Here is a 57,671-nt window from a genome sequence, read left to right on the forward strand (position 1 = left end):
ATATTGATTTATAAATAGAGGAAACCCACACATTTTGAAAAAAGTTTGATCAAAATGTGTGGGTTTTAATTTTGGATTCCTTAAGTTTTTATAAAAAAGATAAATCATCTTATTAAGGTGATTCATCTTCGGTTTACTTCAAAATCAATTGTGTTTTTTGTGTTTACCTTCATTCAATACACCATCAGCTAGAAATTTAACACTTGCTCCTATACTTAAAGCGAATATTACTCCTCCTCTTTTAGTCTGATAGTAATTAAATGTAAATAATACAACAGAAAGTACAATACTTAAGATAGCACTCATATAATATTTATTCACAGACTAGCTCCTTTTATTGTAATTTTGATAGAGTTGTATTATTGCCCTGTTGGTTTTTAAATTTGTTTTTCTCCTGCAGATTCACTTGTTTTTGCTAACTATTAGTTGAAGAAACAGGAATATCTTCGCTGTTTTTGATAACAAAAGTAGGGATATATAGAAATATCAACTTGTGGAAATAGGGAAATTTCTATATTTGAGATTATTAGAAAGTTTATACCTCCCAAGAAGTCCCTACCTCAAACAGTTCGTAAAGCTGCTAAATGGCGAGAGTACAATATGAGATTTTTTTTAACATAAACAGATAACCCTTTAGATAATTAAATCTAAAGGGGAAAATTTAATAAATTGTATAATTGTACTTCATGATTCTAGGATGTATCTAAGAAGATGAATAAGAGTTTTCTTTTTCGAGAGTAGATATAGGAAGATTTATATTAACTGTTGTTCCTTTTCCTACTTCACTTTCAATAAGTATCTTTCCTTGGTGCTTCTCAATAATTTTATAACAGATCATTAATCCTAAACCGATACCATTTTCTTTGAGACTATAAAATGGTTCTCCTAGGTAAGGTATACGTTCCTGTTCAATTCCACACCCATAATCAGTAAATCGAATGTTTACCTGGTTTTGATCAGGCACATATTCGATTTGAATCAAGATTTCCCCTCCCATTGAAGTTGCCTCAATTGCATTTTTTAAGATATTTATAAAAGCCTGCTTTAATTGATTCCTTTCACAAAGTATGAATGAAGTATCAGATGTAAACTTAGTTGTAATTTGTATGCAATTCATTATTGCTTGAGGTTCAAGTAACATTACAACTTGCTTCATTAATACATTCAGGTCATTAGTTTTAATTTCTAATGCCTCAGGTTTTGCTAATGTCATAAATTCATTAGTAATACTATCTATACGTTCAACCTCTGCTAACACTATATCTATATAATGCTCAGTGTTCTTATTTTCCATTGATTTTAATAACTGCATGAATCCTTTCATTGCTGTTAAAGGATTTTTAATTTCATGAGCAATTGCAGTGGATAATTGACCTACTACAGCAAGTTTCTCTGATTTTCGTAATAATTCCTCTGTTTTTAGCCGTTCTGTGATATCTCGAGAGATACTCAAGAAAACATTTTTGCCATTCAAGTTAAAAACACGGACACCAAATTCAGTTGTTATTGCTCTTCCTGTCGGAAAAACAAATTCATCTTGCAAAGTGAAAGAAGTTTGCCCTTCTCTAATTTTTTCTATCACTCTTTTGATTATCGGAGAATCTGGTGGAACGTTACTAGGAAATGGCATCGAAAGAAGCTCTTCTCTACTATATCCAAATCTTTTACACGCAACAGGATTTACCTCAATAAATCGAGCCGGAAGTTGATCTTCATTTAGCTCTACTACATATACTGCGTCAGTTGCTTGTTCGATGAGCGCACGGTATTTCATTTCACTGTCTCTTAATTGTTGATGTAATTGACGGCGTTCTCTTTCTGCTTGTTTCCTTTCAGAAATGTCTCTACAAATTCCTGATAAAGCAATTATATTGCCCCTTAAATCTAGAATTGGTGAAACCGTCACGTTTACATCAATTAGAGTTTTATCTTTTCGTTGTCTAACTGTTTCTAACCTAGTAATAACAGGATCTTGTATATTGGTATTACTAATATTTTTGATTAACTCTAAAGTTTCATTCATTAAAAAATCAGGTACGCAAGGTAATTTTTTTCCTACTGATTCTTTTTCTGACCAACCAAATATCTTCTCATAAGCTTTATTCGCTTGCAACATATGTCCATCTAAATCAAATATAGTGATAGCATCTACATTATGATTAATAAACGATTCCAGTCGTTCTTTCGTTACCTTTAGTTCATTTTCCGCATTTATTCTTTTCGTTATATCAACAGTAGAACCAACCACCTCAACCACTGTTCCCTCTCTTTTAACTGGCCTAAGAGAGAAAAGTATCATAGTCTCATCATTTGGCCATGGTAGTTCGAAAGTTACTTCTTCACCATCCCATGCCTGTTGATAATACTTTAGTAATCGAGGAACTAAATGGGATGGAATAATGGAAGAATCTATAGTAGGTAAAAGCTTCCCTACAACTTGTTCAGAGTGAAATCCTTGTTGATAAAATAATTGTCCATCACACAGAGTATGAATAAAATTCCCATTTACTTTTTTAAATTTAACAATACCTCCTTGTAGTTCATGTACGGTATCCCTTAATTCCCGCTTTGATTCTAGTAAAGTTTCATTTGCTTTAGCTAGGTCTTGTGTTAAGTAATATAAATTTTGATAGGATTCCATAAGAAAAACACCAATTAAGAGTCCGCAAGATATAAATAATGTACCTTGGATGTCAAGAAGTATAAGTGAGATAGAAGGAAAAAAGAATCCAAATATCCAATGAATTATGGCTAGATAAACAGCTAGATAAAGAAAAACGCTTTTAAAGGGATGGGTATTTTTGAGATATGTTTTGAATATAGTATATATAGTAGCAATGCTTAAAGCAGCTATCAAAGCTGGTCCCCAATCACCACCAAGGTAGAAAATACGCATAAATAAAATAAACATTAACGTAATCCAACCAGCTGTACGACCAAAATAAATAAACGAAATAATAAGAGGAACGGCTCGCAAGTCATAAAACAATCCCATGTGCTTAAAATTAAAAATCATCAAAATAGCAGCTATGATACCTGCATATGTCCCCAAAAATAAATGGATAAATTTATTATCCATTTTCCTTATAAATACTTGAATAAAAATAGCTGAACTAGCTAGGAAAGAAAAAATAGATAGATTAATGAAGAATCCTGTGAACAGCATGCCATATTCCCTCCTTTTTACATGTATTCGACAAAAAGTATAAAAATCCTACAAATTGCATCATAATTAGTCCTATTATTCTAAATTATAAGGCTATTTTCGGAGGAGAGATATGAGTAGTGATAAAAATTTAGCCCCTTTTTACCAGGGTTATCAATTGGGTGTGTTGGATAACAATATTTATATAGTTTTCAGCACAAAAAATTTCCATTCCAGAGAAAATCACATTCCAGATTTATTTGTAATCAATTTCTAATGAACCGTTAATATATTTGGTATCGAATGAGATTATGTTTGTTATTCGGGATTTTAAGTAGCTTAAATGAAATTTCGAAAAATAGGGTTTGAGAATGATTTTTTTAAAGGTTGTTGCATACCTTTTATTAAGTATTGGAATTATTAAAAGTTATTTTGGCAGGGTTAGCGAGGATTGTGAAGAAACATAGTGTAATTGTAAAAATATATGAAAACAAAAAGCATGTAAGGATGAGTTGTAAGCGTACTATTGGAAAGGAAGTGGGGAAATCATGATACATCGATATGAAATTGATTTTTCTGTGATGTATGATGGCAAGGTAACAGACTTACAATCAGCAATTATTCCAGCACAGTCTTTAGAAAAAGCAAACAAGAAATTACAATCGGAAGTAAAGCGGAGGTTAGGGAAATGTGTTGTCAAAATTGATCATACAAGTTTACTTGTTTCAGAGGATAGTCGATACACAATTGGATGAAATGAGGAGATGAGCCTTGCAATCAGCAAGGCTTTTCTATTGCTAGAGCTTGATGCAAAGCGAATAATTACAGAATTAGTATATCTATCCCGACAAGATTGATCAGAAAAAGGTCATGTTTTAAAGAAATCCGAATAGAAAATGAGTAAATATTCCTTACAGAAATGTCATATTCCTGTAAGGTTATTAGATAGTTTAGGTACTTTTTCCATGTCATAATAAAGACATAAGAAACGCCAATTTAAAATTATAAGTTATAGGAGAGTGTCAATCATGATTGTAACAACAACGCAGGGAATTCAAGGGAAAGAAATTAGTGAATATATTGATATTGTAAATGGTGAAGCTATTATGGGTGCAAATATTGTCCGCGATTTATTCGCTTCAGTTCGTGATGTTGTCGGTGGTCGTGCTGGTGCTTATGAAAGTAAATTAAAAGAAGCACGTGATATTGCAATGGACGAAATGAAAGAACTTGCAAGACAAAAAGGTGCTAATGCAATCGTTGGTGTTGACGTAGACTACGAAGTTGTTCGTGATGGTATGTTAATGGTTGCTGTAAGTGGTACGGCTGTACGTATATAATAAGATAGAAAACAGGCTCTCCCCGTAAAGTGTATATGCTTTACGGGGATTTTTTTGTTGGAAAAATTTTGGGGTATACCCACGAGGCCGCTTGTACACATGTAATCCCAAAATAATATGCCATAATTTCATTCAAGCCAGTATTTAAACATTTTGCAAAAGCGGTAAATAAATGTACACCGAGGTTCCTACTCCAACTTTACTTGTTATACAAATTCTTCCCTGATGACTTTCAATAATTTTGTAACTAATCATTAAACCGAGACCTGTTCCTTTTTCTTTCGTACTATAAAAAGGTTCAGCAAGTTTTGCAATTCTTTCTTCTGGAATACCAATCCCCTCATCTGAAATACAAATTTCCACCTCATTGTTACTTACTTTCTTAGTGGTAATGGTTATGTCTCCCCCATGTGGCATTGCTTCAATCGAATTTTGTAAAACATTGATAAACACTTGTTTTAATTGTTTTTTACAACAATCAATATATACAACGTCAGGATCCGTTTGGAATGTGACATGAATATTTGTCATAATTGCCTTTGTGTTAATTAATGATACAACGTTTTTTAAAATTACATCGATGCTCTCTTGTTCAAAAGAACATACCTCAGGCTTAGCAATCGATAAAAATTCATGAATAATAGATTCAATGTGCTCAATTTCAGAAAGTATGAGTTGAAAATATTTTGATTCATGTTTCATTTGTATCTCTAATAATTGTATAAATCCTTTAATAACAGTGAGTGGGTTTCGCACTTCATGTGCAACCCCTGCAGCGAGTTGACCGACAGTAGCTAATTTATCTGATTTATTTAGTAGTTCCTCTGTCTTTTTCCGCTCTGTAATATCGCGAACCATAACCATCACTTTATCTGTTAATAGCGGTAAACATCGTGCTTCAAAAAAGTAAATACTATTATGCATGAGCAAGGAGTAATCTACAATTTCTATGGAATTATTCTGCTGTACCCTTGCAATTGCTTCTTGTAGCTGCAGGGCAACATCTAAAGGTAACACATCCTGAAATTTTTTATACATAAATTGTTCGACAGGTACATAAAATCTTGATGGACAGCCGGCTTTATAATCAACGATTACTCCGTCAAGTCTTGTTAAAAAACATAAGTCTGGGAGTGCTTTAAAAATTAATTCTAACTCTGAAGATTTTTCTATAAGTTTTTCTTCTACCTGTTTCCGATGCGTAATATCAATACCAACTGCCCAGTGACTGTATCCAGGAACAGGGAATTCTTCTGAAAGGTTTGACCACAGGATTGTTTTTTCATCACCGTTTTTACAAGTAAGTGTCATTTCCCAATCACGAAAGTTTTTACCGAGTTCAGAAAATCCATGAAGTAACTGGTTCCGATACGTTTCATCTGGATAAAGTAGCTCTAACGCGCAAGGATTGTTAATAATTTCAGCGGCACTATAACCTGTTACAAGTTCACACTCTCGGTTCCATATGACAATATTCCCTTCTTCATCACAAGCATCAACCATAACGGGCATGTTGTGTAAAATCGTATATAATTTTTCAGCAGGGATAGATTGATCTTTCTGCAATTGCTGTAATGTATTCATTCCTTTATTCGTTATAATCGTTGCAAGGGATTTAAAGTATATAGTGCAAGACTCAATACTATCTTTAGGCGAAAAAATCACAAAATCACCAATCTTATTTTCATTGAATATAATAGGGACATGAATTTTTGCATGTAAATGTATATCAGAGGATGGTGTGCCGTAATGAAATATGATTCCTCCGTTGCAATCAAGCAGCTGATGTGAAATCTGTGTTAAAAGATAAAAGTGTTCTGCCATAGTTTGTATTTCTTTTACGTCAATAATCTCGGTCAGTTTGTACATATTCTCTCACCCCTATTTATGTAAACATGCATATGTATTTATTTTTTAAATTTTCTTAGTTTTTATATTATACAAATTAAATGTGTCGAGGTACACAGAAAAGAGGGGTTATTTTAATTTTTAAATGATTCCCGCCAATTTTTCATAAAAATGCTTTCCAAAAACTTGCCTTAAAAACTATGTCCCTGATAGGTACTTTTTTGAATTACTACCTCAACTATCATAAACAATAAATGAAATCTTTACAGAAAAAAAACAACTTGAATAAGGACAAGTTGTTTTTTTCTAAAGGGCACAGCAAAGAAAGAGTGGAGGAAAAAATGCATACACACATGTCAATGATGTAAAGCAAACCAACAAATAAAACTAAAAATTCAGACAATTATATCGCTAAGGGTTTTTGTATACTCTTTCTTTGTTATTATAAGTCTAGCATGAAAATAAAAATAAAACAACAAAAATATACAATTTTCTGTTAAATTCGACATTTATTTCGCAAGTTACCATTTCCACATTAAGCATCAGTTACTAGAATATTTATTTTTTTAAGGTGTTTAGGTATTAATAAAATTTACATGATACCTATTATCGATAACTATGTAAACCTAATAATATTCTTAAAGATTGCTTTTTTTCTGTCCCATTTTGAAAAGATTCTGGATTTACACGTATCTGGGCGGACCTCCATATCCATCGACTTAAGAGTTTTTAATAGACCATAAACCCAGATCCTCCGTTTTCTACAACTAGTTATTTATAAGAGCGCATCTTATTCAAATTTATATTCTGATGCAATTTTACATATCTAAATAAAAGAAAACTGTATGCAGAGTACGATTAAATTATATTAATAGTTTATTAAATTGTATTTAATGATTCTAATGAATCGAAATTATTATCTTTTTATTGGATATATCAAGTTGTAACTATTATTTTTACTAAAATGAAATTAAATAGTAATTTTATTAGTATAATATTTAGGATTACATTAATTCATTTATCGAAATAATTGAATGTAATTGGCGGAATTCTACTATTTACGCGTCGAAAACTTCGTGTTTCAATAAAACCACAAATGGTATTACATCTGGTAATAATAAGGAGAAGTTTTAGAAAGAGAGTGAACTATTCTTGACAATAAAAATAGAGGGAATATATCGAGAAATATTAGATGGAAAAAGAAAAAGTTTTCCTCCTGGTACATGGAGTGAAGATGTGAACGGGGAATCAAAAAGGAGGGTAACGCGATATTTAATTGAGGATGTTTTAAAATGGAGCAATGATGATATTAAAGAAGAATGGAACCAGAGTCTCATTATAAAATTCAAATTAACTAGTGTGATGCAGACTTATCGAAGTAGTCCATATGAGATGTTAAACGCAGCATATCCCAATCGATTTGAACCATGGGAGTTAAAGCATGCTCCTAAGTGTTTTTGGACATACGAAAAAGGATTGGAAATATTAAGGGTAATAATTGAAGAAAAAGAAAGATTAACAGAGTATCAATTACTAAATAAGTATGATTTGAAGTGGTTAATAGAAAATAAACTGGGCGAGGTATGTTCGAGCTATTTTAATGGTAGCCCCTATCAAATGTTGAATGCAGCATATCCCGATCGATTTAAAGAGTGGGAATTGAAATGTGTTCCTAAGAATTTTTGGACTAAGGAAAAAGGGCTGTTGGCCTTACGTTGGTGGAGTGAGAAAAAAGAAAAATTAACAATAGAAGACGTACTTGATGTGTATAGTGGGGAGTGGTTAAGAGAAAGAAATTTAGGTACACCACTGTTGAAGTATTGGAATAGAAACGCTTATCAGATGTTAAATGCAGCATATCCCAATCAATATAGAGAATGGGAATTAAAAAGAGTTTCTAATAAATTTTGGAACGATAAAGAAAAGAGTTTAAAGATTTTTAAGCAGATTATCAAAGAAAAGGGCATGTCTCAGGAAGATATAAAGAAACATTACAGTTTGAAGTGGATTGTAAATAACGGGTTGAGGACACCTCTCATGAGGTTTTGGTCGGATAGCCCCTATAAGATGTTAAATGAGGCGTATCCAAATCAATTTAAAGAATGGGAATTAAAAGCAGTACCTAATAGGTTTTGGGAAAAAGAGAAAGCGAAAAAAATAATTAAGGATGAAATAGATAAAGCTGGGATATCTGTTTCACAGTTATTAAAAATAGGAGGAAGAAAATGGATGGTGAAAAACAAATTAAGTACACCTTTTAATAAATATTGGGGGGGCAGTACATCTACGATGTTAAAAGAAATATATCTGAAAGAATTTGAAGTGGAAAATAGTAAGAAAGTGTACTAAATGTATGAAAAGATTGTTATTCAGTGCCATATTATTTATTAAGAAAGAGATAAACGGTTCTTTTTAACGGATAGGGAAGGAAGATATGTCGTGGTGACATTTCAATTTCACCTTCTGTCTCAAAAACTAAGATTACTTTTGATTTTGAGACAGAAGGTTTTTTTCTGTATATCCATTTATTTTATTCATACCATAATATAAACCTTGTAATTTCTAAAAAATAGGATAGTCGTATAAATAAAAATCACAACATAATGCAAATAAAAAACTATCTTAGAAATTTTTGATTATATCTCAATAAGATAAGAATACTTTTGATTTTGAAACAGAATATTTTGTGTTTTTATAACTACCGATAAGATTACTTATGTAAACTAGATGATTATGAGCTTTCTCGTTTTCTGTCAGTAGGCGTAAGCCTACGTTTTTTGTATACTATGCCGTATTCCATAATAGGGGTACGGAAACGATTCTGGGTATGAAGGGCCACTCTGGAAAAATATTCAATAATAAAAATCGTAGGAATTAATAATTCCTACGATTTTTTGATTAGAATTCTCTAATATTAATTGCAAAATGTGGTTTGAATCTCACTTCAATTGCTTTTTTCTCTTCAGAGCACTGAATATGGAGTGCTTCATTGCGAGTATAGACTCGTTCTACAAATTCCATATTGACGTCAAATACACATCCTTCATTATAAGAAAGACTTAATTTAATTGTATTCTCATAAACTGACATAATCATTATTACTTTAAATCCTAAGTGATCCATTTTACGATACAGATACACACCTGCACCCTCAATCAAAAAGTCTTCTGGTTCACTCTCGAATAGCTCTAATAGTTCGTATCTATCATATTTAATATCCAATGTTTATAACCAACCTTATGCACCGTAAAATAATTTTTATTATTTTTTCTTTGCGGGAATAGCGGTAATAACATCCCCGTTATCATTAAGTATAACATAACCATCTGCTCTACTATATTTCCATGTACCAGGTGTATCAGCTGGAGATAGTTCCAACTATGATTAATAAGATAAAGAGCACAAACAGTAAGGAGAATCCGCCATCAAATCCACAATCTCCGTAGCAACTATTACCATATCCCATATAAATTTTTCCTTTGAGTAAGAGTAAAAATTTATATTCATATTTAATCATTAAAATAAACCGCACCAAAGTTTTCATTAAATCTTTTACACCAAACAGAAACCGAACCATATACACTTACGTCTATCCCCTCAGGAATTTCGTAGTTTTGGTCTCCTTTATTTCCTTTTAATTTTCCTAATTCAATATACTGATAGTTTTTCACATCTTCATTATTTTTTAAACGATTTGTAGGAACTAATACAACTCGTACATCTGGCCCATTAGATGTTTCAAAATCGGAAAATCGTAAAACGCGTTTTCCATCCGCTAATTGATGAATTTTTGCCGTTCCAGTTGTTTCATGGATACCATTTTGAAACTGCCCTTCACTTATTACTCGATCACTTAGTTGCCTTGCTTCAGTTGATTGTACCTCTGTTTGTGGCAATGCTTCATTCACGTGCTTATCAATAAATATTTTCTCTGGTCGGAACAATGACCATAAAATCCCCAATACAATTATCAAACCACCTATAAACCATACATATTTTCTTTTCATAAAGTAAAAAACCTCCTGTAACATACTGTGTAGTAGTATGTTAACAAGAAGGTCTTTCATTTTTCTAACGTAAATGTTACAAAAGTCTTTCAGCCGCCTTATTTTTTTCTGATGTGATGGGAAGAGTAAATCAAAATTCACTTCCCTGCTTACTATCTGCGTGATTCCTCACACCAATTTCCCTTTTGTGCATTTCAATCAATGATTTTGCAATAGCTAATCCGGACCCTCCAGATTGTGAACTTCTTAATCGATCTGTTCTAAAAAACGTTCAAATACGCGTAATTGATTATTTGGAGAAATTCTCATCCCCTCATCCCGCAAATTGAATTGGACCTGTTGAGTTTGTTTATTTTCCTCCACAGTCAATTCAATTGTCCCAGAGATAGGAGAATATCGAATTGCATGATGTAATAAATTACCTATGACACTTTCTATTTTACAAGGCATAATCAAAAATCGAGGTAATGTATCAGGAACATTCAATTGCACATGGATTTGTTTGTCTCCTAATAGGGATCACCATACATCGCTATCAAGCTAAGATAAATTTATATCCATAAAATCAAAAAAACGCTATTCTTTTTGTAGAAATATACAGAAAGGATGGCGTTTTGTATGACTCTATCTATTCAAGATGAGTTTCTTTTATTCGCTGAAAAATTACAGCGATATCTATCTCCAAACATCCTTCAACAGCTCGCGTAGGAGACGGGCTTCGTAAAACGTAAAAGTAAGTATGGTGCACGAGATTTGGCCGCTTTATGTATTTGGATTAGTCAACACGTAGCAAGTGATTCCCTCACTCGATTATGTAGTCAACTTTATGCAAATACAGCTACACTCATGAGTCCAGAAGGACTTAATCAACGTTTTACCGATGCGCTGTTTTATTTCTACAGCGTGTATTTTCCCTTTTAATCAAAAGAAGACTAAACGATTGGTCTCAAATCCCAAACCAATACACTTCTTATTTTCAACGTATACGTATTTTAGATGCTACTATTTTTCAAGTACCCAATCATTTGGCCCCTATTTATCCTGGTTCAGGAAGATGTGCACAAACAGCTGGTATTAAAATTCAGCTAGAGTATGATTTACATAGTGGAAAATTCCTCAATTTTCAAATGGAGCCAGGTAAAAATAATGATAAAACCTTCGGTACAGATTGTTTAGATACCTTACGTTCAGGAGGTTTATGTATTCGAGATTTAGGATACTTTTCTCTAAAAGATTTAGACCAGATGGATCAACGAGGTGTATTCTATGTTTCACGGTTGAAATTAAATAATAGAGTATATGTGAAAAATGATTCTCAAGAATTCTTTCGGGATGGGACAGTAAAAAAGCAATCCCTATATGTTTTACTTAACCTTGAAGATATTATACATCAGATAAAACCAGGAGATACTTATGAAATTCGAAATGCCTATATTGGACAACAAAAATTACTCTCACGAGTTATAATATACAGACTGACATCGACTCAAACTCATAAACGTAGGAAACAGCAAACCTATGTTGAAAAGAAAAAAGGAGTTACATACTCTGAAAAAAGTAAACGATTAACAGAAATCAACGTTTATATTACCAACATACCATGGAACAGGTTCATGATATCTACTCACTACGTTGGCAAATAGAGATTGTATTTAAAACATGGAAATCTCTTTTTGGTATCAGTCATTGTCACAATATTAAGCGAGATCGTCTAGAATGTCATCTTTATGGACAGTTAATCGCTATTTTTCTTTGTTCTTCCACTATGTTCAAAATGCGACAGCTGTTACTACAGAAAAACAAAAAGAATTAAGTGAATATAAAGCGATTTATATGATTCAAGATCATCTGTACTTAGTATATGCAGCTATACAAAACATACTAAGATTAGTAGTGCAGACCAAGGCATTGGTTCGCACTACTATTTTTTATATAGTAGAAGTGAAGAGGAGGTCGTGGGTGTTTTTGGGTCCTGAATCCGTATACAAAACTTACCTTTTTCACTTACCTTATTTGAATCAGTTTTTAGTATGTTGGTCTTCGAGATCGTGTATAAGAAATGAGAATCGATAAGTGTAAGTTGAAGACTTCAATTCCACCTGAGGAGGCGCTATATGAAACACGTTATTGCATTTGATGTCAGTATGGGTAAAAGTTATATGGTAATTTATAATGCACAAAAACAATGCGTATTCGAAAGTGAAATCAAGCATTCTAAGCCTGATTTTAAAAAGCTACAAGAAAAGATACATAAGCTTACAGATGAAACCGGCGAATCACCTGAAATTGTGTTCGAAGCAACAGGGATCTATTCCAGACAGCTAGAACGATTTATGCAAAATAACCAGTATACATATTGTTTATTAAACCCATTAGAAGCCAAAATACAATGTGATTCCTTGCGGATTCATAAGACAGACCGAAGCGACGCACACCGATTAGCTCTCACTCATTTTACAGTTACCCGAAGGGTATCTACCGGAACTGATAATTTATTCTATCAGTTAAAATCTCTTTCTAGATTATATAGTGAACTGGATGATGAATTATCAATAATTCGCGGCCGTATGCATAAAGTAATCCAATTAACATTTCCAGAATTGGAAAGAATATTTACTAGTAAATCTGATTTGTTTTTAAATTTTGTTCAACTATTTCCCCACCCAGATTGTGTTTTAGGTCTTTCTAAAACCATTATAAAAAATCGTATTCGTGCCAACACCAATAAAAAAATATCAAATATTACGGCGGAGAAAAAAGCGATTCAGATACTTGAAATAGCGAAAATTTGCTATCCTGCTGTTTCTCAGAACGATGTTCTGTGTGACCAGCTCAAATTATACGCAAGGCGCTATCAAGAACTTCTTCACCAAAAAGAAAGCTGTATTAGCAAGATGGTGTATGTAGCTGAGCAACGCGCAGAATACGATATCATTCGCAGTCTCCCTGGGATTGGACCGAATACTGCCGTACGCTTGATGGCTGAAATAGGAGATATTACTCGTTTTAACAATAACAAGCAACTCAATGCATTTGCTGGTATTGATATACGCCGTTTTCAATCAGGTAAAACCTTTTTTAAAGATAAAATCAATAAACGTGGAAATAAACATTTGAGGAAGCTCCTTTTCCTCATCATCCAGAACATGATTAAACAACGACGTTACGGACAAAATCATATTGTTGAGTATTACGATAAATTAAAAACGCAACCTTATAACAAGTGTCATAAAGTTGCGTCCATTGCATGTGTAAATAAATTATTGAAGCTTCTCTTCTATCTCATTACACATAATATGCACTATGATTATCGGTTAGCCGCCTAAAACCATAGTTTCATCCATCGTACCATATCTTCCCCCTAGTAAAAAATGGACACATATTAGGGGTATTTGGCTTGCATTCTAATTGGCTTAAAATCTCTGGCATTTAATCAATTATAACTCTAAAAAACATTTGACTAATCGTAAGAAAGACACCCAAGAAGTATCAAAAATTCTCCTTCGTCTGTTTGACTTCTTACAGAAAAACGGTCGAAAATCCCATCGATATGAGAAAAAAACAGTCTTTGATATTTTAGGTGTCGTTTATCAGTTTACTGTATCCAATCTAAAGCAAAAAACTGCATAATCTTTAAAAATACACCGTATCAATGTTTATTTGGTATGCGTATTTTTAAAAACAAATAAACAAATTATCAAGTATGTAGGCAACAAGAAAGGAGGTTCATAAAAGATCCAACCTTAGCTTGATGGGCATGTGACGGTACCCCACATCCATCAACTTAAGGATTTAGACTATTCTTAAACATAAAAGCACGTTACTATTCTCTTATGTTAATGAGAAAGGGTGACGTGCTTTTTATGAATATGCATCAAAAACAAGAGCTGTCTTTATTTGCCGAAGAGTTATATCGATATATGTCTCCCGCTACACTTAATCAATTAGCTATAGAAGCAGGTGGAATGAAACGAAAACGTAAGTGCCATGGGCACCATTTTTTATCTTTGTGTGTATGGTTAAATCAACAAATCGCTACAACCTCTCTTACTCAACTTTGTAGTCAATTAGAAACTTCAACAGGAATTTTATTAAGTCCTGAGGGACTGAATCGACGATTTAACTCGGCTTCTGTAGCCTTCTTTCGAAATGTATTTACTACACTTCTACAAGCTAAAATTGGAGGATCATCTACAATTTCTCATTCTCTTTCTGCTTACTTTGAGCGGATTCGCATCCTTGATTCTACAACCTTTCAAGTTCCAGATCGATTCGCAGCTACTTATCCTGGTGCCGGAGGCTGTAGTCATACAGCTGGTGTGAAAATTCAATTAGAGTATGACTTGTTGAGTGGAGAGTTTTCTGATGTGAAAATTGAACCAGGAAAACGAAGTGATCAGGCATATGGGGCGACTCGAATGGACATGACACAAAAGAATGAACTATATATTCGTGACTTAGGGTATTTTCGTTTACAAGACTTTAAATCGATCCAAGATAAGGAAGGGTATTATTTATCGCGTCTTAAATTACCAACTAAAATATATAGAAAAGAATTCGAAACAGTGGTATTTAAAACAAAACCTGCTCAATTGAGACCGGTATATATACAAATTCATTTGGAAGACATCATGAACCAATTACAACCTGGCCAAGTGTATGAATTACATGATGTATATGTAGGGAGCAAAGACAAACTACCCACTCGCATTGTGGTTTATAGATGTACAGAGGAGCAAAAACAGAAACGTCTACATGATCGAGCTATTCGTGAAAAGAAAAAAGGGATTACATATACAGAGCGTACGAAACTTTTACAAGGAATTACAGTATATATGACAAACATTCCTACGGAATGGGTACCGAAAGAGAAAATCTATGATTTATATTCACTGCGTTGGCAAATTGAGCTGTTATTTAAAATATGGAAATCTTGGTTTCGAATTCATCGTTGTAAATCTATTAAACAAGAGCGATTAGAATGCCACCTTTATGGACAACTCATTAGTATCCTATTATGTTCTTCTACTATGTTTAAAATGAGAGAACTCCTGTTACGTAAGAAACAGAAAGAACTAAGTGAATATAAAGCGATTTACATAATTAAAGATTATTTCTTACTTTTTCATCAAGCACTACATAAAAACACCCAAGAATTATCAAAGATTCTCCTTCGTCTGTTTAACCTCCTACAGCGAAACGGACGAAAATCTCACAGATATGAGAAAAAAACAGTCTTTGATATTTTAGGTGTTGTGTATGAGTATACCACTTCTGCCCATCAGGTAGCATAGCGAAAAATTTGAAACCCGTCAGGGTTTATTTGATGTGCCTACTTTTATAACATCTATAAAAGATAATAAAAAACTACGTGGAAAGACCGCATTTTGTATAAAAATATACGTTAAGTTGATGGATGTGTGACGGTACCCCAATATTGAAATTTTCTTTAGCTATCTTGTTTTCTTCAATTGGCATCGCCCAGTGAACTACACCAGTATCTCTAGTTAACTGCTGCGCTTCTCTACAAGCTTCAAAATAATCATTATGCTCTGCTATTAACTCCCTTGCTAAAAAACTCCGTATTCCATATCCCTCAGTCACCTTTTCTACTCAAATAGTGTTTTCATTCAATTACCGTTTTCGCTTTTTCTCGTTCTACAATTCGATATGTAATATTTCATATTTTATTATTTCAATATTCTTTTATTAACTATAACTTTATATAAATGAGTTTCTATAACGCGGTAAATCAACATTTGTAATTTAATTCCTTATTTAAAATATCTAGAATATATTTTAAAACACTATATTTGGATAGTTATATTGGAATTTCCTGTTCTACACATCCATATAAGTTTTGTGTATTATGTAGTAGAAGGGTAATTAAAAGACTTACTCTTTGCTATTGAGGGAAGAGCCTGAGAGCCATATCAGGCTCTTCTTTGTTTATATACCATGTATTAAAATAGGGATTTTATTTAATTTCCATTAATCTTTCTATTCCCTTCGAATATAGTAATATCACCCAAGTGAATACCCAGGTCGCTCTAGACCAGCTTCCTGGTGCTTCTGTTACGAAGAATCCGCTTATAACCAGAGGGTTCTTTTATTTTTTCTACATATAATAACGATTTTGTTCAAAATGATGCCCTATCCATTTGGACGCATTTACCAGTATTTTTACCAAAAAATTCATGATATCGTTAATTAGTCGAGTACGTCATTACTTGACGATTACCCTTAGGAGCCCCGCAGACAATCGGGGTTTCTTTCATTTAAATAAGGATTTTGTTCAAATCGTTTGATAAAGGTGAAGCAACCACTCTAATGTATATAAAGTTCTTTTAATCCTTCCTATCCCACATAAAGTTGCAGATAAGCTATTCTGCCTTGGATAGGCCTCGATCTTGCACCAGAATCAGAAAGATTACTAATTTTTATTTACAATTAATAGTTTCAAATCCAATAACATTTCGACAATGGAATTAATAGTTTTGTTTTGAGCGCTATAGTAAATCTCTAATCCTTTTCTATCACTCATAATTAATTTTTGAGATTTCATCTTCGATAAATGCTGCGAAACAGTAGATTGTGGGATACCAAGAATATCTACAATTTGAGTTACATTACATGCCCCTCTTGTAATTAATTCTTTCAAAATTTTAATTCGTATTGGATGAGCTAATGCTTTTAAAACTTCTGCGTTTTTTTCATAATTCAACAAACTAAACATCTCCTTGTGAAATAATATATTTTTATTATATTAATAATTTGATGAATGAAATTTTAATACTCTAGTTTTGTAGAATTTATGATGCAGCATCTTTTCGATTTAATTTGTGTTTTATTCCATCAACATAATCTGGTATGCCCCAGCCCCCCCTTATTCTCTTTTTTGTTTGCATTTCTACTTCCTATAATTCATCTGAATAATAATATTAAAATGCTTTCAATAGTAAAAATAGTTTTTGTAAGTTTTATAACTACTTTTGTAATTAAAAAAATATAAGCGACTTATAATAAGTCGCTTATACGTAAAAATCTATTTTATTTTGGTCAATACATCTCAATTTACTCACTGGTCTTCCCACATTTTGATACACCATTTCATTCTCTAATACTCCGATTTCAGTCAAAAACATGACATACTTTCGAATAGAAACTCTTGAAACTCCTACTAATTGCGCCATTTCATCTGTTGTAAACGCTTGTCCATGAAGCGATTTGATTTGCTGCCAAATTAGTTGTAGCGTTTGCCTTGTTAGTCCTTTCGGAAGCTCTTTATCGTCAAAGGGCACTCTTTTTTCTTTTTGTAAAATTAGCGAATCTAATTCCGATTGACTAATATTTTGTTGTTCTTTCATAAAAGTAAGTTTTCCTCGATATACAGTTAATGCCTCTTTAAATCGTTCAAATGTAAATGGTTTAATTAAATAATCTACTACGCCATATTGTAATGCTTTTTTGATACTCCCCATATCATGTACAGCTGAAATCATCATAATATCGATTTCTCTTTCTTGATTCCGAATATGCATTAAAAGCTCAAACCCGGTCTCTTCAGGCATAAAAATATCAAGTAATACTAAATCTACTCGTGATTTCTCTAATACTTCTATCGCTTCTTTAACTGATTTAACTGCATGGACAAGTTCAAACCCTCCCACTTGCTCTAAATAATGTGTATTTAACATTGCCACCATCGGATCATCTTCTACAATCAAAACTTTGATCATCTTATCTCTCATCCCCACTTTTAGGTATTTCAATCGTTATTGTCGTTCCCGTTCCTAACAACGAATGAACATAAATTTCCCCATTTATTCGCTGTATGCTTTCCTTTACAAGATGCAAACCATACCCCCGATTATCACCCTTTGTGGAATAACCTTTTATAAATAATGCATCAATTTCATCCTCTTGTATACCTTTCCCTGTATCTTGTACTGTAATGATTAATGTATCCCCATCTTGTATTCCAACTTCAACCTGCTTCTTCTCACAATTCATCACTGCATCTAATGCGTTATTAATCAAATTTCCGACAATGGTAATCAGTTCATGAATGATACGTTCATCATATATTTCTGGTAAGTAAGAATCTTCTTTTATAATTAACTTTATATTTTTCTCTCTAGCATAGCTCAGTTTACCTAATAAAAAACCAGCAAATACTGGGCTTTGAATTTTTTTCATAATCCCCCCAATTTCATATTGATGCTCTGATACCATACTACTCACATATTTTTGCAGTTCTTCATACTGTTTCATATGTGTAAGTCCTAGCACGACGTGCATCTTATTCATAAATTCATGAGATTGCGCCCGTAGCGCTTCCGCATATAACCTAATACCAGTTAATTCCTCTGCTAATTTTCTAATCTCTGTTTTATCACGAAATGTTGCAATCACGCCAACTATTTCTCCTTTTACATATAAAGGAACCCGATTAGTAACAATCGCAACCCCATAAAAATTTAGTTCTTCGTTTAATTGTACCTCTCCTGTTTGCAACACTTCTTTCATACGTGAATTTGGCGTATACAATTCAATATCTTTACCGATAAAATCTTCTGTAAGTCCACCTTTCTTTAATATTCGTTTTGCTTCACTATTAATTAAAGTTATTCTCGCCTCTTTATCTACAGCAATAATACCTTCTTTTACAGATTGTAGCATCGTATTTCTTTCTTCAAGAATTTTCGCTATCCTATGCGGCTCAAGACCAAATAAACTTTTCTTTATATGTCTAGCTAGCAATATCGCTCCTATAATTCCAACTAATATTCCAACACCAACACCGATATAAATAATATGTCTACTTTCTTTCACCCTCTCTTTTATATTATCAGCTGAAATGCCAACAGCGACCGCACCAAGTTGCTCACCTGTGTCAGCAAAAATAGGTACGAATACTCGCATAGAAATCCCTAAAGTTCCTTTTGCTAACGAGACGTGTTCCTTTCCCTTCAATACAGGTCCTTCATCGCCTCCAAGAAAATGATGCCCTATTTTTTGAGGGTCTGGATGAGATTTTCGTATTCCATTCATATCCATAACTACAATAAATTGAACATCTGTACTCTTTAATAGCTTATTTGTATATACCTGAATCAAGGAGGTATCTACCTTCCCCGTCAACCCATCAATTACAATAGAATCATTCGCCACAATACGTGCAATCGTTTTTGCCTTCTCTTCTTGGTTATCTTCTGTCGCTCGTTCAACATTATGGCTAATTAAAATGTCTGTTACGAGTAAAGAAACAATTACAACGGTACAAACTAACAGTGTAATGGTTTTCCATAAATTCCATAATTTATTTCTTTTTCTCATTCCTTCAATAGCTCCCCTAGTTATTAAGTAGAAAAATAAGTAAGGTGATATCATTTTCACCTTACTTATTTGATGTTATTATACTTTAAATTTACTCATCATTTCTTGTAGTTTTTCTATCGTCTCTTCTTTGCTAAGTTTTAATTAGCTAAACGAAATTATTCCATAATAAAAAATAAAATAAGAAGAATTCAATATAACAAGTATACTAAATTTCTCTTATTTTTATTTCGAAAATCTAATATTATCATTACTTTTGTAGCAAGAAGCATAAGATGGCCGTTTTAGTGTTGTCTATGAGTATAGTTAATTTTCAAAACGAAAGAAAGCTGCATAATTTTTAAAAATAATACCTAACTAGGTGTATTTAGCGTGCTCATTTTTAAGGGTAAATAGTATTTTAAGAGTTTTTTAGTTTATTTGAACGAAAGTTCATTTTGTTTCCGTTCTTAAGTTGATGGCATGTATGGTGACCCCTATCAAAAGATATTGATGGAAAAGATGTTGTAATCGATTTAGCGCGTGAAGAGAAAAATAAAGTATAAGATAAAAAATACAGTAAAAAAAGGACACGCTCGCCAGATACTCCTAGCAAGCGTGTTCTTTTACACTTTTCTACCAATGAAACTATTATTTTACTCCTACGTCATTCCAAGCTTTTTGTACAGCTTGATATGTCGCGCTATTAACGCCATCGTAATCAGCAACAGATTGTAATAAAGCAGCACGTGCTTTGCTGAAATCACTTGTTGGTGTTAAGTACGTTGTTAAAGCACGGTAGTAGATTTTTTCTGCTTTTTCCTTACCAATAGCATTGATTGTTAAATAAGCAGCTTTATTTGGAATACCGCTATTGATATGTACGCCGCCATTGTCTCCTTCTTCTGTTGGTGGTAAATATTGATAGTCATTCATATGAGCAGGTTGGCCATACTTTTCAGGATTTGATAAGCTGCGAAGTGCATCTCCTGCAACTTTTGGCGTAGTTACAGCTTCTCCTAAATCCCAGTTGGCTGGATCAACGAAATATCCAAATACATCAGAAAAAGATTCATTTAGTGCCCCGGATTGATTTAGGTATTCAAGCTCAGCTGACTTTTCAGTTACCGCATGTGTTAGTTCGTGTGCAACAACATCAAGCGAACCTGAAAGCGGTGCGAATTCAACACCATCGCCATCACCATAAACCATTTGTTGTCCATTCCAGAATGCATTATTGTAGTTGGTTCCGAAATTGATTCCAGAACGAATCGTTGCACCTTTTCCATCAAAACTGTTACGGTTATGAACATTTTTATAATAATCATATACTTTTCCTGCATTAAAATGAGCATCAACTGCAGGAGCTTGGCTCTTATCTATCCAAGCATTATCTTTATCGAATAGAGCGTAATTATCTGGATTTTGCCAATCAGTGCCATGATTAGTTGTAGTTGTCTCAATAACGCCACCATTCATCGGCTTTGTTGTGTCTTTTAAATAGTATTTTCCATATTGACTGCTATAAGTTGTATTCAGGCTTTTTCGATCCCCTAATACGCCGTTGCCATAGCCTTTTTGCGGAGTATCTGCATCCGTAACTGCATTATATGAATTTACAATTGTTCCATCTTCTGCGTTTACATAGATTTTCCAGTTTGCTCCATAAGGTTTAATGAATTGTAATTGTACTTTATAAGTTAAGTAATAATTCCCGTCTTTTTCATAAACAACTAAATCTGCCTTTTCATTTGTAGATTTTACGGTTTCTTTCATTTGTTCTAACGGAGTCCCATTTGTTTCTACAAATGTATCTTTTTTTGCTAGATTAATATGTTTCCATGCATTTGAAAGGGCAGTTTCATTTGAAATCTTTGCCTTTGTATTTCCTTTCAAACGTTCAGCGGCAGCGGGATGTACGTCTCCGTTTACCGTTGTTACTTTGCCCTCACGATTTGTATGAACAATGAAACGTGCACCATCAACTGGAACTTTATTAATAGATTGAATGTACACATAATGTTTCATTCCTAAATCATCTGACTTTACTTCTTTCAGTGTTAAGTCAGTTTGTGGGTTGATTTTAAATAATTCCTTATTTTCTTCAAGGAACGATTTTACCTCTTTTTCTGAATCTACTTTTTTATCAGATAATTTTCCTGAAAGGAAAGATGGATTTCCTTGTTCATCATTCCACTTTTTTTGAACGACTTCCATTTTGTCCAAAGCTTCTTGCTGCGATACTTGTTCTTCTGCAAAGGCATTTGAAAATGGAGCCCCTAAAACCATTCCGGTTGCTAGTAATGTAACGACGGATTTCTTCATTTTTATTTCTCCTCTCAATACTACGTATAATAAAGATGTATCTTATTAAGGAATTATACAGAAAAAACATTATCTTGTTATTATAAATGCAAAATTACATATTTTTTTAAAATTCTAATATTTCTAACGTTCTATTAGCTCCTTGTTATAGAAACATCCTTTCTCACAATGATTTATGGATGGAGGAATTTAGGATGTAATGTTGCTAAACACTCTGTTCCAAAGGTTTTATCATTATTTTTTCCTGGTTCAACTTGAGAATTTAAAGACTGTCCACTATGTAAATCATATTCTAACTGAATTTTTATACCCGCTGTTTGTGCACAACCACCTGATCCAGGATACACACTAGCTAAATGTTTTGGCACTTGGAAAATCGTTGCATCTAAAATACGAATTCGTTGAAAATAAGCAATTGAAGAGCTTGGAATTACTGATGGTTCACAAGTTTTATTTTTTAATCATAAAGAGAAAATATGTTTTAAAAAGCAAACAGCTTTTTTATAGAAACGTTTATTGAGTCCTTCCGGATTAATAAAAGTTCCTGTTGCTGCATGAAGTTGACCGCATAGTCTAACTAAAGAATTACTCGCTACTCGTTGACTAATCCAAACACAGATAGTGGCTAAATCGTGGCCCGAAAACTTACGCTTTCGTTGTACAAAGTCTAGTTCTCTAGCAAGTAATTCTAAAAATGAAGGCGTAAGATATTGATGTAATTCTTCAGAAAATAGTTGTAATTCATCTTGAATTGAGAGATTCATAAAAAACGTCATCCTTTCTAATTTAGCTTATTTAGAAAAGATAACGTTTTTGTATTTGAGGATACTAAAATTTCTTAAGTTGATGGGGTATCGCCGATTTGGAAATCGAAATAAAGAAGTACCAAAAAGCAAATTTAAATATGTAGAAGAAACAAATGTATTTGCTTGTCCGATGGGATCTATTTTAGAGTATGCGAGAACCGATAGAGAAGGCTATCGTCAATATAAGTCTGATCCAACAGATTGTGTAGTTTGTTCATTGCGTGATAAATGTTTTTCAAAAAAACAAAAACAGAAAGATATTACACATCATATTTGGGAGGAATATAAAGATATTGCCAGAAAAAACAAATTAACAAGTACAGATAAAAAACTATACAAGGTACGCTGCTCGACTATAGAGCGAAGCTTTGCGGACGCCAAAGAACTAAATGGCTATCGATACGCGCGGTTTCGAGGGCTGAAGTCTGTCCAAATGCAAGCGTGTCTCATCGCAGCTTATCAAAACATGAAAAAATAGCTCTCCATCTAACCAAAAGGAGTCTGGTGGAGGGCTATTTTTCTAAATTCTATTATTTTATATTGTTTTCTTTCGCTAAAATCAAAAAAGATTTCCCAACACTCTGAAAGAAAAGACGCTTTAAAGCGTCTTTTCTTTATTTTTATAATTTAGTTGTCTGACGCTTGATAATCATAAATCTTTTCACGAATAGCGGATGCAATAAATTCTTCAATAGAACTGTTCGTTTCTTTTACAATGTTTGTGATTGCATGGTATTCACTGCTTGTTATCGTTACTGCTTTAGTAACACTACGGCTATCTAAATACACACTAAAATTAACACGTCTTGTTAATTTTCCTTCTATTATATATGGGGTTAAAGAATCAATCCATTCTACCTGCATTTGCATTGGTAATTGAATAATGGATTGACGAACATCAAAGTACCAAAAACCATCTTCCTCAGAAACCTTAATATTTCTTGGTGATACATACTGTAGTATTAAGTCAATTAAGTGAAAAATGTTACTTCGCAATTGATTTGATTTAGGAAAACGAAACTTTACAAATTTTTGGTGATGACTTCTTGGTTTATCGGATAAAATATATGCAGGCTTATATCCCATTTTAATTGAATCTTCTAGTGTCATATTGTTTCCAAACTCATCAATAAGCACAATATCTCCGCGCTTCGGAATGGATATAATGCGTGCTAATTTATTACCTTCTATAAATTTTTGGAACAATACAACATTATATTTTTGTGAGAATGTATACAGCGTATTGGCCTGATCCAATTGCTGTACCAATCCGTGTATTTCTTCCTCATTTACAAATTTAGTCTCACGATTACGATGTTTCTGTATAGTGCAAGTCAATACTCCTTCTTCTATCCACTTTTCAAGTTGATACATGCTCACATTATAATCTTTTGCTGCCTGATATAAGGTAATTCCCTCTGTTTCACGATCTTCTTTGAGCTTTTCTATGTCTTCCCGCTTAAATAAAAAGCTACCATCTAAACGCCAGGTCTCTCGATTAATTGGAATTAATTGTCCTTGTTTCATAAGAGTATTAAAAATGAAGCTACTAATTCCTAAATAAGCTTTTACTTCATTCGTATTCATATTTATTTCCTGTCTTTCAAACATACCTTTTCCTCCTATGTGTAAACTTCTGTTATGTAAAATCGATAATTTTATTATGTAAAGTTAAATTGATAAAAATATATAATGTGAATTACATTATAACACAATTATAACTTAATTTATTTTTAAAATAAATGTAATGTAAATTCACTTTCTAATTAAATTATCTTTTATATAATTATAAATTATATTAAAGATAATTTATAAAAACAATTAGATAATAACTATAGAAAATAGAACATTTTCTATAGTTGTTTTACACTTTCATTTTTATAAAGTTTAATTTTACTTTCTAAATAATTTTGAATAAACTTAAGTTATAATAATAGATATAAAGGTAATTAATAAGGAGTTGAAGAATAATGAAATTTGAATTGAATACAATTCATAGTGAAACTTCTTTAGAAAATATAGAAAAACAAAAACAAGATTTCGCTAACATAATTGCAATATGGAATTGTGATTATATAAATGAAGCTGAATTTAAAAAGGAAAATAACGAAAGAGAAGATTCATATACATACAAGGGATTTTCAGATGAAGAAATATTGTATTACTACTTGAACCGACAAACACATTTTGATCAGGAGAAGCGTATAAAGGATGAATCAAGAACTCTATACGCTCGTGATTTAAGCCAGTTTTACTTCTTTATCAAACAAAGTACTGAATTTCTGCAGCAAGATGTAAAAGACTATAAAGTTGGCCGAGTCTGGAGGAATCTAAGAAAGCGCCATATCCGTAACTATCAAAAATGGCTGTCCCAGGACGCAATCTCCTATCAATCAAAAGTAAAATACAAGGCATCTACGATTAGTCGGAAGCTTGGTGTAATCCGTTCTTATTTAAAATGGCTATACGAAATCCAATATATCCAGGAGCCTCTTCATGTAGAAATTCTAAGCACGGCGGTGAATAAACAACATAAACCAAAGCGTGAGTTATCATATGAGGAAGTGAAGCAACTACTAAACTACTACAAGGATAATGAAATTAACTATGCTTTATTATCAGTCCTTGCTACTACAGGGTTACGTGTTGCAGAGGTGGCCCATGCAAAGTGGGAAGCTCTTGAGTATGACGCTATACGAGGACGTTACTATTTAACAGTTGATACAAAGGGAGATAATGAACGGATTGTTTCTATTAATAAGGAGATTTTTAATCGTATTGCCGCGTTTCGAATTCGAAGAAGATTACATATAGACATTGGGAATACAAATGGTGGAACGATATTTCAAACTAAGAACCATACAGCTTATAGAGAGAATTACTTGTCACAATATATTTCTAAAATCATTAAAGATACTCAGTTACCCTTTACAGAGAACATCCGAATTACTCCCCACTTCTTTAGACATTTTTATGTACAGTACTTGTATGATTACAAAGGATTACCACCTCATGTCATCGCAGCTGCAGTCGGTCATAAAAATGATCGGACTACGAAAGAAAATTATTTGAAGCAAAGATTGACGAAAGATAATGATGCCGGGAATCTAATTTTGGAAGATGAATTTTAATTTTAACGGCTCTATATTAGTATTACAGGACTTCAATACCGGTGCGTTTAGTTATGTAATTTTTATACAACTAAAATTGATTATCCGACCATTAATTTATGTTTATTATTACAAGTATTCATTAGTTCTTCGCCAAGATTCCCTAAAAATTGTCGTATCTATGGGGAATCGCGTAGAGCCTTGCTATAATAAAAATATAGATATATCATATTTATTGATAAGGAAGATTTAAATATGGAAAAGATACATAGAGTATTAAGTGATTTTTCTAAGGTTAATGAATATGATGGTGTAGGTAATGATTATAGACTATACCTTTTATCAGAAAATACACAAGAAGATATATGTGCTCTTATAAAAAAGGATATAAAAGCTACTAGTAATGACACAATAGGACTTATAAAGTTCAAAGATTGGCAGCAGGATTTCCTTTCTTGTGAATTTCCTGGAAGTGAAGAGTACTGGTTCGGAACAATACCAAGCGGATATGATTTGAAAGGATTAATACCGAAAGAATTTATCGTTTTCTGACAGAAGACTCCTTCCTCAAAAATGTGAAGGTGTGAAACACCAATTTTAGGTGGGAGATGAATGTCAGTAGGCGTAAGCCTACGTTTTTTTGTATACTTTAGATATACTATGAAAAAGTGAGGTGCAACCTATGTTAGTAAATAAAGCATATAAATTTCGTATCTACCCGAATAAGAAACAAGAAATAGTAATTGCTAAAACGATTGGTTGCAGTCGCTTTGTATTTAACCTTTTTTTAAATTGTGTTGCATATAAAAGTAGGCTATTTTGAGTAAATTATGTTGCGTTAGCAACCGTTTAAACGGGTTTTTTAGACATTAATACAGCACAATTAATATTGTGTTGTATTAATCATTCTTATTGCTTTTAAGAATTAAGTAGTTTTATGTTTAAATTGGTAAATTGACTTTTCTTTGAAAGTAGTCCACACTAAAACAGTTCACTTGTGAACTATACAATGTTGAACTATGTAAAAAGAGAGGAAGTTACTACAATGATACAAAAAAATCAGAACCTCAAAAAAGAAGCAGAAGTTGTACAGTCATTTGTAGCAATAAATAAAGAAATTATAAAATTTACAAATCAAAATGCCTCTAGTTTAGGATTAACAGCACAACAAATGGGAATCTTAAACACAATTTATAGAATTCCTAATATTACTCTTAAAAGTATTTCAGAACGACTTTCAGTCCCTAAAAGTACAGTGAGTGTAAATGTGGATGAATTAGTTAATCTAGGATTAATCGAACGAAATCCCTCATCAGAAGATCGTAGAGAGGTAAAATTAAAAGTAACAACGAAAGGTCAAGAAACATCAAAAAAATCTATTGAAAATTCTACTTCCTATAAAGCTATGTCATTAGCATTAGAACAACTTCAGGAGGCAGAAATTCAAACATTATTACATATTCATAAAAACTTATTAAATTCTCTACAGCAATCTAATTAATTTATACAAACTAGATTTTTAAATATTAAAGAGCCGCTTTACTCTTAACAGGGTAGAATGCGGCTCTTTTCTTATCAAAATTTGATTAGCGTGTTTTTTTTCAAAATTGCTGACGGTACCCCATCGCCATCAAGCTAAAAAATTGTATCCATAAAACGAAAAAAACGCTATTCTTTTTGTAGAAATATACAGAAAGGATGGCGTTTTTGTATGAATCTATCGATTCAAGATGAGTTTCATTTATTCGCTGTAGAACCACAGCCAGTTAAAAGACCTACCACTAATCCTATTGCAATAAGTTTCTTCAATTCGTATGCTCCTTTACATCTACATTTCTGTTCATTATATTGTTCTTACGAAATCTGTCGCTCTCATTTCAAATTGGATTATATTTGCATCCGAACTTTACCTCTTATCCCATAAGACATCGGATGCTGTCGTTTCCAAAGTACATTCTAATGTCTCTAATTTTGTAAGTCCATATTTTCTATTTAGTGCTTGCAATATTAACCAGTCTGATACATGAATATTACTACTTAAAAATGGCCCATGTAAATACGTACCTATCAGGTTTTTGTACAGAAGTCCTTCCTTTTTTTCTGTTGCATTATTCCCATATCCCTGTAGAACTTGACCGAGACAGTCAAAAGAATGGAATGTTTGGCCACTATGGTTTTCAAAACCCACTATTCTTCCGAATTTTTCAGATTGTACTCTTACATTCCCTACTAATCGCCCCACTGAGCCCGTGTCCTTACATGATGTATAAAATGGTAATATTCCTAAGCCTTGTATGATATCACTGTTTGCAGTTTCATAATAATCCCCTAATAGTTGATATCCTCCACAAATACAAAGTGCTGCTAAACCATCCTCTATTGCTGCTTTCAATTCTTTTCGAATTGAAAGCAATTGTTCTTGTACCATTCGTTGTTCATTGTCACTTCCGCCCCCAATAAAAATTAGATCAGCCTGAGATACAGGATAATCTTTTACTTGTTCCACATAATGAATATCGGCTTCTATTCCCCTCCATTCTAATTGTTTTTGTAGAATGGTTACATTCCCACGATCCCCATATAAATTAAGAGTATTGGGAAAGTAATGATAGATAATCAATTTTTTCATAGTACCTCCAGATTTTAAAAACGTAATCGGACCTTATATATAAATTCTAAGGAAAATACCCAATTTATATCGTTATTTTAAGTATCAACTCTCTATTCGGTGTATTTGCAATCTATATGCACTCAGTTAAATTATTAAACTAAATGTATATAGATACCATCTTATTTACGAAGGGGACACCGTTCCTTTAGTGGTTAAAAATTGCCGGGCAGTATTTAACCCTGTGTAATTACTAATTACGGACGTTTCATTCCCTGCCACAATGCTATTCTGTATAGCAGTAGAAATATTTGAGATAACTTTTATTCTATTCACAGGAATCCCCGCGTATTTTAAACGCACTGCAAGGTCATGGGCACGTGTTCCTGCACAAATTATATGGCTTACATTGGAGTTTGCTAATAGTTCATAATCTACATCCCAAATCCAAGAGATATCTTTCCCATCAGCAAGCAAGTCATTTAATATAAAAACATATTGTGTTATGTTTTTATTTTGTATGCAATAATCTATCGTACAGTTCATCCCCTGTGGATTTTTAGCTAAGTTTAGATGGTATATATTTTGTGCAATGCGAAAATTTTGCATACGTCCATTGCTCGGGTGATATTCTCTTAACCCTTTGTGAATTTGTTCATAACTAAAACCTAAAAATTCTCCGGTTTTTATAGCCGTTAGCATATTATATGCATTGTATTCACCCTTCAAATTGGAAGTATAGGATTGATTTTGTATAGTAATCGTTAAGCTATTTTGTGATTGAATTGAAGTAACCTCAACATCTAATACGGGACTACCCACAGAGCACGAACAAAAATATCTTCCAAGGTGTCCATAGTGAGTATGCGTATATTTTAATAGCCGACCACAACAACAATAGACGGCATCTCTAATATTACTTTTATGAAAATTCCCTACATGATTCTTTAAACCAAAATACATGGTTTTATTCTTTTGTTTAGTAAAATGTCTACTATATGGATCATCACCATTTAATAGCAAGTGAGCATCGCTAGAATGAATAGCGGTTTGTACTTTTGAAATCAGCGTATTGATTTCTCCATAACGATCCAGCTGATCTCGAAAGATATTTGTTACAACGATTAATTGAGGCTTTATTTGTTTCAGAACTTCGGTCATTGTCAATTCATCGACTTCGAGAACTGCTACTTTCACGTCTTGTATTTTCCCTCGTATATTACTTTTTTTTATAAAAGCAGAGGTAATTCCCTCTAATAAGTTAGATCCTTCTATATTACTGATATATTCACTTTTATTGGACTTAAAAATGGAAGAAACTAAATTACAAGTTGTTGTTTTTCCATTTGTACCGGTAATCAAAACCACGGTTTCCACCTGTGTCGCTAATTTTTGTAATGCATTCTTATATAAGTAATTCAGAATTTTCCCTGGAATGTTAGACCCATTAAAACCTAATTTTTTACTACTATATCCTGCCAACTTTCCAACTATCAATCCTATATAAAATAACAATTTTAATCTCCGTCCTTACTTGTTTCCTTCTAATTATTTAAAAAGACACTATTTAGATTATTAAAACGTTCTATCAAATTTCCAGTGTTATAAGTTTCTTTTACATCTCAAGTGAGCCAAGGTTCCTGTTCTCTGGTAGAGCAGTTCCTATATCATATAATCTTGGATTCTGGTGCAAAAACTTCAAACTAAACGAAAATGGTCTATCAAAAAAGAACAAGTTGATTTACAGAGTCGATCTGTCCAAAATCAGAATATCTTCATCAAGAAACTATTCGCGTTAATTGTTTAACAGAAGATGCCATTAGGAACCTCCTATCCTTTTTTACAATGTATTATAGTTCTCGCATCAGAACCTTTCATTCTACTTCCGGCATACAAACCTAATCATTAATATTTGTCTATTGTGGCCCCGAGAGAAGAAGATTTAATAAATTCTTTATTTTGATATTTCTTTAATTCATCAGGAGTACCAGTTACTACTGCTCCAATAATCTTCACCTTTTCTGGGTTTAATGTAGGATTATTCTTTTTTAATTTTGTTAATATTTCTTTTGCTTTATCAGCATATTCTCCATAAAACTCAGGGGATTTTAATGTATCTATAAAAAGTTCAGGAGATTGCCAGTCATTTTGTGAATGATACGGATAACCATATATGTTTCCACGACTAAAAGATCCTCCTTCTTCTTTAAACTCCTGCTGATTGATACTATGTATCTCTTCATCTGATTCAGTGTCTATCCAAAGCCATTCTGTATTTTGTTTATCTAAAAGTTTTTGAACCTCACTAATTGAATAAGGGCGATCAAAAGATAGTGCATATTCAACATATTTATTTGATCCTATGTCATCAAGTAAATTCAAATCATTAGGAACTTGCTTATATTGAACTTTCGGATGATAAAAAATAAGCTCTCTTTGTCCATTCTGACTGTTATAAATTTCCCAGCTTTTTCTTTTTTCGTTATAATGATTTATCGAATTAGACGATCCTTTTTCTGAACGAATAAGATTATAATGTCCTGTTGACGATTCCCAAGGTATGATACGCTCTCCTATTTTTTTCGAATACGTGTGAGTTGCGTCAACGGAAAAAGAATTCCAATTATAAAATGATGCATTTTGCTCAATATTAGGTTCAGTAATAGATAACCATACTCCTGTAGCATTATCTTCCTTTGTCAGACGCTCAGATAACCAATACTTGTTCCCTATAGTCAGTCCACTATATAATGCAATTAGTACACTTCCAGTAATAACTACATTTTTTATAATCGCTTTTCTTCTACCTTTATGCATTGTTTTTTCAAATTCCTTATCATCTAAAAAAAGTTCAGATGGATTTTCATCATTCTTTATGTTCATTTTGTTCCCTCCTATATATATCAATAAAAAGTTGTTTAGCTCGAAACACCGTTGTTTTAACAGTTCCAGTAGTAACTTCAAATAAAATGGATATATCTTCATACCGTAATCCTACTACATATTTTAGAATTAAAAATTCTCTATACCTTTTAGGAAGTAAATCTAATGTTTTTTGTATTTCACCGCTCTTCTCTTCCTGTAATAGACAATCTTCAGGTAAATCTGGTTCAAGATTTTCTAAGATACATAATTCAATTAAAAACTTATCTTTTCTTTTTTCCCTTCTCAAAATATCATAACTTCTGTTTATAGCTACTCTAAACAGCCAACTTTTCACTTTTTCAGGTGGAATACCTTCTAAGTTTTGAATATATTTTAAAGCTGTTTCTTGTACAATGTCTTCTGCATCCTCTTTAGATATTCCAAGTTTTAATAAATAGTTAAAAATAAAAGCTAGGTACTGCTTTAATCGTTTTTGAAAAACATCATCTCGCATCTGTTCCCTCCTACTATATTTATAACGATTAACTTTCAATTTGGTTGACAGGTTAATCAAATTTTTTTACATAATTTTAATTAAAACGCGAAAAGCTCCCTTATATCTTTGAACCGAACCCCGAATAGTGAACGCTTAAAAAAGTGGTTCTGGTACAAAAACTTTGAAGTATATGGAAATGGTCTATCAAACTTGGACATACTGATAGTACTACTCTATAAAATGTGTGTGATTAGTATGGAAAGGAGAATATATTTAAGTGGAAACATTAACAAACAGCCGTTTGGATTAACTGCTTAACAGGTGATGTTGTTAGGAATCCTTGATTCTTTTTTATTTATCATCTTTTTGCACCAGAACCTCTATGCACCTAATTTCGTTTTCAAAGAATATTTGGCCATAAAAAACTGCACCTCCAATTGTTAGTTATGTCTAACAATTGGAGGTGCAGTTCACCAATTAGCTTCTACTTTTCTATCTATTTACACACGTACAGCTGTACCGCTTATCGCAACCATTAACATTCCGTCGCGAACCACTTCGTAGTCTACATCGATACCAACAATTGCATTTGCTCCTTTTTGCGTTGCAAGTTGTTTCATTTCTTCCATCGCAATGTCACGAGCTTCTTTTAATTTACTTTCATAAGCACCAGAACGGCCACCTACAACGTCACGAACAGAAGCGAAGATGTCGCGTACGATATTTGCACCCATAATTGCTTCACCGTTTACGATGTCTATATACTCAATAATTTCTTTACCCTGAATAGTATTAGTTGTTGTTACGATCATTATTAACACACTCCTATAATCTCTAAAAATTTATTGTTGTTTCTTATAATCTTATTATTATTTTTAATGAATTTACCGAAAGAATTCTCCGTCCTCAAGTGTGTGAAGGCGATAGCCCAGCGGTCGGTGGGAGATGAATTTCGGTTTGGTATAGCCAAAAACTTTTGATAAACTAGCTATATGAAGTTCTTTGATAACTTGATATATGAGGTTGCAGGAAGAAAATAGAGTGCGAAAACCAAGCCATTCGGTTCTTGCGTAAAGATTCAATTTTCAATTCATTCCCATCAGAAAATGATACTGCTTCCACATTCTTTTGAATTCCCATATGGTCCACGCTTGTTTTCTTAACAACAATATTAAAATGTTTTCAATAATAAAAATAGTTTTTGTAAGTTTTGGAACTACTTTTGTAATTAAAAAAAGTATAAGACTTATGGTTAGTTGTTACTTTTGATAGCTAACGAATTAGTCCTAAGACAGCGGAACTAATTCCCTTGTTCCAAAGGTTATTTTATTGCTATTTATGCGAACGCTAATAGGTGTATTGCTTCATTTTTGATATTGATAGCTGCATTATAATCTCTATCGAGATTTACAGGGATTCAGTCCTATGCCCATTAACTTAAGAATTTTTACTACCCCTAAGTACAAAAAAACGTTACTCTTTCTTAATAATCTATAAGGAAGGGTGACGTTTTTATGAATCTCTCGATTCAAGAGGAATTAAAATCGTTCGCAGAAGAATTACAGCGCTATATCACACCTGTGTTTTTAGAGCAATTATCAAGAAAAATTGGATTTATTAAGCGAAAGCGTAAGTTTTCTGGCTCAGATTTAGCTATAATTTATATTTGGATTAGCCAACGGGTGGCAAGTGATCCTTTAGTTCGATTATGTAGTAGACTGCATGCTGCGGACAGGCACTTTACTTAGCCCTGAGGGTCTAAATAAACGCTTGTAAGATTTGCATTCTTTGGTGTGTTGCACGTAATCCATGTTTCTTTAAAATAGCAATATCTTCTGAAAAAAGTTTCTCTTTCATAATATGTAACCTCCTTACTTGGAGATAAAAATAGGTATTCGTCACAGAACAACGAATACCCAACATGAATAATGGTTGAGAATAGTTTTATAAAAATATCTTTATCTATTCGTTAATTAGTTTTTTGCTTTTTTAGTAATCGTTATAATCATAGGCAATACTTTCAGCTAAAATGCACACCTGAGAAGACTGCTTGCTTATCTCAGGTGACTCTTTCTTATCAATCGTAATAACAGTTAATTAAGGTCAAAACGATCTGCATTCATTACTTTAACCCAAGCAGCTACAAAGTCACGTACAAACTTTTCTTTGTTATCATCTTGTGCATAAACTTCTGCAATCGCACGTAGAACGGAGTTTGACCCGAACACTAGGTCAACTCTAGTTGCTGTTCTTACTACTTTACCTGTGTTGCGGTCACGTCCTTCGTATAAAGCTTCGTATAAAGCTCCGTCTACAGGCTTCCATTCTACACCAATGTCAAGAAGGTTCACAAAGAAGTCGTTAGTAAGTGTGCCTGCACGATCAGTGAATACACCCTGTTTTGTGCCGCCATAGTTTGTACCTAAAGCACGCATACCACCAATAAGGGCAGTCATTTCTGGTGCAGTAAGGCCTAGTAGTTGCGCTTTGTCTACAAGAAGTTCTTCTGGACTAATACTGTACTCTTTCTTTTGATAGTTACGGAAACCATCAGCAACAGGCTCTAGCACGTCAAAGCTTTCTGCATCAGTTTGCTCTTCAGTTGCATCACCACGTCCTGGAGCGAAAGGAACAGTCACATCAAAACCTGCTTCTTTAGCCGCTTTTTCTACCGCAGCAGTTCCACCTAGTACAATTAAGTCAGCAAGACTTACATTTTTCTCAAGATGACTTTGAATGTCTTCTAGTACTGAAAGGACTTTTGAAAGCTGTTCCGGTTGGTTCACTTCCCAATCTTTTTGTGGAGCAAGACGAATACGTGCACCATTTGCGCCACCACGATTATCTGAACCACGGAATGTGCTTGCTGAAGCCCAAGCAGTTGTAACTAGTTCGCTGATTGTAAGTCCTGAGTCAAGAATTAGTACTTTAATTTTTTCTACTTCTTCTTCTGTTAATTCATAATCAACAGTTGGAACAGGATCTTGCCATATAAGATCTTCCCGTGGAACCTCTGGACCGAGATATCTTGCTTTAGGACCCATATCACGGTGTAAAAGTTTAAACCATGCGCGAACAAATGCATCAGCAAACTCATCTGGATTTGCATGGAAACGACGTGAAATCTTCTCATAGATTGGGTCATGACGGAGTGCTAAATCAGATGTAAACATAACTGTCGGAACCTTCTTGGATGAATCTGCTGCATCTGGTGCAAGGTCTTTTTCATCAGGGTCTACAGCCATCCACTGATATGCTCCTGCAGGACTCTTAGTCAACCACCATTCATATCCGAATAATAAATCAAAGTATCCGTTATCCCATTGTGTTGGGTTAGCAGTCCAAGCACCTTCAAGACCACTAGTGATGGTGTCGCCACCTTTCCCACTTCCATATGAACTTAACCAACCTAAGCCTTGTGCTTCAATTGGAGCTGCCTCTGGCTCTGGACCAATTGAAGCAGCATCTCCTGCACCATGTGCCTTACCAAAAGTATGTCCGCCTGCAATTAATGCAACTGTGTCTTCATCATTCATACCCATACGTCCAAAGGTTTCGCGAATGTCGTGAGCACTTGCAATTGGATCTGGCTTACCGTCTGGACCTTCTGGGTTAACGTAAATTAGACCCATCTGAACGGCAGCAAGTGGATTTTCAAGCTCTCTTTCACCAGAGTAACGGTTAGTCCCTAGCATTTCTGTTTCAGTACCCCAGTAGATGTCTTCTTCTGGATGCCAAATGTCTGCACGTCCACCGCCGAAACCAAAAGGCTTAATACCCATTGATTCAAGAGCAACGTTACCTGTTAGAAGCAATAAGTCAGCCCAAGAGATCTTGTTACCGTATTTTTGCTTGATTGGCCATAGTAATCTACGTGCTTTATCAACGTTCGCGTTATCAGCCCAGCTGTTTAGTGGAGCAAAACGTTGGTTACCAGTTCCACCGCCTCCACGTCCGTCACCAGTACGGTATGTTCCTGCAGCATGCCAAGACATACGGATAAACATTGGACCATAGTGTCCATAGTCAGCAGGCCACCAATCTTGGCTGTCTGTCATTAGATCGTGAAGATCTTTTTTAAGAGCTTCATAATCTAGCTTTTTAAATTCATCAGCATAATTAAATTCTGTTCCCATAGGATTAGATTTTTTGTCATGCTGATGAAGAATGTTCAAGTTCAACTGGTTTGGCCACCAGTCTCTATTAGTCGTAGCACTAGATTTGTTACTAGTAACACCACCTTGACTAAATGGGCATCCTCCAGTATTAGCGTTGGTATTAGTGTCCATATTTGTTTCCCCTCTCCATTTCAATTAAGCAGCAAATAATTTGATTAACTTATTAAAACAAATTAACATATTTGATTTTTGCTCTCTTCTCATCACCTCATAGGAGTGAAAGTTAAGCACAACTAAATGATAGCACCTTTCATTTGAAAGTCAATATTATTTTATAATTATTATTAATAAGTGAACTATCAATAAATTCGCTTGTATGAAACTAATTTATATACTTTTTTCGGGATTTACACTTATATGTTTATGCGCAGATATAACCATATACTATAATCAATATACAAATAATGAATATATCATTTTTAGTTCATCAAAGAATCCTATTTTAATTGAAAAATTAGAAAAAACATTCCCCCTTAAATCAAAGTGGAAAACACAAGATTTCTTCAGATCACGCAATATACTCTTTTAAATCTCCTTTGTTAACTTTTTGTTACCCTCAGATAAGCTATCTATATGTTAAAATTAATCCGTATCCCACTAATTAATTTTGTTAGTTAGTGAAGTTCTCTCTCAAAAAGCCCCTAGGGAATAGGGGCCCTTTTCATTTTATAAACATATTATTCTACTTCAGCCCTTTTATCTATAAAGTAAATAAAAATCTTATGATAAAACTCCGTATGCTTTGCATACCCACGGATCATCACCCTTAACATAATTTTCCAAGAACATTTCCACTTTCACCTTTTTCCGTTCTCCATAATCATAATACTTTTGTAATAACCCTCTATATATTCTGTTTTCTCTTCTTCCGTATCAACTAATAGGGGTCATCATACATGCCCATCAACTTAAGAAAAGTAAACATCCAAAAAACAAAAAATGAGCGAACTTCCCAAAATAACTAACTGTAGAGAAAGAAAAATTTCATTTAGGGGGGTACCTCAAAACCTTGGCTTGATAGCGATGTAGCGCTACCACATAATGTGATTAAACTCTATTGCTGTTCTTGTTCCACTACTACACAGACCCCTAATATGAATCCGTTAAAAACATGTGTGATGCCTTATTTTCTTGTTAAAGGCCTCATTTGATTCAAATAACGATTTCATTGAAAAATACATAACAAAAAAGTAACAAATTATTCATCAAGTTATATATTACCGAGCACTATGCTAAAATAAAATAAATAACTCCCAATGCTAATGGGGGCTATTTTTAAAATATTGCATAGGAACATCTCTATTCCTAATCCCGTTCCTATGCAAACATAACCTCCTTATGATTAACTCCAGTAACCATAAGGACACTTTAGCGCTGTTGATTTCTTATAAACAAATAATAAAAGGTAGACCCCTCTTATGAAAGAGATGTCTACCTTTTATTGTTTTAACTGGTCCTACTTTAACCGGATTAAAGCCTGTTGAAGTGGCTTTTCCACCTTTCACTCCAGCTTCACCTTTATTCTCTTCTTCTTTTTCGTGGAAAAAAGGTAATTTCAACTTAATTTTCAATTTCTCTCCTATTATTCTGATACTTTCCGACACTTCATCAATTGGAAGATAATTATCACAATTCACATCATGTTCAGCATCTTTTGAAGGTAATCTATAGTAAGGATTTTCCCCTCCTGCATGTACCACCTGTCTCATACAATCCATACAATGAAAGGTCCCAGTGTTTTTCATTTCCATCGTGACATTTTTACAATTCACTTCTGTTCCTTTACCTGTAGTGTTATTCCTTATATAATATGCCTCTCTCATAGGTTTACTTCTACCCATGCAAATGCCTCCAGTTTCATTGTTTTTCTGTATATTAAAATCATAACAATATTGGAATTGTATGTCATTTCAAGTGTCAAGCAATCTCATAGATTACCGGAATACAAACCGTTAACTATGTATAACAAGGTCAATGCATACAAAAAACTTTATATATTACCCTGTAAATCAAAGTGGAAAACATAAGATTTCTTCAGATCACGCAACATAATCTTTTAAATAGCACTCACCTTTTCGTAACATGTTCAATAACTTCTCTAATTCTTGACTTACTTGAATGACTTCCGGGGAAGTGAGAAAATAGTGTTTTGTTAGTTGAATCATTTCTTCTCTCTTTTTCTTTACCAGGTATCTTGGTGTTATACATTTCTGCATTCATTAGACAACCAACCTTTTATATAAAACTTCTCTATTTCACACGATTCGTTTTTAACGATAAAATTCTATATGTCACATGTATTATTTTTTGTTACCTTTTGTTACCTTCGGATAAGGTAGCTATATGTTAGAATGTTAAAGTATTCACACCCAAGCTATGTACAGGGTTACCACTAAAGAGTCCCTATTCCCCTAGGGACTCTTACATTTTAAATGTCTGGTTATATTCCGAAACAAGCCTAACTTCAAAAAAACTCCCCTTTCTTTTATCTGTGTTGGAGCTATCATATATGATGTGATTTTAAATAAAGAAGTGATATCACTTGGTATTCTAGCCCTAATTATTCTTCTAACAATATCATTTTATATAATTATAATGATACATACATTTTGTTGTATAGGATTGTATTTTATTCTTTTTAGACTTGAATTGCGGCATATCATTTTGTTTCTTGAAAAAACGTGAAAAAGCATCTGCGAGGTTTTTCAATGAGGATTGAAGAGCGGTACTATCTACTTCTTTTAACCAAAGCGTATCTTGTCGTTTTTTTAATTGCGTAAGCTCGGCAGAGCAAGAAGGATAGGTTAATCCTTTTCCCGCTTCTTTATACGTATCATTCCAAAGAGCAAGAAAATGGTTAAATACAAAGCGACTGCAACCAATCGTTTTAGCAATTAATATTTCTTGTTTCTTATTTGGGTAGATACGAAATTTATATGCTTTATTTACTAACATAGGTTGCACCTCACTTTTTCATAGTATATCTACAGTATACAAAAAACGTAGGCTTACGCCTACTGACATTCATCTCCCACCTAAAATTGGTGTTTCACACCTTCACATTTTTGAGGAAGGAGTCTTCTGTCAAAAAACGATAAAGCACAAACTAATTTTCCGCCTCATTGTTTACTTCCTTTCCATTTATATCCTTTTCCCCGTACCGTAAGGAGAAACTGAGGATCAGAAGGACTAGGTTCGATTTTCTGACGAAGACGACTAATATTCACATCTATTACTTTTGTGTTACCTACACAACTTATACCCCATATTTTATTTAAGAGTTCATCACGTGAAATTGGTTTTATGGAATTTTCCATTAAATATTGTAAAATAATATGCTCTGTTGGAGTTAAATCAATTACTATCTCATCCCTATATAATTTTTCTTGCAGAAGATCTAACTGAAATGGTCCCGAATGAATCGATTTCATATCCCTTTTATTTTCTTTTACCCTTCTTAGCAATGCTTGTACACGTGCTACTAATTCAATTATACTAAATGGTTTTTTAATATAATCATCTGCTCCAATTGTCAAACCGTGTACCTGATCTTTCTCTTGAACACGTGCCGTTAATATAATAATACCAATCTTTTCATTGTCTTTTCGTATTCTTTTGCATATTCGAAAACCATCTATTCCTGGTAACATAACATCAAGTATTACAATATCAACATTATGATTTTCTAAAAGCTCAAGAGCTTTTTCACCTGTATCGGTTTCTAAAACATTGAAACCAGCACGCTTCATATTTAATGTAATAAAATTACGAATTGTTATCTCATCTTCTAATACTAAAATTGTTGTCATACTCGCCGCTCCTTTTCTCTTGTTGATAATCGGCTATGTGTTTGATATAAGATTTAAGCTTCTGGTAGTTTAATTTTTTTGAAATTGCATATACATGAGCTCTTGTTTTCCATATGTATCAACTCCTAGGAGGCACCATATATTTTGATCAACTTAAGAATCTAGTAAAAACTTCATCCTTTCTATTTAGCTTTTTAGAAAGAATAACGTGGGGATAGTAAAGATTTTAAGTTGATGGACATGGGGCGGTATCCCTAGTTTATCAGTTTTATATTAAGTAAGTGATAGGACTTTTTCGTCTGTAATTTCATTTTCCCGCCAACCGCACCACCAAACAATTTATTACGTGAAAATGAAATGTGTTCCATCGTTTTTTCTATAATTTTCGCGTTTTTATATACACTTCGAAACGCTTTGACTAGATAATCCAAGTTCTCTTCTGGTCCACCTAAATAAGACTGAATTTTCCGACTCTTACTTATGCATCTTCCAGCTGATACATAAGTAACCGATACCAATCGCAACCCTTTCACAACTACTTTAGTGGATTTCTCTAGTTCTTTTTCAAACTTATTAGATGCCACAGTCTCACTTCCTTTGCATCAACTATGAAGAATTACTCGCTCCTTTTTAATTTTTTTTAGATGCTTTTCTAGTTCTGAAGGCTCTAATCCATAGAGTTGTCTTCTTCCATCCTTGTAAAATCCGCAATCGATCAGCTGACTAATGATACGCTGTTTTTTCTTTCCACATGATAAGTATGTTGTTCTAGCTTTTTTGGGTCTTTTGCATACTTTCAAGAAATAAATTCTTGTGTTGCCATTTCTACAAACTGAATATCAGACTCTACAAGGTAACGAATATATGCCGTTTTCGTTTTCATATATTCATCTTCATTTTTCCATCTATGATGGCTGCCGTCACAAAGTACAAAAAAGGAAACGTTTCTCAACTGACTTACCAATTTATTCGTTTGACCCTTCGGATTAAATATTTCTTTCGCTTTTTTATGTGCCTGTAACACTTTGTCTTTCGAACATCCGCATACAAGTAAATAATGTGGTATGATTAAACTCATTTTGCTATCTCACCTCTCTATTGCTCTCATACACAATCCAGAAAGGATAAGAACAAAGAGCACGCGTCGATTCTCTACACGCTAACATGATTTGAAAAGCATGATAAGAAGGATGATCCTTTTCCAAATGGCTAGTGCTATATTCTAAAAAGCCGTCATTCTTCTCACCTTGTACAACAAACGCCTTAAAATCGGATAAATGAGCCTGTTCTTTATGCTTATCCTTAATATAAAGGATTGCTCCACTTAAAAATGAATGTGTAGTTCTCACCCACGTTAATCCAGCGCCTTCATGAATCACTTGTTTTGTCATTTCCATTGCGAGTTCCTGTGCTTGCTTTTTCGTTTGAATATCAGCAATTCCATTCGAAACAATCATTTCTTTCACCCTTTCGTAGTTATGTAGTTTTCATATAGCTAAATACAATACAACTAACCAAAATGGCATTATCATTAGAAATCCATTTCTAATCCCTTTTGCAATAGCCAATGGATCATCATTACAGTATGGCATTTCCTTTTCTTCAACCCGCTGCAACATCTTTTTTTGGGGTGAAAGGCTCATATTGAATCTCCTTTCCTTTCAATCTGTTTTCATTTTCCATAACAAACTACCACCAAAACAGCCTATACAATAAATCATAATAAATTTTATGCAAATTTCTATAATTGCATCCATCACTTCCCAGTATCCTCTCCTCGCAATTAACATTTATTTCAGAAAAACCCCACGGTAAGAAAAGTCAGACAAGAAAAGAGCCAGAGTTTACCCCGTTAAGAGTAAATCGGCTCTTTAATATTCAAAGGACGTAAGGAACATAAACTTGTTGAATGTAATCCAGCAAACTTTTATTCTCCTAAGAAATTGATATCTTCCCAACCCAAAGGCGAATATCGTATGCTAGGGAATTTTTCATTTAAGAAACTTGGTTTTTCCAAAACGCTGGCGGTACGCCTTTATCGATTATTCGCAAACTACAAAAGGAGCTTAATGCCTTAATTTCACCAATTACTTAATAATTAAAGATACAATTCCTAAAATTATACACAGTATCCCACCTAAAAATTGCCCTAGTCCAGACGCCTCCCCTAAAATTAAGAGATTGAAAATGTTTTTTCTTGTTTGCGTTTTTCCTACAAATGCATCATCTTTTTTCATTTTATATATACCCCATAATACTAAGACTACTCCAAAAAGTATAAATAATAGTTTTAACATCATAATATATTTACCTCTATTCATTAGTTGTATTTTGCTATATTGCTTGATTCTTTCTCTTCAATCGATAACTTAAAAACCACAGATATTCTAGAGGCTAATAAAACAGATGGATAATATTTTTGTTTTTCTAACGAAATAATCGTTCTTGAAGATACAAATACTTCATCAACTAACTCTTGTTGTGTTATTCCATATTTCAAACGTAACTCTTTTATTCTATTTTTCATAGAAATCTTCTAATTAAAGAAAACTATTATAATATTTTTTAGCTAATGTATTCGTAATTAGACAGCATATCATAATGAGAAATAGCCCAGTATTAATCGGAATTATAATCCATTTTGAAAGAAACATCATAAGAATAATCATAACCATAAGAATACTTATGGTTATATGTGCAGCTTTTCCATCTATTAAATCAACCCTTTCATCATATTCCTTTGATTGCTCTCTTTCTAACTGTTTAGCATTAGTTTTATGTTTAGTTTGAGAAACTAAAGCAAAAATTAAAAACAATACGCCCGTAAGTATCTTTAAATTCCCCAAATAAAACCCTTCAGTAAGCTCAGCTGCAGTATGATCATAAATTATTTCAAAAAAACCCATTGCAATAATTGCAAACGAACATAAATAAAGCTCTTTCCATCTATTTTTCAAACAAATCACTCCTAACACAGCCATATATTCAAAGTTTATTTAAAAGTATATTTTAATAAATATCTTCTTTTTTACATCCTTCATTAGTTAGTGAATAGTACATACTATCCTCAAAAGATATTAATATAATCTCAACCCAATATCAATTCTTTTTTTATAATTTTTATAAAAAAAGAATTGATATTGGGTTTTTAATGACATTTTTCGACAAAATATTTACTTTTAGCAATTATCAGTTTACAATGATTATAACTTAATAGACATACTACATAATGTGTAATAATTACTTAGTTGAACATATAGTTATCAAAATAGGGATTGTTAAATAATCCTACAGATGATGAACGAATACTCATTACGGATTAACATCCGGAAATATAAGGAAACTTAAATTCCAGAAAAGATGTGTGATTAGTATGCTCAAGTTTAGAAGATTACTAATTGGTTGGTGAAGTGTAGGGAATACACCAGATTCATGGATTTGATCAGATGTACAAAACTTGACGAGAGGTATATATATAAAGTAGGCTATGACTCTTTTGTTTATTGTCCAATTGGATTTATTGCAGAGTATTTTAGGCTTGCTATGCTAAATACACAAGATATATATAGGAGGTTCCCCTTTTTGAATCCGAATAATCGTTTAGCAACAAATCAAGGTTCTCCTATAGTAGATAACCAAAATTCTCGTACAGCTTGATCTTGTAATCGTTTTTGTTGCTGTTGTTTTGTTAATCGATGAACAATTACACGAGCTGGCACTTTATCAATCATTTCTACATAAGCATCAGCTATTTTACATGTTTGTCCTGGTTGAAGGGAGTTCATTAACGTCTCCATATCTATCTGTATATATTCTGTACCTTTTTTAATTCTTCCGTCTTGAAAATAATCAAGGTTAGGATTTTTTTGATAAATACGTGTATTCGACTTGATACGAGAGATATAGTAGGCCTCTTTATCTTGTATATATTGAAGGTCTTTTAAATGAAAATAACCTAAATCTCAGATACATAAATCATTTGCTGTCACAGTTGGGACACACAGAAAGCCGTAAGTGCGATCATGTTGTTTACCTGGACCTGTATGAATATGTAGGAACTGTCCACTTAAAATGCAGTTGAATCTAAAATACGAATACGCTTGAAAACAGAAGTGTATGGAGAAGAAATTGGCATAGATGCGGCCAATTTTTTGCTTAGTAGTTCGGCTAGTAGGTGTTGTAAAAGTTGGACGGCCGCCTTATTAAATCGTTGATTCAGTCCCTCAGGAATGATGAATACTTCTGTTGATGCTTCTAAACAGCTAGATAACTAAGTTAAAGAAGCCATAGCTATATTTTGGCTCACCCATACACATAAAGCTACTAAATCTTTTGCTTGATACTTACTAGTTCGTTGTACAAAAACAGCATCTCTAGCAAGATCCCGTAAGGTATTTGGAGATAAAAAACTTTGAATCTCTTGAGCAAATAATTGTAATTCGTCAGACACAGAAACAGTAGCGTATATTTTCATTTCAGGAGGCATTTCTTTTTATTAGCTTGATAGCGATGTGGTGGGACCCCTTTATAGAGAAAAGAAATGAGATAGAATAATAGGTTTAATGAAAAGAGCCCTAAAGAGATAGGGGCTCTTTAGGGCACGCCTAATCGGATAAATTGATTAGGAGGAATATGAATATTTTAACATATAGATGACTCATCTGAAGGTAACAAAAAGATAACAAATGAGAATGTATGGCTATGTGTCCATCTTGATTGAATACGAAAAAGAGATTGTACAAAAAGAAGTAGAAACAGTTGTTGGATTAGGCTTTACAATGGATGGATTATACGTTAGTTCTGAGGATGAGAAAGCCAATTATCCTAAGTTCTATCGTAAAATGTTAGACCAATTAGCAAAGGCTCAGAACGTTGGAACAAACAACGTATTCGTGTAGCGAACCAACGTAAGAATTTTCTTCATCATAAGTCTACAGAGTTAGCTCGGTTGTCTTAGGACTAATTCGTTAGCTATCAAAAGTAACGACTAACCGAGAAGCCCCCACTTCAAGTAAGCTCGTAAGAGCTACTAAGTGGCGGGTAGTTCACGGGAAAGACCTATATCCCTATGAAATCAAGGTTTGTTACGTTTATAAATTCCTTAGCGTATAATTTTCTCAAAATGATATGGTGACCCCAAATAGTCTTCGATAATCTATTGGGTATATTTGTATGCATCCCCTATATAAATCCTAGGGGATTGTTTGCATGTTGACTTTGTTTTTATGTACAATAAAGGTAAAGATATAGTCTGAAACAGGAAGAGGAAAACCATGTCCAATTCATTAGTAAATTTACGTATCGATTTTGCCTTTAAGCAGTTATTTGGCACAAATGGGAATGAAGATATTTTAGTTGCCTTTTTAAATGCCATATTAAAAGATTCTTTAGAATCACCTATTGTTTCCCTGCAATTAGAAGATCCACACTTACATCGAGAATATGAAGAAGATAAATTATCGATTTTAGATATTTCGGCTACATTAAATACAGGAACAAAGGTAAATGTAGAAATACAATTGAATAACAATCACGATATGATCAAACGAAGCTTGTATTATTGGGGAAGGTTATACACCTCTCAATTGCAAAAAGGAATGCCTTATAGCTCACTTCATAAAACGATTACCATTAACTTGTTAAACTTTGTGATGTTTCCAGAATATGAAGCGTTTCATACAACAGGAATCCTTTGGAATCAGCAACAACAAAAGTTATTAAGTGACGATATAGAAGTTCATATTGTAGAGATTCCAAAGTTACTACAGCAATGGCGCGAAGAGAAAGTCAATCCGTGGGAAGATTCGTTTGTTCGTTGGTTATTATTATTACCAGCGAATGAAGATGAACATCTCACACAAACATTGGAGGACATTGCCATGAACCAAGATCCGATTTTACAAAAAGCAATGAATAAGTGGGAACGTATGAGTCAAGATTCTTCTTTCCGTCAAGCATATGAAGCAAGAGAAAAGGCCTTAATGGATGAGGCTGCAAAGTTTGCTCATGCTCGTAATGAAGGGAAAAAAGAAGGAATTCAAGAAGGAATTCAAGAAGGGGTTCAGCAAGGGAAAATACAGATGATTAAAGGTATGCATGAACTTGGTGTACCACTTGGAACGATTGCTAAAGCCAGTAAATTAGGCATAGATGAGGTTGAACGTATTTTAGAGCAAAAATAATCAACATCAAAAAAAGAACCTATTAATTGGGTTCTTTTTTTGAGCTATTTGTCAACTAAGGGTAGCATCAAATAATTTTTTATAAGTAGTAATATAAACTTATATTATGACACTTAACTTTATTTTCTTATTATTGATGAGATCGCTCATTTAAAATTGCATTATATAAAAACTGTGCATACTGTTCCCGTGTAACTTTCATATCCGGAGCAAATTCCCCTTCACCAATACCTGCTGCAATATGGTTTGATTGTACGGCACTAATTGCATCTTTTGCCCATCCTCTCGAAAAGGGGGAATAAGGGGTTCAGCCGAGATATATACGTTATTTTAACCAAGAAAATTAAAATATGAATTTAAAAGGGCCCTTACGTTGAGTATATGTATTCAACGTAAGGGCGAAGTATTTTTGGTTTGAAATAAAGCTTGATTAAAAACAACTTAGGGATCTGTGTAGCCGATTTCCTTAACGTACAGAAAATTGGCTTGTTGGTTCGTTACTCGTTAAAAATGTTTGTAAAGCTTCTAGAGGTTATATCAACTTGCATTTTATTTGCCAGAATACCATTTAGCTAACCACTCATTCCATTTATCTTTTTGAATAGTAATGGCAAATATAGTGTTTTTATCAGGCTTGTCAGTAAGACATACAGTTGTATCATTAACAGATAAATATTGTCCGTGGTTATTTTTTAAAGAGAAGCTTTCAAATCGACAATTAACAAGTGTCCATACTTGTCCATACTTGTCCATAAGCGCGAAATCCTGTAACGCCCACCTCACCATTTGCAGATGTAAGATAGGTTGTATTTGCTTCTATGTACACCTTATTAGATCCTTTTTCAATTGGAATAATTATAAATATACTCCTATCTTCTGGGATCCAATTAGATGAAGCAGAAATATTCGTACTATCCTCCCATGTCCGCATGACGTTATCCCTGTTTCTAATTTTCACAGAAATAGAAGAACATTATTCATTTTTATGCTGTGTAACGACGCCGAGTTTATGTCTCTTTATCTCAGCAAGCTCAGCAGAGGTATAACTAAAAATTCCAGATTCTTTTACTGGACTTGAAGTTATCGTTGCCAGTTTTCGTTTCTCTTCCGGTAGTGCACAAAAAAGTTTATCTAGGTCAAAAGAAGCACTACCTGGTTTTATATTTGGAAACTCCTGTCTAATAAATTTTAGAGCTAAAGGACCATTCATTTGACCACTATTGTCACTTTTCAAGTAATATGTTTGCCAATTCGTAAGCGCAATACCAGTATTCCCTTCATCTAATTGTTTTTGTGTAATATAATACATAGCATGTTTATTTAGATCTGAGGTATCAGGATTTAAGTCCACTATGATACCAGCTTGCTTAATCAGAAGTTGTTGACCATGTTTTATCGTTTTATATTCAACTTTCCCATCTTTATAGAAAAGTTTAATTCTCTTAGAAAAGTTTTGGTTTTTATAATAATCATACACACTAATACCAAATTCTCCTTTGTTAAAAGTAGGAGATTTGTAAGCACGGTTTTCATTGTTAGCTAGATAATCATTTTTAGCACTTTGCTCAGATAAAAAAATAACAAAAGGCTCTTTTAGAAAGGTATCATAGGTATCACTAAATGTTGTAAGAATCGTTTCTCTTGTATCAACGTCTGCTTTCGCTTTATGTTTTGTAAATGGGTTCAAGCTGAATACGATCCCCATCGCTATTCCTACAGGGGGAATTTTTTTTATACATCTCTTTATCTTTTCCTTCATGGATGTGCTCCTTACTTTCTAATTTATACTGTTTCCAACATATTTACATTCTTATCGGTAAGTTTATCTTAATTTAAATCCCTTTCAAAAGTCTTTCATAAATGTTACAAAAACATTTCATTGCTTCTCATACAAACACTTCAGTACTTTTGTAAGTAATTTCTTAAACTTAGACATACCGATAAGAATAAAAGGATTGATACATAAGTAAACCACCGATCATATAGTCTAAAAATACACTTTTGCGAAGAGCTTAACACCATGAATCTCAAAAACATAAGTGTGAGATTATTACTCGTACAGTTATTTTCTCTCGTACTGGAACTATTTATATCTTCCTCCAGGATGCTATTCTTACCTAGGTTTGTTGATGATAGTTTCGGTTTACTTGGAATTTCCGGTACTACACCTTTATTATTATTTATTGGTGTAATTATGACATATCTGAAGAAAAGGCCTTTGTATAACAAGAACGAGACAAACTATTCCTTTTAGTTAGTATCGATTAAAATAAAAATTTTGTTTTGGTGATACTTAAAAATCTTCGGTTAGTGAGTATGGGCCAAGCTAAAAAAATATAGAATACCGTAAAAAATTCGGAATTTTATACGATATTAATGTAAGACTTTTGTAACATTTATGAAAGACTTTTGAAAGGTATTTATACTAAGATAAACTTCGGAACGTTAAATGCAGTTTAACAAATAGAAAAAAATAGGGTAGCACAAAGTGAGGAGCACAATTATGAATGGAAAAGCAAAAAAAAGTATGCGAAAAGTCCTTCCTGTAGGGATTGGAAAGAAGGTAATCCCTGCAACAGCAGCATTAGGAATTCTTTTTTCTATGGCACCGATTGCAGAAAACAAAGCTAGCGCAGGGATAGGTACGGTAATAGATATAAGTATTACTGTATTAGGTGCTGTAGCAAACACTTATGAAGCACTTGGAATAAGCCCAGGGGATCGAGACCCTGGCACTCACATTGATGTATATGCAGAAAACGAAACTTACCAGGCTCCTAGTTTTACATCTGGGGAATTTAATATTTCCATGTATCATACACAAGGTGATTCGAATTTTCTTAAACCAGTTAAAGTACGCTATCCAAATGGAAGAATCGAAATTCATCAACTAAGATCTGGGCAGCAGCTTAAAATTACTGAAGCAGGTGCAATTATAGATTTAAACCCTAATGGAGCAAATGTCTCAGAACACGATCTTCTTTACATTACACAAGCACAATTAGACGAAGGAAAGACCGGAGTTGTGATAAATCAAGGCCAACATGCATTTGTAGAAAAAGCATCTGGTAAAAACCCGAGATTTCTTGGTCCACTTTATAAAAAATATGCAGAAAGCTGGACTCTAGATTGGGATGTGGTTGCTAGAAATTCGGATTACCTATATGGTCAGATAGAAAATAAATTATCAGATAAGCAAAAACAATTGATAACATTGACTTCAAAGCCAGTATCTAAAGATGTTCTTGACAGTTATGTTAATAATGAGCCTAAAGCTCGTGCAGATTTTTATGATCGATTATCTGATGTATTGGCGGAGCGTGTTAACGTCCTAGAGACATCTATTGCACTACCATTTACTACACTAAATGATGGTAAATCTTATCAAATTATCCCTTATAAAAAAGGAACGAATAAAGTAATCGTAAAAACAGGTTCAAAATACCTTTCAGGAAAAGAAGGAAACGGACTTCAATATTCCGATTCGCTTGGCGATGATGAAGTGTTTGAACTTGTTCAGACCGGCAATTCAAATAAAAATGAATTTCAGTTCCATTTGAAAAATAAGAATGGAGTAAGTTTGGCTGGTAATCAAAACATTCATGGATTCGCTACTGATTGGAGTTTCAAATCTGAAATTCGATTCCCTGATAAAAGCAACAATGAAATTAACAATTGGTTAATAGAGTGGTATCCGGGTAAAGAAAATGAGAGACAGAAGTATGACAAAATAGAGATGATAAAGCACGAAAAGGACCCTACTAAATATAGTGCAAAAGATTCCTCTGGAAACGTGATAAAGAACAGCTGGGTAAATCGAGATGATCAGTATTTCTTTGCAGATGCTGATGGAGCCCTTTTGACAGGCTGGCAAGAAATTAAAGGGAAGACTTATTATTTTACACCGCCTTATGGCAACATGGTTTCGGGAGGTAATTCTGATTCATGGATCGACAATAAGCCCTACCATTTTAATGATGACGGTGTTTTGCAACGCTCAGCATGGAGGGATAATCTTTACTATTCTGATGCCTCTGGAGCGTTTGTTAAAGAAGGCTTGAAAGATATAGATGGTAAAATTTATTACTTCCAAAACTTCGAGCCAAATAAAAAGGAAATACGTATAGAAGATCAAGATGTCATCCTTCACTTTTCCGACAAAGGTGTGCTTGAGAGAGTTTCTAATCTAAATGGAGAATCTATAAACAGCGATATTAATGTTCTGTTTGACAACAAAATATTAGCATTTAATAAAGACGGTTCGATTTTGAAAACAGGGATCAACAAAAAGGGGAAATCCCAGGCATATTATAGTTTAGAAGATGGAGTTTTCTATACCGGTTGGAAAATGATAGGCGATAAAAGATACTATTTCATAAATGGCTACAATGATGCGTTCAATAGGTATGAAGACATTGATGGAAAAAGATATTATTTCCATGAAGACGGCTCAGTTAACAAAGCAGGGTTCGAAAAAATAGATGGTAAGTTATACCACTTTGACAATAACGGCGTAGCACAAACGGGCTGGCAAACTATCGATAATAAATATTATTACTTCGATGAGAATGGGGCAGCTAAAACAGGATGGTTCCAAGTTGGTGGTGGATATAGACCTTTTCCTCTTGCATACGGATACCTTTGGTATTGTGCTAGAGAAGATGGTTCACTTTATGCAGACGCTTGGTTTAAAATCGACGGTAAAGATTATCACTTTGACAAGTGGGGACATAAAATGCCCTACTAAAATAATAACATGATGATAACAAGGGAATACTTGTATGCTGATATGTACTGCATTCCCTTGTTGTATGTATGCTATATTTAGCTCGACACGACAAAAAAATATTGTACGTTAAGGGCGAATCTTACATACAAAAAAGACGATTCAAGTATAAATGAATAATAAGATTATAAGAAACGAAAATAAATTTTCAGAGATTATAGGAGCGTGTTAATAATGATCGTAACAACAACTAATACTATTCAGGGTAAAGAAATTATTGAGTATGTAGACATCGTAAACGGTGAAGCAATTATGGGTGCAAATATCGTACGCGATATCTTCGCTTCTGTTCGTGACGTTGTGGGTGGCCGTTCTGGTGCATATGAAAGTAAATTAAAAGAAGCTCGTGACATTGCGATGGACGAAATGAAACAACTTGCGACGCAAAAAGGAGCAAATGCAATTGTTGGTATCGATGTAGACTACGAAGTGGTTCGCGACGGAATGTTAATGGTTGCGGTAAGCGGTACAGCTGTACGTGTGTAAATAGATAGAAAAGTAGCACCTCATTGGTGAACTGCACCTTCAATTGTTAGACATAACTAACAATTAGAGGTGCAGTTTTTTTATGGCCAAATATTCTTTGAAAACAAAATTAGATGCATAGATAGCACTCGTTATTAATGATTTTCCTAATAACCATTTCGTTTTAGTGTACGATAAATGGTGGTTCTATCAACATTTAAAAAATCAGCAATTTCCTGTTTCGTTTTTTCTTGATCAAGTAACTCGAGTATCAAATCAGTTTTAGACTTATTGATTTTAGGAGTTCTCCCCAGTTTCCCGCCATTTTCTACATATTTAATACGTCCAGCCTGTGTTCGCTCCAGTATATAGTTTCGTTCAATATCAGCAAATAAAGATAAGATTGTAACCATTACTTTAGTAGTCATGTCATCTTTCTTACGAGTATCAATGTTATCATTAATAGCGATGACCCCAACATCGTTTTTGATAAGTTTTTCATGAGTACGGATCATATCAGAAAGATTTCTTCCTAAACGATCTAATTTATAGACAATAAGTGTGGCCCCTATTTTTTGATAATAATTGCTTAACATAGATTTAACGCACAACTATTTATAATAATGAAAATGAGGTGATTAAGGTATGAGAATTCTTGTTGTTGAAGATGAGTTGGATTTACAGGAAGCTATCGCTGAGGGACTTAGAATAGAAGGGTATGCGGTTGATACCTGTAGTAATGGTAAAGATGCTTATGAACTGGCGTACGTTGAAAATTATGACTTAATAATACTTGACTTAAATCTTCCGAAAATGGACGGATTAAAGGTTTTAGAAAAGTTAAGAGAAGAAAATAAAGAATTAAAAGTATTAATCCTTAGTGCAAGAAGTAGCGTAAATGACAAAGTTAAAGGTTTAGATATTGGTGCGAATGATTATTTAACTAAACCATTTGCCTTTGCGGAATTGGAAGCAAGAATAAGAAATTTATTAAGGCGAAAATTTGTGCAGGAAAATAGCCTTTTATCTTGCGGTAATATAAATATTGATTTATCAAAACGCACAGCATTTGTGGATGAAAAAGAACTGATTCTCACAAAAAAAGAATTCGCATTGCTTGAATACTTTCTGCTTAATCAAGAACGAGTTGTTAGTCAAGAAGAATTGATTGAACACATTTGGGATGGAAATGCCGATGGCTTTAGTGGTGCTATTCGAGTTCATATAGCTACATTACGAAAAAAAATGAAAGCTCTTTTAGATTATGATCCGATACGTACAAAGATTGGTGAGGGTTATTTTATTACTAAAAATGATGGTGACGCTTGATGTTTAAAAAAATTCCAATTCGGCTGCGACTTACTGCAGTGATGATAATTTTATTAATGATTTGTTGTATAGGGCTTACATTAATTTTAAATTTTTATGCTGGTATAATGGCAACAAGAATTGATGCAGCCTCTCTATTACCTGCACTAGAAGTTGGTGAAGATAGCAATGTTATTGACAATCACCAAACGCCACCAAATGTCATGATGCCTATACCAAATGAAGATGCACAAAAAGCAAGAACGGATTTTCAGTTTGAAAGTGTTTTTTATATGCTTTTAGTCATTTTCGGTGGTGGCGTATTGACATACTATGCATCAGGCAAAGTGTTAAAACCACTGGATACACTAAATAGTCAAATTAAGAATAGGACTGTGCATAATCTATCAGAAACGATGAACATTCCACTAACCAATGATGAAATAGCTGAGCTAACGCAGTCTTTTAATGAAATGACGGATAAGCTAAACGATGCTTTTATGATGCAAAGTCGCTTTTCTGCAAATGCGGCCCATGAACTCCGAACGCCACTTGCGGTTTTAAAAACAAAGATTGATGTATTTAAAAAGAAAAACGCACATTCTACAGAAGAATATGATGCACTCATTAACGTTTTTGAAAAGCAAACACAACGATTATCTGAGCTTGTATTTACCCTTTTGGATATGACAAATATGAATGATGGATTTGAGGATGGAACCATCTGCTTGAAGGATGTTTTTGAAGATATTGTTTCCGAACTTTCTCATATTGCTGATGAACAAGAGGTTAAACTATATTTGGATTGCGCTGATAGTGTTGTTTACGGAAATATAGATTTACTTTATCGAGCGTTTTATAACCTTGTTGAAAATGGTATTAAATACAATATCGACGGTGGTAAGGTAATGATTAAAGTTAAATCGGATAAAAAGCAGGTAATGGTTGAAATTAAAGACACGGGAATTGGTATCCCCGATGAGGAAAAAAAGAATATATTTGAGCCGTTTTACCGAGTGGATAAATCACGCTCTCGTGAATGGGGTGGCTCAGGCTTAGGACTTTCCATTGTGCAAAATATCATAACCAAGCACAATGGAAACATCGTAGTTACGGATAATGAGAACGGCGGTACTTGTTTCGAAATTACACTTGGTAAAATAAAATAAGAAAATGAAAAAGGCTTTGAATGGTTGTTGAACCTTTTTATTTAAAGCCTTATTTTGTGAATTTTTAAGAAGTGTTTCTCTTAACAAGGATTTAACATGGATTTTTATATACTGGTAACATCAAATAGAAAGGATGCAGGCAAGCAGGCTCAATTGTAATATTATAGAATCTATCTATCGTATGGTAGAGGTTAAAAACATTCTAGGAGGAATTTAATATGAAGAAAAAATTAACAATTGCTACACTTGTGCTAGGGTTATCTGTTGTTGGAGGATCTGTATATGCTGCGAGCAACAACGACATGTGGGAAAATACTAAATCCAGTGAAACTGTCAACTTAGAAGAAATGGCTAAAGAAAAAGGGATCACGTTAGATGAACTAACTGCTCAGCTTGAAAAAGAAGGAAAGCTGACAAAAGCTGCTGAAACAACTGTGGCTACCGAAATAGCGGCAGATTCAAAATCCAGTGAAACTGTCAACTTAGAAGAAATGGCTAAAGAAAAAGGGGTCACGTTAGATGAACTGATTGATCAGCTTGAAAAAGAAGGAAAGCTGACAAAAGCTGCTGAAACAACAGAGGCCAAGCAAGTAGAAACAAGCAATAAATAATATATAGAGTAACTGGAGCTGTCACAAAAGTAAACTTCTGCTAAGAGGGAGCTTTTGAAACAGCTCTGTTGTTCGTGAGAAGAGAAAAAAATATGGAGATCAAGAGTACAAACTAACCGTTATCGGTATTTATAATGCGGGGTATGATGATTTCTTTGAATAGCAAGAAAGTGGAATCCATCTTATATGAGGTGGTCTTTTTTATTCGTAAGGTGTCATATACAATTATACCATGTGCCAAGATCGAGCTGCATAGTATCAAAAATTCAGACCCTATAGGTTCTATTTGTCATGTACATTTTTATCATGTATGGGTTAGTCTAGTGAAAAAATAATTAATATTCATCTACAGTTGGCTGTAATGAGTTCTTAAGTTGATGGATATGTATGGTAACCCCTAACGTAGGAAAATCGGCTTTTTATTTTCCAAAAAATGTCTTATCGTGGGTTTTATGTCATTTGGTTGGCGGGACCCCATGTCCATCAACTTAAGAATCTATACTACCACCAAGAGTAAAAAAACGTTATTCCTTCTAAACAAGCTAGATAGAAAGGATGTCGTTTTTTATGAATCTTTCGATTCAAGATGAACTACAATTATTTGCTGAAGAGCTACGCCGCCATTTAACCCCTTCTCTTTTGGAAGACCTCGCAAAAGAATTAGGTTTTGTAAAAAGAAAACGAAAATTTTTTGGAAACGAATTAGCTACCAATTGTATCTGGGTGTCAGGCCGCTCTGTATCGACTTGAATAGAGTTCTTTTTATTTGTAATTAAATCCCAGAATCGATTCCATATCTGTATATAAAAGAAACCGAAGTCTTGGTTCAGACTTCGGTTTTTCAACGTATAATAAATTACACAAATTATTAATCACTGCCTAAATGGCTCCCCCATTTAGCGACACCTGTTTATGCTTTTTGAAACTTTACCATCTAAGTATTTAATAACGTGTAGCATAAACTTCTTGATATCTAATATTAACATTTAGATATATTAATTAATAGTCTTGTTTACTCTATTAATAATATTTAGAATTTAAAAAAGGAAGGGTATATCAAACACCTGAAAATCACAAACGTATGGAGGACATGAATTTGAAGTTTAAGAAAACAGTATTAGGACTCCTATCTGGTATCTTTTTAACGATGACAGTAGGTAATGCAGCAGTAGCAGAAACTGATCCAGTCAATGAAAAAGCTTATATGGCCGCTTTTGAACAGTTGGTTGTAGAAATGGATAACGGTCAGATTCAAAATGAAGAAGAAGGTAATAAAAGATTTGATGAGTTAGTAATTGAAAAGGAAAGCAATCCTAATACACGAGTAAAACGTAGTGCTAGTATTGCAGGTGCTTTAGGAAAAAGTGCTGAAATGCAAGCATGTCTGAGATCAATAGGTGCTTATAAATGTGGGCAAGCAAGATTAAATGTTAATGCAGCTATTAATATGGCTAAAGCATATTATCCAAGCAGTACTCATAATGGAAAAGGGGACGCATTTAGACATTCCTATTGGAATGCTCTTATGTGTAAAAGTATAGGTTGCTCTAATGCTAAAATTGTAGCAGATAACCATGAAAGATATAATCCAGGTCCTCAAAAAGAACATGATATGGATTACTATAATAATCAAAAAGGGCGCGACATGTATCAATGGAGAGTGCATAACGGTTGGTCTGTAAGTCCGCAAGCTATGGCTGATAATTTAAGACAAGATATACGTAATGGACTTTTAAAATATATTAGTTATCAGTATGACTCTAACGGGTCACTCTGGTGGACAAATCAATAAACCATTAATTTGAGGGGACCTAAATTATGAAAAAAATTTATATACTTTTTTCAGGATTGGTATTTTTATGTTTATGCCTAGTTATAATCATATACTATAATAATTATACAAAAAATGAGTATATCATTTTCAGTTCATCAAAGAATCCTATTCTGATTGAAAAATTAGAAAAAAATAAAATCCCCTACAAAATCGATAAAAGTGGAAATGTAAAAATCATGGAAAAGGACACTGAAAAAGCAACGCTTTGTTGCACCTAACCCATGATAAACCATATAAAAAAAGGTCTGCTCATACTTGAGCAGACCTTTTTGGTGAAAATTGATTCTGTTGGATTAAATCTATAGGTTTTGTTGCAAAGAATTTTAAATAGAGTTAACCTGTAGGGCACACTATACATGAGGTCACCATATCATTTTGAGAAAATTGTACGCTAAGGCTATATCCCTTGATATAACAAAGATTTCGTTATAAGAACCGAAAACGGTCGTTTAAGGAACTTTGTTAACGTACGAAATTCGCGTTTCGTTATCGAGACCCCATCGCCGTCAAGTTAAGAAATTAATTGTTCCCCCTAAATGAAAATTTTCTTTCTCTACAGGTAGTTATTCTGAGAAGTCAGCTCATTTTTTCGTTTTGAGGACATTTATTTTTCTTAAGTTGATGGATATGGGGTGCAAAGCGTTTTTTCAAGAAAGCTTTGCAGTTTTTTCATGTTTCAAAGCCCCGTGTGATTACAGTGGACAAAAACCCGGCCTATCCTATAGCGATTGAAGAGTTGAAGACAGAGAAAAAGATGCCTGTAGGCATCCAAATAAGGCAGGTAAAATACCTTAATAACATTGTAGAGCAAGATCATCGTTTTATTAAAAAGAGAGTTCGTTCAATGTTAGGATTGAAATCTTTTCGTACAGCTAAATCTATTCTTTCAGGAATAGAAGCGATGCATATCATTAAAAAAGGCCAACTTATTTTACGGGACAAGTCTGTCCAGAATGAAGTGAAGTTTATTCATCAACTATTCGGAATGTCTGCATAAGAATAGATGCCATTAGGAATATATATATACCTCTTTTAAATAAATGCAATCTTTGCACCAGAACCGTTTGAAGTGCATTTCTCATAGATAAAAAAGAGTTGTTCGATTGAACAACTCTTTTTTATCTATAATTTTATTTATAATTAGAATTTGTCAAAAAGGATATAAAACATAATATACTTACATTGACTATAAGCGCAAATATAGTCATAAAATCATTTAAAGGCATTAGTAGAAAGAAGAGTGTAAATATTGCTGAAACAAGTGGAATAAATTTTTGTGAATTACTAATCTCTTTATTTTTATGTAGCTGATAAGATTTTAAAAAGATGATTAATAAAACAAAAGATGTCGGAACTAATCCTAAATATCCCCAACCATCTTCAATAAACCATGGTAAAGAGCGCATTCGAGATGTGAAAATAAATAAATTTAATATTAACATACTAGCTATTATAATATTT

The 57,671-nt window shown here is 33.4% G+C and carries 49 protein-coding genes and 15 pseudogenes (1 of these 64 only partly in view); 25 read left to right on the forward strand and 39 right to left on the reverse strand.

Annotated features, from left to right (window positions below):
* Positions 1–144 precede the first annotated feature (144 nt).
* Positions 145–321 carry a hypothetical protein gene (locus EXW56_RS26965; protein WP_215558723.1) on the reverse strand — a complete coding sequence of 59 codons (177 nt, stop codon included), beginning with the start codon at positions 319–321 and terminating at the stop codon, positions 145–147.
* Between the two features lie 382 nt (positions 322–703).
* Positions 704–3,166 (reverse strand): PAS domain S-box protein, encoded by a 2,463-nt coding sequence (locus tag EXW56_RS26970; RefSeq protein WP_215558724.1) that lies wholly within the window; start codon positions 3,164–3,166, stop codon positions 704–706.
* Positions 3,167–3,693: 527 nt separating this feature from the next.
* On the opposite strand from EXW56_RS26970, the gene EXW56_RS26975 reads away from it, so the two are divergent.
* Both EXW56_RS26975 and EXW56_RS26980 read left to right on the forward strand, forming a co-directional pair.
* Positions 3,694–3,900, forward strand: a complete 207-nt coding sequence (locus EXW56_RS26975) for a hypothetical protein (RefSeq protein ID WP_215597683.1) — start codon at positions 3,694–3,696, stop codon at positions 3,898–3,900.
* 273 nt (positions 3,901–4,173) lie between these two features.
* The gene (locus tag EXW56_RS26980; protein ID WP_000637500.1) at positions 4,174–4,485 is read left to right on the forward strand and encodes a heavy metal-binding domain-containing protein; all 312 of its coding nucleotides are present in this window, start codon (positions 4,174–4,176) and stop codon (positions 4,483–4,485) included.
* Between the two features lie 144 nt (positions 4,486–4,629).
* On the opposite strand, the gene EXW56_RS26985 is transcribed toward EXW56_RS26980, so the two are convergent.
* The gene (locus EXW56_RS26985) at positions 4,630–6,354 is read right to left on the reverse strand and encodes a PAS domain-containing sensor histidine kinase (protein WP_215558725.1); all 1,725 of its coding nucleotides are present in this window, start codon (positions 6,352–6,354) and stop codon (positions 4,630–4,632) included.
* A gap of 1,131 nt (positions 6,355–7,485) precedes the next feature.
* Here EXW56_RS26985 and EXW56_RS26990 point away from each other — a divergent pair.
* Positions 7,486–8,682, forward strand: coding sequence for a DUF4046 domain-containing protein (locus EXW56_RS26990; protein ID WP_215597684.1), 1,197 nt, complete (start codon positions 7,486–7,488; stop codon positions 8,680–8,682).
* A 549-nt stretch (positions 8,683–9,231) separates the two neighbouring features.
* On the opposite strand, the gene EXW56_RS26995 is transcribed toward EXW56_RS26990, so the two are convergent.
* From EXW56_RS26995 to EXW56_RS27010, 4 genes and pseudogenes are all read right to left on the reverse strand, one after another.
* Positions 9,232–9,555, reverse strand: coding sequence for a hypothetical protein (locus EXW56_RS26995; RefSeq protein ID WP_215597685.1), 324 nt, complete (start codon positions 9,553–9,555; stop codon positions 9,232–9,234).
* Positions 9,556–9,691: 136 nt separating this feature from the next.
* Positions 9,692–9,910, reverse strand: coding sequence for a YjcZ family sporulation protein (locus tag EXW56_RS28175; RefSeq protein WP_435868473.1), 219 nt, complete (start codon positions 9,908–9,910; stop codon positions 9,692–9,694).
* Positions 9,843–10,340 (reverse strand): DM13 domain-containing protein, encoded by a 498-nt coding sequence (locus tag EXW56_RS27005; RefSeq protein ID WP_215597686.1) that lies wholly within the window; start codon positions 10,338–10,340, stop codon positions 9,843–9,845. Before EXW56_RS27005 ends, EXW56_RS28175 begins: the two co-directional genes overlap by 68 nt.
* A gap of 130 nt (positions 10,341–10,470) precedes the next feature.
* Positions 10,471–10,856: pseudogene (locus EXW56_RS27010) on the reverse strand (ATP-binding protein); the annotation flags it as partial.
* Between the two features lie 102 nt (positions 10,857–10,958).
* Here EXW56_RS27010 and EXW56_RS27015 point away from each other — a divergent pair.
* The 4 genes and pseudogenes from EXW56_RS27015 (at position 10,959) to EXW56_RS27030 (ending at position 15,634) form a co-directional block, all read left to right on the forward strand.
* Positions 10,959–12,413, forward strand: a pseudogene (locus EXW56_RS27015) (IS4 family transposase).
* A 41-nt stretch (positions 12,414–12,454) separates the two neighbouring features.
* A complete protein-coding gene (locus tag EXW56_RS27020) occupies positions 12,455–13,666 on the forward strand; it encodes an IS110 family RNA-guided transposase (RefSeq protein ID WP_002203979.1) in 1,212 nt (403 codons plus the stop codon).
* A gap of 142 nt (positions 13,667–13,808) precedes the next feature.
* Positions 13,809–13,970 (forward strand): annotated as a pseudogene (locus EXW56_RS27025) (IS4 family transposase); the annotation flags it as partial.
* 233 nt (positions 13,971–14,203) lie between these two features.
* Positions 14,204–15,634 (forward strand): IS4-like element ISBce2 family transposase, encoded by a 1,431-nt coding sequence (locus EXW56_RS27030; RefSeq protein ID WP_215558698.1) that lies wholly within the window; start codon positions 14,204–14,206, stop codon positions 15,632–15,634.
* Positions 15,635–15,707: 73 nt separating this feature from the next.
* Here the strand turns inward: EXW56_RS27030 and EXW56_RS27035 are convergent, their stop codons facing one another.
* From EXW56_RS27035 to EXW56_RS27060, 6 genes and pseudogenes are all read right to left on the reverse strand, one after another.
* Positions 15,708–15,944 (reverse strand): hypothetical protein, encoded by a 237-nt coding sequence (locus EXW56_RS27035; protein ID WP_215597710.1) that lies wholly within the window; start codon positions 15,942–15,944, stop codon positions 15,708–15,710.
* 829 nt (positions 15,945–16,773) lie between these two features.
* Positions 16,774–17,067, reverse strand: coding sequence for an ArsR/SmtB family transcription factor (locus EXW56_RS27040; protein WP_215597687.1), 294 nt, complete (start codon positions 17,065–17,067; stop codon positions 16,774–16,776).
* Between the two features lie 304 nt (positions 17,068–17,371).
* A complete protein-coding gene (locus EXW56_RS27045; protein WP_215597688.1) occupies positions 17,372–18,079 on the reverse strand; it encodes a response regulator in 708 nt (235 codons plus the stop codon).
* Position 18,080: 1 nt separating this feature from the next.
* The gene (locus tag EXW56_RS27050; protein WP_215597689.1) at positions 18,081–19,679 is read right to left on the reverse strand and encodes a sensor histidine kinase; all 1,599 of its coding nucleotides are present in this window, start codon (positions 19,677–19,679) and stop codon (positions 18,081–18,083) included.
* A 630-nt stretch (positions 19,680–20,309) separates the two neighbouring features.
* Positions 20,310–21,983 (reverse strand): M4 family metallopeptidase, encoded by a 1,674-nt coding sequence (locus EXW56_RS27055; RefSeq protein WP_215597690.1) that lies wholly within the window; start codon positions 21,981–21,983, stop codon positions 20,310–20,312.
* A gap of 191 nt (positions 21,984–22,174) precedes the next feature.
* Positions 22,175–22,747, reverse strand: a pseudogene (locus EXW56_RS27060) (IS4 family transposase); the annotation flags it as partial.
* Positions 22,748–22,826: 79 nt separating this feature from the next.
* Between EXW56_RS27060 and EXW56_RS27065 the strand changes: the two are divergent.
* Positions 22,827–23,308, forward strand: a pseudogene (locus EXW56_RS27065) (transposase); the annotation flags it as partial.
* A gap of 108 nt (positions 23,309–23,416) precedes the next feature.
* Here the strand turns inward: EXW56_RS27065 and EXW56_RS27070 are convergent.
* A complete protein-coding gene (locus EXW56_RS27070; RefSeq protein ID WP_215597691.1) occupies positions 23,417–24,400 on the reverse strand; it encodes a DNA-binding protein in 984 nt (327 codons plus the stop codon).
* A 359-nt stretch (positions 24,401–24,759) separates the two neighbouring features.
* On the opposite strand from EXW56_RS27070, the gene EXW56_RS27075 reads away from it, so the two are divergent.
* The 4 genes and pseudogenes from EXW56_RS27075 (at position 24,760) to EXW56_RS27090 (ending at position 27,400) form a co-directional block, all read left to right on the forward strand.
* Positions 24,760–25,920 (forward strand): tyrosine-type recombinase/integrase, encoded by a 1,161-nt coding sequence (locus EXW56_RS27075; protein WP_215597692.1) that lies wholly within the window; start codon positions 24,760–24,762, stop codon positions 25,918–25,920.
* A gap of 234 nt (positions 25,921–26,154) precedes the next feature.
* Complete coding sequence (locus tag EXW56_RS27080) at positions 26,155–26,451, forward strand: hypothetical protein (protein ID WP_252197305.1); 297 nt, start codon at positions 26,155–26,157, stop codon at positions 26,449–26,451.
* A 130-nt stretch (positions 26,452–26,581) separates the two neighbouring features.
* Positions 26,582–26,689: pseudogene (locus tag EXW56_RS27085) on the forward strand (helix-turn-helix domain-containing protein); the annotation flags it as partial.
* Between the two features lie 255 nt (positions 26,690–26,944).
* The gene (locus EXW56_RS27090) at positions 26,945–27,400 is read left to right on the forward strand and encodes a MarR family winged helix-turn-helix transcriptional regulator (RefSeq protein ID WP_215597693.1); all 456 of its coding nucleotides are present in this window, start codon (positions 26,945–26,947) and stop codon (positions 27,398–27,400) included.
* 405 nt (positions 27,401–27,805) lie between these two features.
* Here the strand turns inward: EXW56_RS27090 and EXW56_RS27095 are convergent, their stop codons facing one another.
* From EXW56_RS27095 to EXW56_RS27120, 6 genes and pseudogenes are all read right to left on the reverse strand, one after another.
* Positions 27,806–28,528 (reverse strand): type 1 glutamine amidotransferase, encoded by a 723-nt coding sequence (locus EXW56_RS27095; RefSeq protein ID WP_215597694.1) that lies wholly within the window; start codon positions 28,526–28,528, stop codon positions 27,806–27,808.
* 165 nt (positions 28,529–28,693) lie between these two features.
* Positions 28,694–30,022 (reverse strand): MurT ligase domain-containing protein, encoded by a 1,329-nt coding sequence (locus EXW56_RS27100; protein WP_215597695.1) that lies wholly within the window; start codon positions 30,020–30,022, stop codon positions 28,694–28,696.
* A gap of 390 nt (positions 30,023–30,412) precedes the next feature.
* Positions 30,413–31,390, reverse strand: a complete 978-nt coding sequence (locus EXW56_RS27105) for an anti sigma factor C-terminal domain-containing protein (RefSeq protein WP_097906008.1) — start codon at positions 31,388–31,390, stop codon at positions 30,413–30,415.
* Positions 31,374–31,886, reverse strand: coding sequence for an RNA polymerase sigma factor (locus EXW56_RS27110; protein WP_097906007.1), 513 nt, complete (start codon positions 31,884–31,886; stop codon positions 31,374–31,376). Before EXW56_RS27110 ends, EXW56_RS27105 begins: the two co-directional genes overlap by 17 nt.
* A gap of 482 nt (positions 31,887–32,368) precedes the next feature.
* Positions 32,369–32,680, reverse strand: coding sequence for a heavy metal-binding domain-containing protein (locus tag EXW56_RS27115; protein WP_000637485.1), 312 nt, complete (start codon positions 32,678–32,680; stop codon positions 32,369–32,371).
* 524 nt (positions 32,681–33,204) lie between these two features.
* Positions 33,205–33,279, reverse strand: a pseudogene (locus EXW56_RS27120) (RNA-guided endonuclease InsQ/TnpB family protein); the annotation flags it as partial.
* 103 nt (positions 33,280–33,382) lie between these two features.
* Between EXW56_RS27120 and EXW56_RS27125 the strand changes: the two are divergent.
* Positions 33,383–33,638, forward strand: a pseudogene (locus EXW56_RS27125) (IS4 family transposase); the annotation flags it as partial.
* 323 nt (positions 33,639–33,961) lie between these two features.
* Here the strand turns inward: EXW56_RS27125 and katG are convergent.
* From katG to EXW56_RS27195, 14 genes and pseudogenes are all read right to left on the reverse strand, one after another.
* Complete coding sequence (gene katG, locus EXW56_RS27130) at positions 33,962–36,157, reverse strand: catalase/peroxidase HPI (protein WP_215597696.1); 2,196 nt, start codon at positions 36,155–36,157, stop codon at positions 33,962–33,964.
* 1,274 nt (positions 36,158–37,431) lie between these two features.
* Positions 37,432–37,887 carry a hypothetical protein gene (locus EXW56_RS27135; protein ID WP_215597697.1) on the reverse strand — a complete coding sequence of 152 codons (456 nt, stop codon included), beginning with the start codon at positions 37,885–37,887 and terminating at the stop codon, positions 37,432–37,434.
* A 198-nt stretch (positions 37,888–38,085) separates the two neighbouring features.
* Entirely contained in the window at positions 38,086–38,262 is a 177-nt protein-coding gene (locus tag EXW56_RS27140; protein WP_215597698.1) for an aspartyl-phosphate phosphatase Spo0E family protein, read from the reverse strand.
* A gap of 391 nt (positions 38,263–38,653) precedes the next feature.
* Positions 38,654–39,001 (reverse strand): annotated as a pseudogene (locus tag EXW56_RS27145) (helix-turn-helix domain-containing protein); the annotation flags it as partial.
* Positions 39,002–39,165: 164 nt separating this feature from the next.
* On the reverse strand, positions 39,166–39,855 hold the full coding sequence (locus EXW56_RS27150; RefSeq protein WP_215597699.1) for a response regulator transcription factor: 690 nt from the start codon (positions 39,853–39,855) through the stop codon (positions 39,166–39,168).
* Positions 39,856–40,109: 254 nt separating this feature from the next.
* On the reverse strand, positions 40,110–40,439 hold the full coding sequence (locus EXW56_RS27155; protein ID WP_252188365.1) for a hypothetical protein: 330 nt from the start codon (positions 40,437–40,439) through the stop codon (positions 40,110–40,112).
* 18 nt (positions 40,440–40,457) lie between these two features.
* Positions 40,458–40,655 carry a Fur-regulated basic protein FbpA gene (locus EXW56_RS27160; protein ID WP_078181894.1) on the reverse strand — a complete coding sequence of 66 codons (198 nt, stop codon included), beginning with the start codon at positions 40,653–40,655 and terminating at the stop codon, positions 40,458–40,460.
* Complete coding sequence (locus EXW56_RS27165) at positions 40,652–40,933, reverse strand: hypothetical protein (protein WP_215558651.1); 282 nt, start codon at positions 40,931–40,933, stop codon at positions 40,652–40,654. The genes EXW56_RS27160 and EXW56_RS27165 overlap by 4 nt, the downstream gene beginning before the upstream one ends.
* Before the next feature lie 4 nt (positions 40,934–40,937).
* Positions 40,938–41,312 carry a hypothetical protein gene (locus EXW56_RS27170; protein WP_002107124.1) on the reverse strand — a complete coding sequence of 125 codons (375 nt, stop codon included), beginning with the start codon at positions 41,310–41,312 and terminating at the stop codon, positions 40,938–40,940.
* A gap of 30 nt (positions 41,313–41,342) precedes the next feature.
* The gene (locus EXW56_RS27175) at positions 41,343–41,498 is read right to left on the reverse strand and encodes a hypothetical protein (RefSeq protein ID WP_215558652.1); all 156 of its coding nucleotides are present in this window, start codon (positions 41,496–41,498) and stop codon (positions 41,343–41,345) included.
* 444 nt (positions 41,499–41,942) lie between these two features.
* A complete protein-coding gene (locus EXW56_RS27180) occupies positions 41,943–42,155 on the reverse strand; it encodes a hypothetical protein (RefSeq protein WP_002107126.1) in 213 nt (70 codons plus the stop codon).
* A 20-nt stretch (positions 42,156–42,175) separates the two neighbouring features.
* A complete protein-coding gene (locus EXW56_RS27185; RefSeq protein WP_215597700.1) occupies positions 42,176–42,382 on the reverse strand; it encodes a helix-turn-helix transcriptional regulator in 207 nt (68 codons plus the stop codon).
* 13 nt (positions 42,383–42,395) lie between these two features.
* Entirely contained in the window at positions 42,396–42,812 is a 417-nt protein-coding gene (locus EXW56_RS27190; protein ID WP_215597701.1) for a DUF2178 domain-containing protein, read from the reverse strand.
* A gap of 684 nt (positions 42,813–43,496) precedes the next feature.
* Positions 43,497–44,329 (reverse strand): annotated as a pseudogene (locus tag EXW56_RS27195) (transposase); the annotation flags it as partial.
* Between the two features lie 226 nt (positions 44,330–44,555).
* On the opposite strand from EXW56_RS27195, the pseudogene EXW56_RS27200 reads away from it, so the two are divergent.
* Positions 44,556–44,800: pseudogene (locus tag EXW56_RS27200) on the forward strand (RNA-guided endonuclease TnpB family protein); the annotation flags it as partial.
* Between the two features lie 328 nt (positions 44,801–45,128).
* On the forward strand, positions 45,129–46,037 hold the full coding sequence (locus EXW56_RS27205) for an Rpn family recombination-promoting nuclease/putative transposase (protein ID WP_215597702.1): 909 nt from the start codon (positions 45,129–45,131) through the stop codon (positions 46,035–46,037).
* Positions 46,038–46,167: 130 nt separating this feature from the next.
* Here EXW56_RS27205 and EXW56_RS27210 read toward each other — a convergent pair.
* The 3 genes and pseudogenes from EXW56_RS27210 to EXW56_RS27220 all read right to left on the reverse strand — a co-directional run.
* Positions 46,168–46,326: pseudogene (locus EXW56_RS27210) on the reverse strand (S-layer homology domain-containing protein); the annotation flags it as partial.
* Between the two features lie 429 nt (positions 46,327–46,755).
* Positions 46,756–46,968 carry a hypothetical protein gene (locus EXW56_RS27215; protein ID WP_215597703.1) on the reverse strand — a complete coding sequence of 71 codons (213 nt, stop codon included), beginning with the start codon at positions 46,966–46,968 and terminating at the stop codon, positions 46,756–46,758.
* A gap of 42 nt (positions 46,969–47,010) precedes the next feature.
* Positions 47,011–47,796, reverse strand: a complete 786-nt coding sequence (locus EXW56_RS27220) for a hypothetical protein (RefSeq protein WP_215597704.1) — start codon at positions 47,794–47,796, stop codon at positions 47,011–47,013.
* Positions 47,797–48,540: 744 nt separating this feature from the next.
* Here EXW56_RS27220 and EXW56_RS27225 point away from each other — a divergent pair.
* Positions 48,541–50,784, forward strand: coding sequence for an N-acetylmuramoyl-L-alanine amidase family protein (locus EXW56_RS27225; RefSeq protein ID WP_215597705.1), 2,244 nt, complete (start codon positions 48,541–48,543; stop codon positions 50,782–50,784).
* Positions 50,785–50,997: 213 nt separating this feature from the next.
* Complete coding sequence (locus tag EXW56_RS27230) at positions 50,998–51,309, forward strand: heavy metal-binding domain-containing protein (protein WP_002035317.1); 312 nt, start codon at positions 50,998–51,000, stop codon at positions 51,307–51,309.
* 146 nt (positions 51,310–51,455) lie between these two features.
* Here the strand turns inward: EXW56_RS27230 and EXW56_RS27235 are convergent, their stop codons facing one another.
* Entirely contained in the window at positions 51,456–51,884 is a 429-nt protein-coding gene (locus tag EXW56_RS27235; protein WP_215558657.1) for a recombinase family protein, read from the reverse strand.
* A gap of 49 nt (positions 51,885–51,933) precedes the next feature.
* On the opposite strand from EXW56_RS27235, the gene EXW56_RS27240 reads away from it, so the two are divergent.
* From EXW56_RS27240 to EXW56_RS27270, 8 genes and pseudogenes are all read left to right on the forward strand, one after another.
* On the forward strand, positions 51,934–52,617 hold the full coding sequence (locus EXW56_RS27240; RefSeq protein ID WP_215558658.1) for a response regulator transcription factor: 684 nt from the start codon (positions 51,934–51,936) through the stop codon (positions 52,615–52,617).
* Complete coding sequence (locus tag EXW56_RS27245; RefSeq protein WP_215558659.1) at positions 52,617–53,765, forward strand: sensor histidine kinase; 1,149 nt, start codon at positions 52,617–52,619, stop codon at positions 53,763–53,765. Before EXW56_RS27240 ends, EXW56_RS27245 begins: the two co-directional genes overlap by 1 nt.
* A 218-nt stretch (positions 53,766–53,983) precedes the next feature.
* Entirely contained in the window at positions 53,984–54,376 is a 393-nt protein-coding gene (locus EXW56_RS27250; protein ID WP_215558660.1) for a hypothetical protein, read from the forward strand.
* Positions 54,377–54,943: 567 nt separating this feature from the next.
* A pseudogene (locus tag EXW56_RS27255) lies at positions 54,944–55,120 on the forward strand (IS4 family transposase); the annotation flags it as partial.
* A 52-nt stretch (positions 55,121–55,172) separates the two neighbouring features.
* Positions 55,173–55,259 (forward strand): annotated as a pseudogene (locus EXW56_RS28180) (IS6 family transposase); the annotation flags it as partial.
* 207 nt (positions 55,260–55,466) lie between these two features.
* A complete protein-coding gene (locus EXW56_RS27260; RefSeq protein ID WP_223260404.1) occupies positions 55,467–56,168 on the forward strand; it encodes a DUF6973 domain-containing protein in 702 nt (233 codons plus the stop codon).
* 26 nt (positions 56,169–56,194) lie between these two features.
* Positions 56,195–56,428 carry a hypothetical protein gene (locus tag EXW56_RS27265; protein WP_070129367.1) on the forward strand — a complete coding sequence of 78 codons (234 nt, stop codon included), beginning with the start codon at positions 56,195–56,197 and terminating at the stop codon, positions 56,426–56,428.
* A gap of 416 nt (positions 56,429–56,844) precedes the next feature.
* Positions 56,845–57,207 (forward strand): annotated as a pseudogene (locus tag EXW56_RS27270) (DDE-type integrase/transposase/recombinase); the annotation flags it as partial.
* A 133-nt stretch (positions 57,208–57,340) separates the two neighbouring features.
* On the opposite strand, the gene EXW56_RS27275 reads toward EXW56_RS27270, so the two are convergent.
* On the reverse strand, positions 57,341–57,671 hold the 3' portion of the coding sequence (locus EXW56_RS27275) for a hypothetical protein (protein ID WP_002107147.1). The gene runs 29 nt beyond the window's last position; only the last 331 of its 360 coding nucleotides appear in the window; its start codon lies off the right edge, out of view — the gene reads right to left on this strand; its stop codon occupies positions 57,341–57,343.

The sequence above is a fragment of the Bacillus mycoides genome (assembly GCF_018742245.1).
GTDB lineage: Bacteria > Bacillota > Bacilli > Bacillales > Bacillaceae_G > Bacillus_A > Bacillus_A cereus_U.

Excerpts from the sequence above, each read along its gene's own strand:
- EXW56_RS27245 (WP_215558659.1), top strand. The coding sequence starts at position 52,617 with ATGTTTAAAAAAATTCCAATTCGGCTGCGACTTACTGCAGTGATGATA.
- EXW56_RS27140 (WP_215597698.1), bottom strand. The coding sequence starts at position 38,262 with ATGCAGAAATGTATAACACCAAGATACCTGGTAAAGAAAAAGAGAGAA.
- EXW56_RS27105 (WP_097906008.1), bottom strand. The coding sequence starts at position 31,390 with ATGAACATAAAGAATGATGAAAATCCATCTGAACTTTTTTTAGATGAT.
- EXW56_RS27175 (WP_215558652.1), bottom strand. The coding sequence starts at position 41,498 with ATGAGCCTTTCACCCCAAAAAAAGATGTTGCAGCGGGTTGAAGAAAAG.
- EXW56_RS27080 (WP_252197305.1), top strand. The coding sequence starts at position 26,155 with ATGGAAAAGATACATAGAGTATTAAGTGATTTTTCTAAGGTTAATGAA.
- katG (WP_215597696.1), bottom strand. The coding sequence starts at position 36,157 with ATGGACACTAATACCAACGCTAATACTGGAGGATGCCCATTTAGTCAA.
- EXW56_RS27020 (WP_002203979.1), top strand. The coding sequence starts at position 12,455 with ATGAAACACGTTATTGCATTTGATGTCAGTATGGGTAAAAGTTATATG.
- EXW56_RS27045 (WP_215597688.1), bottom strand. The coding sequence starts at position 18,079 with ATGATCAAAGTTTTGATTGTAGAAGATGATCCGATGGTGGCAATGTTA.
- EXW56_RS27165 (WP_215558651.1), bottom strand. The coding sequence starts at position 40,933 with ATGAGTTTAATCATACCACATTATTTACTTGTATGCGGATGTTCGAAA.
- EXW56_RS27230 (WP_002035317.1), top strand. The coding sequence starts at position 50,998 with ATGATCGTAACAACAACTAATACTATTCAGGGTAAAGAAATTATTGAG.
- EXW56_RS27250 (WP_215558660.1), top strand. The coding sequence starts at position 53,984 with ATGAAGAAAAAATTAACAATTGCTACACTTGTGCTAGGGTTATCTGTT.
- EXW56_RS27115 (WP_000637485.1), bottom strand. The coding sequence starts at position 32,680 with ATGATCGTAACAACAACTAATACTATTCAGGGTAAAGAAATTATTGAG.
- EXW56_RS26985 (WP_215558725.1), bottom strand. The coding sequence starts at position 6,354 with ATGTACAAACTGACCGAGATTATTGACGTAAAAGAAATACAAACTATG.
- EXW56_RS27050 (WP_215597689.1), bottom strand. The coding sequence starts at position 19,679 with ATGAGAAAAAGAAATAAATTATGGAATTTATGGAAAACCATTACACTG.
- EXW56_RS27135 (WP_215597697.1), bottom strand. The coding sequence starts at position 37,887 with ATGGGTAGAAGTAAACCTATGAGAGAGGCATATTATATAAGGAATAAC.
- EXW56_RS27225 (WP_215597705.1), top strand. The coding sequence starts at position 48,541 with ATGAATGGAAAAGCAAAAAAAAGTATGCGAAAAGTCCTTCCTGTAGGG.
- EXW56_RS27180 (WP_002107126.1), bottom strand. The coding sequence starts at position 42,155 with ATGATGTTAAAACTATTATTTATACTTTTTGGAGTAGTCTTAGTATTA.
- EXW56_RS27055 (WP_215597690.1), bottom strand. The coding sequence starts at position 21,983 with ATGAAGAAATCCGTCGTTACATTACTAGCAACCGGAATGGTTTTAGGG.
- EXW56_RS27075 (WP_215597692.1), top strand. The coding sequence starts at position 24,760 with ATGAAATTTGAATTGAATACAATTCATAGTGAAACTTCTTTAGAAAAT.
- EXW56_RS26970 (WP_215558724.1), bottom strand. The coding sequence starts at position 3,166 with ATGCTGTTCACAGGATTCTTCATTAATCTATCTATTTTTTCTTTCCTA.
- EXW56_RS27240 (WP_215558658.1), top strand. The coding sequence starts at position 51,934 with ATGAGAATTCTTGTTGTTGAAGATGAGTTGGATTTACAGGAAGCTATC.
- EXW56_RS27205 (WP_215597702.1), top strand. The coding sequence starts at position 45,129 with ATGTCCAATTCATTAGTAAATTTACGTATCGATTTTGCCTTTAAGCAG.
- EXW56_RS27235 (WP_215558657.1), bottom strand. The coding sequence starts at position 51,884 with ATGTTAAGCAATTATTATCAAAAAATAGGGGCCACACTTATTGTCTAT.
- EXW56_RS28175 (WP_435868473.1), bottom strand. The coding sequence starts at position 9,910 with ATGGTTCGGTTTCTGTTTGGTGTAAAAGATTTAATGAAAACTTTGGTG.
- EXW56_RS27265 (WP_070129367.1), top strand. The coding sequence starts at position 56,195 with ATGAAAAAAATTTATATACTTTTTTCAGGATTGGTATTTTTATGTTTA.
- EXW56_RS27170 (WP_002107124.1), bottom strand. The coding sequence starts at position 41,312 with ATGATTGTTTCGAATGGAATTGCTGATATTCAAACGAAAAAGCAAGCA.
- EXW56_RS27070 (WP_215597691.1), bottom strand. The coding sequence starts at position 24,400 with ATGTTTGAAAGACAGGAAATAAATATGAATACGAATGAAGTAAAAGCT.
- EXW56_RS27220 (WP_215597704.1), bottom strand. The coding sequence starts at position 47,796 with ATGAAGGAAAAGATAAAGAGATGTATAAAAAAAATTCCCCCTGTAGGA.
- EXW56_RS26975 (WP_215597683.1), top strand. The coding sequence starts at position 3,694 with ATGATACATCGATATGAAATTGATTTTTCTGTGATGTATGATGGCAAG.
- EXW56_RS27005 (WP_215597686.1), bottom strand. The coding sequence starts at position 10,340 with ATGAAAAGAAAATATGTATGGTTTATAGGTGGTTTGATAATTGTATTG.
- EXW56_RS27090 (WP_215597693.1), top strand. The coding sequence starts at position 26,945 with ATGATACAAAAAAATCAGAACCTCAAAAAAGAAGCAGAAGTTGTACAG.
- EXW56_RS27095 (WP_215597694.1), bottom strand. The coding sequence starts at position 28,528 with ATGAAAAAATTGATTATCTATCATTACTTTCCCAATACTCTTAATTTA.
- EXW56_RS27030 (WP_215558698.1), top strand. The coding sequence starts at position 14,204 with ATGAATATGCATCAAAAACAAGAGCTGTCTTTATTTGCCGAAGAGTTA.
- EXW56_RS27150 (WP_215597699.1), bottom strand. The coding sequence starts at position 39,855 with ATGACAACAATTTTAGTATTAGAAGATGAGATAACAATTCGTAATTTT.
- EXW56_RS26980 (WP_000637500.1), top strand. The coding sequence starts at position 4,174 with ATGATTGTAACAACAACGCAGGGAATTCAAGGGAAAGAAATTAGTGAA.
- EXW56_RS27110 (WP_097906007.1), bottom strand. The coding sequence starts at position 31,886 with ATGCGAGATGATGTTTTTCAAAAACGATTAAAGCAGTACCTAGCTTTT.
- EXW56_RS27260 (WP_223260404.1), top strand. The coding sequence starts at position 55,467 with ATGAATTTGAAGTTTAAGAAAACAGTATTAGGACTCCTATCTGGTATC.
- EXW56_RS27185 (WP_215597700.1), bottom strand. The coding sequence starts at position 42,382 with ATGAAAAATAGAATAAAAGAGTTACGTTTGAAATATGGAATAACACAA.
- EXW56_RS27215 (WP_215597703.1), bottom strand. The coding sequence starts at position 46,968 with ATGCGGACATGGGAGGATAGTACGAATATTTCTGCTTCATCTAATTGG.